This is a genomic window from Kribbella sp. NPDC058245 (assembly GCF_042882005.1).
Lineage (GTDB): Bacteria > Actinomycetota > Actinomycetes > Propionibacteriales > Kribbellaceae > Kribbella.
Map to the genome: position 1 here is coordinate 512,851 of NZ_JBHVWY010000003.1, position 57,084 is coordinate 569,934.

Consider the following 57,084-nt stretch of genomic DNA (forward strand, 5'->3'; position numbering starts at 1 on the left):
CTCTCGACGCCGAGGAGTGGCCGTATGAGATCGAGCGCCCGATCGGACCGCATGTACTGCGCCGTTTCGAACGCCAGGAAGGTCTCCCCACCGACCTGACCGGCCTGCACCTCGTCGTCGCCGACGACGTCATCCAGGAGACAACCGGCCAGCCGGGCGCCGAAGACCCCGCAACCATCGTGCTGCGCCGCCAGCGTGGCATGCGACGAGCCGAGCAGGTGGACACCGTGCTGGCCGGCTTCGTCGGGGCCTGTGACGGCGACCTGAGCGTCGGCCAGATCCTGGCCGCGCTGTCAGACCTCCTGGACCGACCACTGGTCGACGTACTGCCGGAGTACCTCCCGCAGATCAGGCGCCTGCTGGTCGAAGGCTTCCTGGACTACTGACCCCGCCGGAGCCGCTTGTCGGTATACATCCGCTGGTCAGCAACCGTCAGTAGCTCGCTGACCGGCGTACCGTCCGTGCTCGTCGCATACCCGATGCTCAACCGCAGCATGGAGAACCAGGGCTCAACCCCTGCCTCAGCCACTCGCTCCGCAGCCGCTCTGATCCGCTCGACGAGCTCGCGCGCACCACGCTCGTCGGGGTTGTCGAGGATGACGACGAACTCGTCACCACCAGCCCTCGCGACCACGTCCTCCGCTCGGCTCTGCTCACGCAGCAGGTGCCCGACACCGCGCAGTACCTCGTCACCACACGCATGTCCGTAGCTGTCGTTGATGACCTTCAGGTTGTCCACGTCGATCGCAATCACCGCAATCGACCGCCCAGCATCGTGTGCAACGGACATGCGCTCATCCAGTGCACGCCGGTTACCCACTCCGGTCAGTGGGTCCTCCCGTGCGGCTCGCCACTCGGCGTCGTGCCGGATCGACAACTCGTGATTCGCCAGCGCGCTCCGTACGGCGTACAGACCCCGCAACCGCTCGGCCCACCAGCCTCTACTGATCGCCTGCGCGTACTGCAGACCTGTCACCGCTCCGGAATCACCCGCCTCCGCAGAGATCTGCACACCGGTGTGGCGAACCAGGGCCTCCACTGGCGGATCTGATGTCGGCGGTAGATCGCTCTCCGCGCGTTGTGCAGCCTCAATAGCCTCGTCCAGCCGCCCAGCAACGCCGTACGAGCGCGCCAGGTAAGTGCCCGCGATAGCAGCCAGCTCGAGATCACCTAGCTTGGCCAACTGATCCCGGCAGTCCTTGAGGATCACTGCCGCCGACCCAGCGTCTGTTGAGTCGTCACTGGCCGCCAACCACATCCGCCCGGCAATCGGCCAGTAGCCGAGCAGATCCGCCTCGACGATCACCCCGACCGCCTCACCCGCCCAGTGGTGCGCTGCGCGCCGCCGTACCCGGATCTCTTCGTCGTACGACGTGTCGCCGAGCCGCTCGAGCTCATGCGCCCAGCGCAGGTTGGACTCCGCCAGGTTGAGCCGGTTGATCGCCGGCGCCTCGGCCAGACCGAGCGGGACGTGATCGCCGTCCGCCGCCAGCTCGAAGTGCGGGATGCACAGCTCGTACAACCGCAGCAGGTCATAGGCATAACCGAGCCCGGTATGCGCCCAGCCGGCCAGCCCGAGATCGCGGGTCCGCGAGAGCGCGTTCTCCGCCGCGACCAGGTCGGCGACCGAGTCACCGCCTTCGCCGGTCCGGATCAGCGTGACGATCCGGATCGCGATCGCATTCGCCTCCCAGCCCGGCTCGTCGATCGCGCGGGCCACGCGAATGCAGCCGTCAACCGCATCCAGCGCCTCGACCGCATCGGTCGCGTGATGCGCGGCAACCGCCCGCACATACTCCGCCGCGGCGCGCTCGTGACTCGGGTCGGTCCCCAGTTCGACGAGCAAGCGATTGATTTCCAGGCCGGCCTCCGCCGGATTCCCGGACTGTGCCCGGGTCATCGCCGCCGCGATCCGCGCCGTCACCCCCGACGTCTCGCGCACCGAATCTCCTTCACTGCCTCACTTTGTGCCGCCGCTTGTCGTCGTACAGCCGCTGGTCGGCCGTGGCGATCAACTGATCCACCCCGACGCCCTCCGCCGTTGCGGCATACCCGATGCTGAGTCCCAGCCGCCGCAACCACGGCAGGTCCGTCGTGGCCGCGATCGCCGCGACCGCGATCCGGATCCGCATCGCCAGCTGGGCACCGCCTTTGGCATCCGGCTGGTCGAGAACGACGAAGAACTCGTCTCCGCCCGATCGAATCACGGCATCGGTCGCTCGCGCCTGTTCTACCAGCAGATTGGCCACAACCTGTAGCAATTGGTCACCGCAGGCGTGCCCATGCGTATCGTTCACGACCTTCAGGTCGTCGACATCGATCGCCAGCAACGTCACTGCGCGCCCGGAATCGCGTGCCGCGGTGAGCCGTTCCTCCAACGCACGCCGGTTCCCCACGCCGGTCAACGGATCCTGCCGCGCCGCATGCCACTCCGCATCGTGCCGCGCGGACAGATCGTGGCTGGTCAGCGCATGCCGTACGGCGTTCAGCGCGCGCTGGCGTTCTTTCCACCAGCCGCGCGCCACCGATCGCGCATACTCCAACCCTGCAAGGGATCCCGGCTCATCCCGAGCCGCTGCGATCTCCGACCGGGTCTGCAGCACCAGCAGATGTGTCGACGGATCCGCCAGCGGAATCAACTCCGCCGTCGCCCGGTCGGCCGCCGTACGGGCCGCGTCGAGCTCACCCTTCGCCGCCAGTGCCCGGGCCAGATACGCGCCCGCGATCGCCAGTCGCTCGGTCTCACCCAGCTTGCTGATCTCGTCGCGGCACTCTGTCAACTCCTTGACCGCGACCGCCGGATCCGCCTCCGTCGCCGCAGCCGCGACCCACAACCGCGCGCTCAACCGCCAGAACTCCTGGCTCTCGTCGTCGACGATCACCCGCTCGGCCTCACGAGCCCAGTACGCCGCCGAGGCCTGCCGCTCACGGATCTCCTGCCCGTACGACGGATCGCCCAGCCGCTCGAGTTCGTGCGCCCAGCGCAGATACGTCTCGGCCAGATTCAGCCGGTCGATCGCCGTCGACTCCGCCAGCTCGAATACGTCGTCTTCCAGCTGGGTCGCCAGCTCGTAATGCGGAATGCACAGTTCAAAAAGTCGCAGCACGTCGTACGCGTATCCCAACCCGGTATGCGCCCACGCGATCAGCCCGGCGTCCTTTGTGTTGCTCAGCGCCTGTTCAGCCGCGACCAGATCGTTGACCGTGTCACCACCGCGCCCACTCCGCGCCAGATTGATGATCCGGATCGGCAACGCATTCGCTTCCCATCCCGGCTCGTCGATCGCTTTGGCCACCGCGATCAACGCATCGACAGCCCGCAACGCCTCATCCGCGTCACTCGCATGATGTGCGGCAACGCCACGCACATACTCGACGGCCGCCAACTGGTAACTCGGCCGCGGCCCCAACTCGGCCTTCAGCGCCACGACCTCAGCCGTCGCCGCCGCATGACCACCCGACTGCGCCGACGTCATGGCAGCAGCGATCCGGGCGGTCAGCTCCCCACCCATCGCCACTTCGCCCATAGCGGCCCATTCTCACCACCCAGCCCCGCCGCTGTCACGCCCCCATCCGGCCAACGGCCACTTAGTGCCACAATTTCCGCACACCGGGTAATAAGTGGGCAAAGATTTCTTCCCCGATGTCTCAACCGGAGTGCAGAACCCGGAAACCGGCCGGCCCTCGCTCGACCACCTGAATCGGCGCCCAGGCCCACTGCCAGACGGCAATCCCCGGTACCCGTTCGAACGTGATCTCCCCGCGAGTTCCTGAAACGGCGACACTTCCCCAATCTGCACTCTGTATACGAGCCAGTACGGCGATCGCGTCGTACCCCTCATAAGCAACGAACGAAGGCTCCCCGCCCAACGCCGCCCGCACCCGAACCCCCAGCGGACTCAACTCCTCAGGCAGATAACGCAAAAACGGAATCCCCTCGACGTCCGCCCACTCCGCAAACTCCGGCTGCCCCGCCGGCGCCCCGATCACCACGTGCGCCAACCGCGGATCCCGCCGTACCGACTCGACAATCGACAACGCCGGCTCGGGAGTCCCCACCAGCAACAACAACGCCGTTGCCCCACTGTTGAGGAGTCCATCGCACACGTTGGCCGCGTCGACCTCGACAACGCTCCCGAGGTGCTCGCGCAGAATCCCCACCCCAGCAGCCCAATACACACTCGGCTGCGTCACCACAGCAATCCTTTGGTGCCCGATTTTCCCCAGATACTCAGCGAAAATCCGCCATCCCCGAGACTGCACCGGCGCAATCCGCGCCACCCAATCCGTAGGCTCCGCCACCAGTTCATCCAGCACAGCCGAAGAACACAAATACGGAACCCCCACCTCCACCGCCCGCGCCGCAACAGCCCGAGCCACCACGCTGTGATACTCCCCAGCCAGCGCAGTCGCCCCCAACCCCACCAACTCATCCACAGCCGCCACCGCCCGGCCCGGATCAGCCCCCGTATCCCGAACCACCAACTCCACCGACAACTCCCGGGCCGCCAACTCCGCCCCAGCCACCAACCACCGCCCCGCCTCAACCCACCCCGGCCGACTCAACGGCCCCAAAACCCCAACCCTCTTCACCATCCCCCCATCCCACCCCACCCGCGCCCCACCGAACACCCACCCAACTGCCAACCACCAACCGTTTCCGGACCCCAGCCACCCACCAACCCCAGCCACTCAAGCCCATTCACGCTCAGCCACCCTCGCCCGGCGACCCAACCAGAGGGTTAGACGGTGCCCCACGTCCGGCCGACTACTTCGACGGCCACGCCGTCGCACGGCTCGAACTACTTGAGGAAGCACCAGTCAGCCTCGACTGGTGGATCGACACCAGGCGCTCAACCGACGTCTGACCACTCAGGTCTGGACGACGAGCTCAGCTCGTAGACCGCTCAAGAACTCGGTGAACGGCTGGCCGATCAGCGCTGACTCGCGCAGGAGGCGGTACTGCTGCTGATAGCGGGCGACGTCGTCAGGCCGTGCGATTGTCAGGTACGCGTGCATCGTCTCTACCTGCACGAACGGATCGCCGTCGTCCACGTCCTCGTTCAGTGTGAATCCGTGCCACTGGATCGCCCGCCCGGGAGCATCCAGAGGAATCACCCCAATGGTCACATTGCTGAGCGTGGCCAGACTGAGGATCCGATCCAACTGGGCAAGCTGCACTTCAGGCGGACCAGGTCGCCAGCGCAACGCGGCCTCCGTGAGTACGAACTCGAAGGTGTGCGACCGCTCGTACAGGATCTGCTGCCGATCGAGCCGGCGGTTGGCTGCAGCCGCATAGTCTTCCTTGCCAGTGAGATCCGCGGCCATGAACACGAGCCGCGCATACTCCGCGGTCTGCAGCAGCCCAGGCACCAACGTCGGCAGGAACATCCGCTGAGTCCGCGCCGTCGCCTCTCGGCGTCGTACCTCATCCTGCATCGTCGCGAAGCTGACCTCGCTCTGGAATTCGCTCCAGTTGTCCGACTGATTCAGCGCGGCTTCAGTAGCTGCGACGAGCTGATCGAGACGCTCGCTGGCGCCCGCCGCATCGAGCCACAGCCTCAGCTCGGGGATCGACGCCAGTGCGTCCCCGCGTTCGATCCGGCTGACTTTGGACTGACTCAAGCCGGTGGTCAGAGCAAGCTGCCGCCCACTCAGACCGGCCAGCGTTCGAAGCCGGCACAGCTCGGCTCCGAGACGCTGTCGCGGTGTTCTCGGCGATGGGGATGAAGTGGGCACGCGCCTTCTACTTGGCCAGATAGGTGTTGAGTCCGACTGCATGTCGCCGGACGAGCTCACGCTCGCGACGGCAACGATCCAGTACGTCGGCCTCAGTGGTGTGGTCGAAGCCTACGAAATGGCCCGCCTCGTCATAGTGCATCAGTACGGCGTACGCATCCGGCGAGTCGCCGTCGAACAGCCAGAAGTCCTCACCAAGCAGCGTCAACGCTCCGTCGACAGCACGATCCGCGATCAGGATCTGCTCACCGGCCGCCTGCGATTCGACGTACCCGACGAGTTCGTAACGCAGGTACTCCGACAGCGGGTGGTCGACGACATGCACCCGCTCCCAGCTTTTGCCCGCAACAGTCGTCACCGCGATCCGTGCCAACCACGGCTCGGTCCGCACCGACCGCTCCGGCCTCGCTGTCCCGTCGCGAAACGCTCGGAGTCGCGCATCCTCCTCCGACACTGCGTACGTCTGCAGGTTCTCCAGCCGGAAGACATCCGTCGCAAACCGGTCGAAGTACGAGTCGAATTCCTCGAAGTTCACACCACAGCCCCGTCGCTCACCTTCCGTGCGTACTCCAGCAACAACTCACGGGGAACCAGCACGACGGTCTCGTGACCAGGCATGTCCGTCAGCTGAGCCAGCGCATCCGCATCAACCAACTCCGCCCCTTGAACCGCCACCAAGTCCCTTCGTCCGTGTCGAACACATTCGGACACGGCCCGTTCTCACAGGGCTCAGCACGATGAATGAGTCGCATATTCCCTCCAAGTGATTCCAAATGAGTCAGTACAGACCAGAGTGCCAGCCCGCTCGACACTCGGTCAACCCTCGTCTCCCATGGTCGTTACAGGCAAGGAATGTCGACTTGACAGTGCGCCCCGGTGAAGGCATCCTCACATCGAGTGAGTCAAAATGAGTCACTCGATCTGGATCGGAGTGCGATGCCGGCCTTCGGATACATCCATCAGCACTTCGCCCTGGAAGCATCACGCCTGGCCGCCTTGGGACGCGCCCTCGTCGCCCGGGCCAGCACCTACGGCTGCACGCTGGACGGTGTCTTCGTCGAAGCGATCGATATCGCACCAGCAACCCTCATGCACCTGGTGGACACGATGACGCTGACCGACAACGCCGTCCTGATCGTCCCCAACCTCCTGCACCTGTCCGCCCTCGGCAATCCACTGGACGTGCAGAGCGACCTGCAATCCCAAGGCATCCAGATCCTCACCGCCACCTGAGCCAGCGGGCGGGCGCACCGGCCCTGTACCTGCGCCCGTCCGCTGTTCCACCTGCTTCCCGAATGCGATTCACCGACCGGACACCAGCCACCCACCAACCCCAGCCGCTCAAGCCCATTCACACTCAGCCACCCTCGCCCGGCGACCCAACCAGAGGGTTAGACGGTGCCCCACGTCCGGCCCCGGGCTTAGGCCCTTCGGGCGCGTGGTTGCAGAGGGCTGTGGTGCCTTCTGCGATCGTGTCGAGGGCGGCGGTGATGCGAGCGGCCATTTGGGGCTGTTGTGACGTAGGTGTGGGTGGGTTCGCGCGTTGTCGGACCGGCGGGTTGCAGTCCGAGCGCAGGTCTCGGGCGATGTGGTCCGCGAGTGCGGGGAGGATGTCGTCGACTGAACGCACCGTGCTGCTGGACATCGATTTCTGGCGGCAATCTCCCTCCACTCGACGTCGACCGCTGTTTTCTGCACCGCGACTGAACCCACCGTGCTCGCCGGGGGGTCGGAGGATGCGGGGGAGGGCGGGGGCGGACCGCCAGCACCGTCTAACTCTGCGCGGCTCGGATCCTTCACGCTCAGCATCACCTGCCCGAGCAGCCGCACGGCGGGTTGGACAGTGACACAGGTCCGGTCCCCGGGGCGCCGGATACAACCCGGGGGTGCGCACCCCACGCGGGGACCTTGAACAAGCTATGCCTTGTTCACAGTCCCCATTTCCTGTCCCCACCCCCAACAACCGCAAGCACGTCACTTACCGCCAACGCTGGATCAGAACGGCGGCTGCCAACCGCTTGCGGGGCATCCGGGCGATGTAATCCGGGACGGTCACGATCAGCCGGCGGCCTGCTGGGTCTTGGTGGCGTGGAGCTGGACCGGGAGGGACTCGAGGCCGTAGACGATCGACAACTCCCGGAAGCGCAACTGCTCCTCGGGTACGGCGAGGCTGAGGTCCGGGAAGCGGTGAGCCAGGGCCAGGAAGGCAGCGCGGAGCTCCATCCGGGCCAGTTCGGCGCCGACGCAGCGGTGCATGCCGTGGCCGAAGGCGAGGTGGGCGGCCGAGGAGGCGCGGCGGGGGTAGAAGTCTTCCGCGTCGTCACCGAAGACCGCCTTGTCGCGGTCGGCGCCGGACAGCGAGACGGCGACCAGGTCGCCCTTCTTGACCGGCTTGCCGAACAGCTCCTGGTCGTGGCGGGCGAAGCGCGGGAACGCGACCTGTACGACGGTCAGGTGGCGGAGGAGCTCTTCGACGATCCCGTCGACGGCGCCGGGCTCGGTGCGGATCCGCTCGAAGTGTTCGGGGCTGCGCAGGAGCACGAGGGTGCCGAGGGCAAGCATGCTGGCCGAGGTCTCGTAGCCGCCGAGGAAGACGCCGTCGGCCAGACCGCCGAGCTCGACGTCGTCCAGGTCGTCGCCCTGGGCCTTGATGATCGAGCCGATCAACCCGTCGCCCGGGTTCGCCCGCTGTTTGCGGACGATCTCGAACAGGAAGTCGCGCGACTCACTGGCCGATCCGAAAAGGCCGATCCCACCGGCGGACACGTCGAACCGGGCCGGGCCGAGGGCACGGAAGCGGTCGCGGTCCTGCTCCTCGACGCCCAGCAGGTCGGCGATCAGCAGGAACGGCACGTTGAACGCGAAGTCGGCGACGATGTCGGCGACCGGGCCCTTGGCCTCCATCAGGTCGAGCTGGTCGTTGACGATCTTCTCGATCACCGGCTCCAGCCGGGCCAGCCGGCGCTTGGTGAACTCGGGCGTGAGCAGTTTGCGCAACCGGGTGTGGTCCGGCGGGTCGGTGAACCCGAGGCCGCCGATCCCCTCGGACGGCTTGTTCGGGTCCGAGCCGATCAGGTGCCGGACGTCGTTGCTGAAGTTCGTGGTGTCGGCGAGGACAGCCTTGGACTCGGCGTGCCCGGTGACCAGCCAGACCGTGATCCCGAAGACGTGCACCAACCGGTGCACCGGATCCTTTTCGCGGACCTCACCCAACGCCGGCTGCGGGTCCACGCCCTCCCGCCGCAGCGGCAGCGTCACCTCGCTCGGAAACACCCGTAACTTCAGCAGGTCGAGACCACCACCCTTGCGGCTGGTCCTGCTGAGGATCCGGTTGCCGACCCATCTCTTCAGGTATGTCGCAACCATGACTTCCACGCGCCCTCTCTGCAAACTGCTGCCCCCGACTGTTTCCGTCAACCAAAAGTTAACGGTGCCGAGGACCAGATCTGATGGTGTAGGCACTACTTCCGGTAGTGGCGTTGGCACCACCATGGGAGGGGACCACGGCCGATGCCTGCACAGACCTTGTCATGGACAACGGTTCTGGCTCCACAGGTATCCACCTGTAGCGGTCCCGGGCCCGCGGCACGCCGTACCTAAGGGGCAGTTCAGGGAAAACACAGCCGAAAGTAGGATGCGCGAACCACCCGTCGGCTGATGCCCTGAAAGAGATCCGGACTCCATTGCGCAAGGGTAGCCTTACCCGCATGCCGTACGACGACCGCCAAGCGACCCTGGGACGCCGGGGATTCACCGGCCTGTTGAGCGCGGCTGTCGTTGCCGGTCTGACCGGCTGCGGTTCCGGTGGTGACATCAACCCGTCGATCGCCACGACCCGGAACGTGCAGCACCCGCTCGGCAACACCGATATCCCGGTCTCCCCGAAGCGCGTGGTCTCGCTGGACGCGTCCGGCGGTCTGCAGGTCAGCCTCGAGGTCGGTGCGCCGTTGGTTGCCTCCGAGACCCTCGACGGTGCTGTGTCGGTGCCGGGCTATCTGCCTCGCCCGGCGGCCGGTTTCCAGTCGCTCGGCTTCAATCAGCCGAACCTCGAGAAGGTGGTCAAGCTCGCTCCCGACCTGATCATCGGCAACCTGCAGCGGATCAAGGACCTCTACCCCCAGCTGTCCGCGATCGCCCCGACCGTCGCCTACGAGAACGCCGGCAAGGGCAAGCCCTGGCAGGATTCGGTGCGGCTGATCGCCGACCTGCTCGGCCAGTCCGGCAAGCAGGACGCGGCGCTCGGCAGCTTCCGCGAGCGGGCCCTGCAGGTCAAGATCGAGCACCAGGCCTTCCTGGCAAAGCATTCCGTGGCCCTCCTGCGCTTCACGAACAACGAACTGCGCATTCTCCGCGGCCCGATCTTCGGCTCCACGATCCTCGACGAGATCGGCGTACGGCGGAGTCCGTCGACCGCGGGCGCGGGCGGAACCGACACGTACTACCCGCTCAACCGCGAACACGTCGGACTGCTCGCGGACGCCGACGTGATCCTCTACTTCCTCGGCGGCGGTGCGTTCAACGCCGGACCTGACCAGATCTTCAAGTCGTATACAAACAACGCGATCTGGACCCAGCTGCCCGCAGTGAAGGCCGGTCGGGTCGCCCGACTCGACCCCACGGCCTGGTGGGACGGATACTCCGTGTCAGCCGCCAACAACTGTCTGCAGCAGTTCACGATGACCCTGCGGAAGCTGCCTCAGAAGTAGCTGCGCGTCACCTGCCGGAGCACCTCGACCAGCTGGGCCTTGATCTCCGCACTGTGCGGAATCTGTGTGGCCTCAGCAGCCTCAGGCAGCCGCACACCGCGATCCACGAACACGTAGAGCGCCCGCAGCGTCCGAGTGGTGTTCGTGTTCACCGGATTGATCGACAGCCCGAGCGGAGTGATCCCAGTGAACGCCGGGACCAGCCAGTCGGTCGCATCCTCCACCGTGAGCTCAGGACGCGTCAGAGTGCACGCCAGCGCGTAGCTGAGCCGGTCGTCCTCCATGTCCCTCAGCACGTGCTCTGTGGGCGTCAGCAGCCGTCCTATGCCCAGCCGCAGCATCTCCACCGGCTCCACGGCCGGATAGAGCCCCAGAGTCCCCAGCAGGTCGGCCCCGTGCGCCACCGCATGCAGCCAGCCCAGCTTTGCGTCGTACCCGCGCAGATCGGCCTCAGCGACGTACCAGCGCTCGAACGGCGGCACCCAGCTCGCCTCGTAGACACCGGCCGTCACGATGCAGTCCAGGATCAACGGCGCAAACGTCCGCGCCTGGATCTCCGCATCCCCGAACCGCCGCGCCATCTCGTCGCCCAGCTCCCGCAACTGGTCCCCGGACAGCACCCCACGCCCGATCCAGGTCGCCAGCGTCGAGTACGCCGTACTGTCGCGCTCTGTCGGGTCAGCCGACCGCAACAGCTCCGACAGCTCATTCACGAGCTCAACCAGCGGCCGATCAGCCGGTACGGCGAAGTCGTCAGCGCGTACCGCTGTCCAGTCAGTCATGCGCGGACCCTAGACGAGCTAGGAGGTCAGCACAAAGGAACGGCCCGCGGAACACGAAGTTCCGCGGGCCGTAGCGACCAGGACCCCTCAGCCCGGCCGAGCTTCGTTACGCGTCGCGCTTCTTCGCGACCGCCAGCGCGATCACCAGCAGGCCGATGGCCCACGCGGCGAAGTACAGCAGCGACCAGGTCGGCGACATCACGGCGTCCGACGGTCCGCTGCCCGGCTGGTCACCGCCCAGGAACCAGCTGACCCGCGAGAACGGGCCCCAGTCACTGAGGAACTCGCCGACCTTCGGGATGGCCAGACCGATGCCCTCGAGCAGCAGCGGCCAGCAGATGACGATCGCCAGCGCACCGGCGCTCTGCCGGACCAGGGTGCCGATCGCGACGGCCAGAACCGCGGCCAGTGCGTAGACCAGCGGTACGCCGAGGACGGCCCGCCACTCGGCACCGGTGTTGATCCCGAGGTCCGCGTCCGGCACCAGGATGTAGCCCAGCCCCCAGGCCACGAAGGCGGAGACGAGACCGACGAAGGCGCTCAGCACCGCGGCGACCAGGGTCTTGGACAGCAGCACCGGAATCCGCTTCGGTACCGACAGGAAGCTGGTCCGGATGGTGCCGAACCGGTACTCGGTGGTGATCGCGAGGCAGGCCATCGCCATCATCACGATCATCCCGAACAGGTAGGTGCCCTGGGTCGAGGCCGGCGTGAAGTCACGCTTGACGTCGTCCGGGGCGAAGAGGAAACCCAGGGTGATGAAGCCGTCGGCCAGGATCAGCGCGACGATCATGCACCACCACGGCGACCGCGTACTGAAGAGCTTGATCCGCTCCACGGTGACCAGGGACATCAGATCTTCTCCTCTTCTGCCACGACGACCTCGGCCGGCGGCACCGGCGGTGCGCTCTGCTGGTCGTGCGCGTGGTACTGGACCGAGTCGCCGGTCATCTGCATGAACGCTGCCTCGAGCGAGCCCCGCTGCAGGGTCAGCTCGTGCAGGACGATGTTGTTGGCGGCGGCGGCCTCACCGATCTGGTCGGTGGTGATCTGGCCGTCGACGAACAGGACCTTGCCCTCGTCCTCGACGTCCTCGATCCGGGTCGTGATCGGCCCGGAGTTCAGCAGGTTCTGCAGCTGACCGAGCTGCGGGCTGCGCACCTTGATGCTGCTGCCGCTGGCCTGGTCGACGAACTGCTTGGTGCTGGTCTGCGAGATCAGCCGGCCGCGGCCGATGACCACGAGCTCCTCGGCGGTCAGCGCCATCTCCGACAGCAGGTGGCTGGACACGAATACGGTCCGGCCCTCGTCGGCCAGCCGGTGCATGAACTGCCGGATCCAGACGATGCCCTCGGGGTCCAGGCCGTTGACCGGCTCGTCGAAGAGCAGGATCTCCGGGTCGCCCAGCAGGGCACCGGCGATCCCGAGCCGCTGCGACATACCGAGCGAGTAGGCGCCGGCCCGCTTGCCGGCGACCTCGGTGAGGCCGACGATGCCGAGCACCTCGTCGACCCGGCTCTTCGGCAGCTTGTTGGAGGCTGCCATCCAGGCCAGGTGTGCGCGGGCGGACCGGTTCGGGTGCACCCACTTGGCGTCCAGCAGGGCGCCGACCTTGGTCAGCGGCTGCTTGAGGTCGGCGTAGTGCTTGCCATCGATCAGGACGTCGCCGGAGGTTGGGGTGTCCAGGCCGAGGATCATCCGCATGGTGGTGGACTTGCCGGCACCGTTGGGGCCGAGGAAGCCGGTCACTTTGCCGGGTTTCACCTCGAACGACAGGTTGTCTACGGCAACCGTGGCGCCGTATCGCTTGGTGAGGCCGTGTGCCTCGATCATTGCCGTACTCCTCGTTCGGTGGCGCGCCAGTGAAGGTGGGCGGGCGTTGTCCGTCCCAGTATCGAGGGCGGACGGGTCCAGAGCATCGGACCCGGGGCGGACCCGGAGTGTCCACCCCTGGGTTGATTCTGGGGTCCATGGGTAGAGACGCGCATCGGTTGAACCCCTGAGTGGGCCCCGAGAACGGTCAGTCGAGCGGGACGCCGTACAGGACGAGGTTGTCGCTGTACCGGTGGGCGGCGTGGTCGTAGGAGCCGGTGCACGTCACCAGCGCCAGCCGCGGTTTCTGCGAGCCGTTGAAGAGATCCGGCGGCAGGTTGTTCTGTCGGTACGTGCGGCGCGCGACGATCTTGTACCAGTGCTGCTCGCCGGCGCCATCCGTCACGGCCACCCGCGCGTCCATCGGGACCTCGGACAGCTTGGCGAAGACGCCTCGTCCGCCAGCGGTGTCGACATGCCCGGCGAGGAGCACTGTCCCAGCCTGGGCACCAGGCGCCGCACCAGCGGCCCACCACCCCACGTCAGCGGTGGCCGGGACCTGCAACCGACCGTCCCCACCGGCCGCGACCGGCTGCACCCGCACGCTCAGCAGGCCCGGCACCTTCAGCTCCACGGGTGGTACGGCGGCCTCCCGCTCCTGCGGGCCGGCGGCGGCCTTCGGTACCTGGCCGGTGTCGTGCACCGCACCGCCGAGCAGCATCACCAGGCCGACGCCCAGTGCGCCGATGCCGAGCAGCCGTCGGCGGACCGGGACGGACTTGCCCATCAGCAGCAGCAACAGACCGAGGACGATCAGGCCCAGCGCGACTCGGGAGCGCGTTTGCTGGGCGTCCGCGACCATGCCACCGGTGCCGGTGTCGACGGACGGCGTCCGCGTCGCGTCCTTGCACTGGCCGGTCACCATCCGCAGGTCCATCTCGATCACCGGCTTCGCGCCGTTGGCCACCGACTCGACCGCAGGGGACGCCGACTTCGGGACGGCGCCCGTGACCAGCTTCAGGTACTCCTGGTGCTGTTGCCGCTGGAACTGCAGCCAGGCGGCGTCGTACCCCTTCTTCCCGGCCTTCGCCGCCAGCGCGACCAGCTGCCGGCGCTGATCGGCCGCCACCGTCGTCGCCAGCTCGAGATCGAGCCGGGCGGCGACCGTGTTCTCCTGGGCGGCCAGTTTCCGATGGTCGCGTTCCAGCCGGGCGGCGACCTTGCGGACGCAGGACGACGTACCTTGGCCGGCCGCCGTGTGCGCGGCGGCGATGATCGTCAGATTGAGCGCGTGAGCCGGGTTCAGGTAGTCGGCATCGGGCTGCGTCGCCGCACCGGCGGGCTGGGCCGATCCCAGCACGCCGACCGCGACGAGCAGCAGGAACGCCGGCACTCGCGCAAGTCTCACCACTCAACCGTAAACGGAACGGCCCGCCGGGACACTAGTCCGGCGGGCCGTTGCGGGTACTGCGTGGATCAGGCGGCGATGCTCGCCTCGGCGGGGGTGTCGGAGATGACCGACTCCCGGCGCTTGGAGACGATGACAGCAGCAGCCAGTACGACGACCGCGGCGACCGCGATGCCGATCCGCAGACCGGTGTTCGGGTTGTCGCCGATGGCCGACATGCCGACGACGGCCGGAGCGATCAGCACCGAGACCAGGTTCATCACCTTGATCAGCGGGTTGATGGCCGGACCGGCGGTGTCCTTGAACGGGTCTCCGACGGTGTCACCGATGATGGTGGCCTCGTGCGCGGGCGAACCCTTGCCACCGTGGTTGCCGTCCTCGACCAGCTTCTTGGCGTTGTCCCAGGCTCCACCGGAGTTGGCCAGGAAGACCGCCATCAGGGTGCCGGCACCGATCGCACCGGCCAGGTAGCCGGCCAGCGCCGCGGCGCCGAGGCCGAAGCCGACGGCGATCGGGGCGGTCAGCGCCAGCAGACCCGGGGTCGCCAGCTCACGCAGCGAGTCGCGGGTGCAGATGTCGACGACCTTGCCGTACTCCGGCTTGCCGGTGCCGTCCATGATCCCGGGGATGTCCCGGAACTGCCGGCGGACCTCGTAGACGACCGCACCGGCGGCGCGGCCGACGGCGTTGATCGCGAGACCGGAGAACATGAACACGACGGCCGCACCGAGGATGATGCCGACCAGGGTGCCCGGGTTGAAGACCAGCGCGTCGGCCTCGAACTTGGCGTAGTTCTCGGCCAGCGAGGTCCGGATCGAGTCCGTGTAGGAACCGAACAGTGCGGTCGCGGCCAGTACGGCGGTCGCGATCGCGATACCCTTGGTGATGGCCTTGGTGGTGTTGCCGACGGCGTCCAGCTCGGTGAGGATCTGGGCCGCTTCGCCGTCCACATCACCGGACATCTCGGCGATGCCCTGCGCGTTGTCGGAGACCGGACCGAAGGTGTCCATCGCGACGATGACGCCGACGGTGGTGAGCAGACCACAACCGGCCAGCGCGATCGCGAACAGCGCGACCACACCGGTACCGCCGACCAGGAAGGCGCCGTACACGGCTGCGGCGATCACCACGGCGGTGTAGACGGCGGACTCGAAGCCGACCGAGATACCGGACAGGATGACCGTGGCCGCACCGGTCAGCGACGTCTTGCCGACGTCCTGGACGGGCTTGTCCTCGGTGCCGGTGTAGTAGCCGGTCAGCGCCAGGATGATCGCGGCCAGCACGATGCCGATGATCACCGAGACGGTGGCGATGACGCGCGGGTCGCCGTCGAAGGCTGCGATCGTGTCGGTCGCGCCGGTCAGCTCCTTGAAGCTGCTCGGCAGATAGACGAACGCCGCGATCGCACAGAGGATGCCGGAGATCACCGCGGAGATGTAGAACGCGCGGTTGATCGTGCGCAGACCGTTCTCGCCGGTCCGCGGGCGGGTCAGGAAGACACCGATGACCGCGGTGATGGTGCCGATGGCCGGCACGATCAGCGGGAAGACCAGGCCCTGCTCGCCGAAGGCGGCCTTGCCCAGGATCAGCGACGCCACCAGCATGACGGCGTACGACTCGAACAGGTCCGCGGCCATACCGGCGCAGTCGCCCACGTTGTCACCGACGTTGTCGGCGATGGTGGCGGCGTTGCGGGGGTCGTCCTCGGGAATGTTCTGCTCGACCTTGCCGACCAGGTCGGCGCCGACGTCGGCGGCCTTGGTGAAGATACCGCCACCGACTCGCATGAACATGGCGAGCATGGCGGCACCGAAGCCGAAGCCCTCGAGCACGGTCGGCGCGTCACCCTTGAAGAGCAGGACGACGAGCGAGGCACCGAACAGGCCGAGGCCGACGGTGAACATGCCGACCGTTCCACCGGTACGGAACGCGACCCGCATGGCCGGTTCGCGGCCCTCGTCGCGCGCGGCCGCGGCGACCCGGACGTTGGCCCGGGTGGCGAGCCACATGCCCGTGTAGCCGATCAGCGCGGAGAAGCCCGCACCGACCAGGAAGAAGACAGAGCGGAAGATCTTCAGCGTGGTGGCGTTGTCGCCATCGGTGTGGGCAGGCAGCAAGAACAGCAGCAGGAACGCCACTACGGCGAAGACCGACAACGTCCGGAACTGCCGGTTCAAGAAGGCCGATGCACCTTCCTGGACCGCGGCGGCGATCGTCTTCATGTTCTCGGTGCCATCGTTCGCGGCAAGCACCTGACTCCGGAAAACCATCGCAATGGCGACCGCGAGGATCGCGATCACTCCGACGACGATCACCAGTGTGGTGTTGCTCGACGAAAGATCCACCGCCTGTGGTGCAAGCAGCGCGGACATCCGTCCTCCTTGTAGGCAACCCATCCAGGCTTGACGGCCCCCGTCTGCCGCAACCGAAGGGTTGGGGAAAATAACAAACAGCGCCAAGGACATGACGCGGTGGGTCACTCTAGCGGCATCTCGACCAGACCTGACGACAGGGTGGTCTACGCCATACGACGGCGCTCAGGCGGGACTGTCACGCACCGTACTGACGGGGCTACCTTTTCGCTTACTTCAAATAGCCGACGCGACATCGGGGTGGATGTCGAACACCTTGGTCAGACCGGTGATCCGGAAGATCTTCAGCAGCCGTTCCTGGGTACAGACCAGGGACAGGGATCCGTCGTGGGTCCGCACCCGTTTCAGTCCGCCGACGAGGACACCGAGGCCGGTGGAATCCAGGAACTCAACGCGTTCCAGGTCCAGCACGAGGTCGTAGTCCCCGTTGTCGACGAGCGCTGCGATCTTCTCGCGGAGCTTCGGTGCGGTGTAGACGTCGATCTCCCCCGCCACCTCGATGACGGTACGCCCGCCCTCGGCGCGCGCGGTCAGCGACAGATCCACTTCGGCCTCCGATCCCGTGAACTGCTGCATTCAACCATGTACGGACCGTGAGAAGGGCCGTTACGGAAAACTCTTTCATCTCCCCGCATCGAAAGTCGATCTCCGCCTGCAAAATGCTGCGTGCATCAGCACTTGCAGCGGGCTGTGCACGAATCCGTGCACCCCCGCACTGGACCGGAATCCAACTGTCCACGGCGCCAACTAGGCTCACGGCATGCGTGAAGGTGAGGCGGCTGCTGTACTGCGACGCCTCGCTACTGGTCGAGCCGATCGGCTCACGCATGTGGAGTCGGTGCCTGCCAGGCCGGGCCGGACCTGCGAGTGGCCACGCTGGGTTCCTCCGGAGGTGCTCGACCAACTGGCCGACGCCGGGATCGCTGCACCGTGGATCCACCAGGTCGCCACGGCCGAGGCGGCGTACTCGGGACGTCATGTCGTGGTCGCGACGGGGACTGCCTCCGGCAAATCCCTCGGCTATTTGCTACCGGCGTTCGCGACGCTGAGCATCGCGCAGGCGGCTTCGCCGAACCGGCGGACGGCCTCGGTGCTGTACCTCTCTCCTACCAAGGCTCTGGCCCATGACCAGCTCCGCGCAGTCTCGGCGTACACAGTGCCCGGGCTGCGCGCGACCACATTGGACGGCGACTCCGAGCGGACCGAGCGCGACTGGGCCCGCGACCACGCCACCTATGTGCTGAGCAATCCGGACATGCTGCACCGGTCGGTGCTGCCGAACCATCAGCGCTGGGCCCGCTTCCTCGGCTGCCTGCAGTATGTGGTGATCGACGAGTGCCACCACTACCGCGGCGTCTTCGGTGCCCACGTCGCCGGCGTGCTGCGCCGTCTGCGTCGGATCTGCGCGCAGTACGGCGCCAACCCGGTCTTCATCTGCGCATCGGCGACCGTTGCCGAGCCGGCCGTGTCAGGTGAGCGGCTGACCGGCCTGCCGATGTTGGAGGTCCTCGACGACGGCTCACCTCGCGGCGGGATCTCCTTCGGCCTCTGGGAGCCGGCCCTCACCTCTTTACATGGAGAGAACGGTGCCCCGGTACGGCGCTCTGCCACGGCTGAGGTGGCCGACCTCCTGACCGACTTGGTGGTGTCGGGCGTCCGGACGGTCGCGTTCGTCCGGTCCAGACGCGGTGCCGAGACCGTGGCGATGACAGCCCGCGAGAACCTGGCCGAGGTCGACCCCACACTGATGGACCAGGTATCGGCGTACCGGGCTGGTTATCTGCCGGAGGAACGCAGACGGCTCGAGAGCATGCTGCAGAGCGGTGAGCTGACCGGAGTCGCCGCGACGAACGCTCTGGAGCTGGGCATCGACATTGCCGGCCTGGACGCCGTACTGCTGTCTGGTTGGCCTGGCACGCGCGCATCGCTCTGGCAGCAGGCCGGGCGTGCTGGCCGCGCCGGTGGGGACGCTCTTGCCTTGCTGGTGGCAAGGGACGATCCGCTGGACACCTATCTGGTTCGCCACCCGACCGCGGTCTTCGGACGGCCGGTTGAAGCGACTGTCTTCAATCCGGAGAATCCTTACGTCCTCGGACCGCAGCTCTGCGCGGCCGCCCAGGAGTTGCCGCTGACCACTGCGGACTACGAGGTCTTCGGCAGCACGACGGCCGACGTCATCGCACAACTGGTTCGACAGGGGGCACTGCGCGAGCGACCGCACGGCTGGTTCTGGACCCGGCGCGACCGTGCCGTCGACGCGATCGACATCCGGTCCGCCGGCGGCAAGACCGTACAGATCGTGGAGGACCAGACCGGTCGCCTGCTCGGCACTGTCGACGGCGGCTCGGCACACTCCTCGGTGCACGAGGGCGCGGTCTATGTACACGCGGGTGAGTCCTATCTGGTCCGGACTCTCGACCTGGAGGGGCACGCCGCGATCGTGGAGCAGGCTGCGCCCGACTACACGACCTTCGCTCGCGACGTGACCGAGATCAGCATTCTGGCGACCGAGGAGACGCGGAACTGGGGAACGGCCGAGTTGTCGCGCGGCTGGGTCCAGGTGACCAGTCAGGTCATCTCGTACCAGCGCAAGCTGATCTCGACCGGCGACGTGCTCGACGAGCAGCCTTTGGACCTACCGGAGCGGACTCTGCGGACCAAGGCGGTCTGGTGGACGATGCCCGACTCGGCGATCGAGTCGCTGGGACTGGACGACGTACCGGGTGCGGCTCACGCAGCCGAGCACGCCTCGATCGGCCTGCTCCCACTGTTCGCCACCTGCGACCGCTGGGACATCGGTGGCGTCTCCACCGCACGGCACGCGGACACCGGCCGGCTCACCGTTTTCGTGTACGACGGCCACCCGGGCGGAGCGGGTTTCGCAGAACACGGGTACGCCGCAGCGCGTGAGTGGTTGACCGCGACACGTGAGGCTATTGCACACTGTGAGTGCACGGATGGCTGCCCATCCTGCGTACAGTCACCCAAGTGTGGGAACCAGAACAACCCACTCGACAAAAGCGGCGCGGTCGCGCTGCTCACCGCACTACTCAGTAGTGAGGCCTGAAAGGCAGCGTGCACCATGTTCGTTCTCGGAATCGTTCTGATCGTCCTCGCTGTCCTCTTCGGCCTGGGCGTCTCGGTCTCCTCGGCCGACTCCACCACCCTGACGGTGTTCGGGATCGACTTCGGCGTGATCGTGCCGACGGTGTTCTTCCTCGGCGCGGCGGCCGGTGCTGCCCTGGTCGCCGGTTTGTGGCTGACGAAGAAGGGCGCTGCCCGCGGCTGGCGCCGGCACCGCGAGGTGCGTCAGCTGCGCGCCCAGGTCGCGACCGCCCCGACAGCGACGGCCGAGCCCGAGGTCACCGAGCGTGACACAACTCCGGAGCTCACCGAGGATCGCGACGCTGAGCTAGCTGACGAGACAACGGTCGAGCCGCTGGCGACCGGCAAGCACGTAGCCACCGACACCACGGACCACAAGCAGTCCCACTGACCACTCTGTTGCCCACGGCATCAATTAACACAGTGGACCACCCCCGTATCCGTGTCCTGCCGTAACATCTCGATCGAAACACAGCCGCGCTTCAGCGCCCGCACGGCCACCCCGCAGCCGGATTTCGATGCCCAGCGCAACGACTTTTCGCTGGCAGTTAGTTGCCATTGGCATCAAGTTTCGGGGTCTTGCCATAACCACCTCCGACCGAGCTGTGCATTACTGGTCGTGGCGTCAACGTCGCGTTGAGTCACTGTCGGCCTTCCGGGCCACACCGCCTCCTCACGGGGGATCGACCCGCAACCCGCCCACCGCGCAAGGGGTGGCGAAGCGGTTCCCGGAAACACGGACCGACTCTCGCAACGGGGTCCCGACGACCTGACGCTCACTGAGATAGGCACGACCTTCGGAGGTTGTCTTGATCACCCGTAAGCTCTTCAGCCGCACCGGCGTGGTAGTCCTCGCAGTCAGCGTTGCACTCGCCACCGCCATCCCGGCCCAGGCCGCACAGCCGGTCACGGACCACGCCGCAGCTCCGGGCGTGGAGATCGGCGTGGCGAAGCAGATCGCCACCCGCGCCGACACCCGCTACTGCCTGACCTTCGTCGCGGCCAACAAGGTCCCGATGGGCGTCATGATGGCCTGCGCTCCGGGCAAGGAAGGCAAGACCCAGGAGTGGATCTACACCGAGTCCGGCCAGCTTCAGGTCGCCATGAGCAAGAGCGTCGGTGGCGCCCTTGCCAAGACCGGAGCCTGCCTGGACAGCGGTGCGGACCTGGCCAAGGTTCCGGCCGCGGCTCCGCTGCTGGTCCTGCCGTGCCGTAGCGGCGACGGCCAGAAGTGGAACTACGACGAGAGCGCCGGCACGTTCGTGAACGCCGCGAGCGGCCTCGCCCTCACCTCTCTGCTGGGCAAGGGGAAGGCCAAGCAGGCACAACCGACCGGAAGCATGGGTGCGACCGGCACACCGGTCCAGGGCTGGAGCGCACTGCCGCTGCCGGGTCTGGACATCCTGGGCGCAGTCCTGGCTCTGGTGAACGCGCTGCTGGCATCGCTGGGCCTGGCCCTGCCGCTGCCGATCGCGAACGCCGCGGGCAGCCTGCTCGAACTGGTTCGGCCGAAGCTGCCGATCCCGGCTCAGATGACGGTGCTGCCCAAGCAGATGATGCAGCTGGCGCAGAAGTAACTTCTCAGCACCAACAGACAGCCGGCCCCGACATCGTCGGGGCCGGCCGTTTTTCCCCCGCCTCCCCGCCACCCCGCCACCCCGTCGCTGCGTCGCCTCGGTACTGCGTCGCCTCGGTACTGCGTCGCTCCGATGCGGCCGGGATCCGTCCGCCGTGGTCGGTCGCCGCTGCGGCCGATTGACAGTGGGAGGGTGGCTGGGGCCGTCTTGGGCTGAGGGGGATGGCGAGGCCCGGCGATCGACGTACCGGTTGCTTGAGCTTCCGGGCTGTAGTTGCCGCCAGCGACGCCGAGGCCTGGTCAGGTGCCCCGCCGCCGTGGTTACTGCCGCACTGCGGGGTGGAGTGGGGAGCACATCAGCCCCCACCGGCACAAAAAACTCCCCAGCCCACCAAGCAACCCCTCGCATGAACCCCAGCCACAGCCCAGTACCTCAAACAACCGGTACGCCGATCGCCGGGCCTCGCCACCCACCCCAGCCACCGCAAACGCGCACCCGGAAGGCTCAGTGCCCGCCGCAGGCGGGCGAACCCCCACCCACGCCCCACCTTTGCGTGGATCTACTGCCGTATAGCGGCAGCAGCTCCCCGCAAACCCCACGCACCCGACTCCACCACGCCATAACGTCCGAAAAACCGGAGGCGGGCCCTCCGATCGTTCGGACGTTACGACGGCACTGTGATTAACGTCCGAAAAACCGGAGGCGGGCCCTCCGATCGTTCGGACGCTACGGCGGCACTGTGATTAACGTCCGAAAAAGCGGAGGCGGGCCCTCCGATCGTTCGGACGTTACGGCGGCACTGTCGTTAACGTCCGAAAAAGCGGAGGCGGGCCCTCCGGTCGTTCGGACGTTGCGAGGGGGTGGGGTGACAGAAGACAGCCGGCCCCGGGGTGCCGGGGCCGGCTGTCTTCTCACTCCTTAGAGATCGACACTGCTTCAGTTGTGATCTCTGGTGATCCTTCGTCGGTCAGGTGGAGCGATGCTCGGGGATCGGCGCGGGATTCCGCTGCTTGCGCGTCAGCGGGAGCCGTACGCCGTCGTCACCGTCCGGGCCTTCCCGTAGCGGGAGTCACCAGTCGGTGCCCGTCACCACCAGCACCAGTGGCCGTGGTGGTGGTGGTGATAGTGCCCGAACAGCAGGCCGTCTACCAGGTCGAGAACTCCGTACAACATTCGCAGTCACCTCCGCTCCGATGAACCGAACGGGCCTGACGCTACCGCGCTACTTCACGTTCTGTATCTACTCCACTACGGGTTGCGACAGAACCTTGAGCGCACTTTAACGGACCCGCAATGCTGCCCGCCCGGCTCCGACTTGACCCGACCGGGCGACTCCGGGTAACCGCCGCCGGTGCGGCGATTACCCGCCGTACATCGTTTGGGTAAATGTCTTCACAAACCTGCCATGCGGTGCCAATGTTTGACCGGCACCCGCAGTACCGACTCTCGCAAGGAGCCCCCCTGATGCGATCTCTTCGGCTGTCCAGCGCGCTCGCCCTCAGCGCCACCGCCGGCCTCCTGCTCACCGGCTGCCTCGGTTCGTCCGGCAGCGGCGACCAGGACGCGAACCGCAACGCCGAGGCCAAGAAGGTCGAGCTGACCATCGGCTCGAACGCGGTCAAGGGCGGTAAGAGCAGCGCCGGCGCGACCTTCACCGAGGACGTGCTGATCCCGAAGTTCGTCGCCGACCAGAAGGCCAAGGGCGTCGACGTCACGGTGAAGTTCCAGGGTGACGGCTCCGACGACGAGGTCTACAAGCAGAAGCTGTCGCTGGACCTGTCGAACAAGTCCGGCCCGGACCTGATCTCGATCGACGGCATCTGGGTCGGCGAGTTCGCGCAGGCCGGCTACATCAAGCCGCTCACCGACACCGTCGGCGACGCCTCCAAGGTGGACAGCTGGGACGGCTGGAAGCAGATCCCCGAGTCGGTGCAGCAGCTCGGCACCTTCGAGAACAAGCGGTACGGCGTTCCTGGCGGTACCGACGGCCGGGTGCTGTTCTACAACAAGAAGCTGTTCCAGCAGGCCGGACTCCCGGCTGACTGGCAGCCGAAGTCGTGGGACGAGATCACCCAGGCCGGTCAGAAGCTGAAGGCGCTGCCCGGCGTGACGCCGATCCAGATCAACGGCGGTACGGCGATGGGCGAGGCGACCACCATGCAGGGCGTACTGCCGCTGCTGGTCGGTACCGGTGCCGGGATCAACACCGACGGCAAGTGGCTCGGCGACACCCCGCAGGTGCGTCAGGTGCTCGACTTCTACCACCAGATCTACAGCACGGGCCTTGGTGATCCGGTGCTGCAGCGCGAGGCCAAGGGCCGGGACAAGTCGTTCGCCGAGTTCGCCTCGAACAAGGTCGGCATCCTGCTCGAGAGCGACTACTTCTGGCGCAGCGTGGTGGAGCCGAAGGCCGGTGTCGCCAAGATGGCAGACCGCGACACCGCTGTCGGCTACGCGCTGATCCCGGCGTCGAAGCCGGGTGGTGGCGTGAAGGGGCAGGACTTCGTCTCGATGTCCGGTGGCGGCGCGACGGTGATCAACCCGAACACGAAGTTCCCGCAGCAGGCTTGGGAGCTGTTGCAGTTCATGAACTCCGCAGACATGGTGAAGGCCTCCCTGGACGGCGCGGCCAAGATCACCCAGCGGACCGACGTCAACACCGAGGTCCTCGCCAGTGACCCGATGCTGAACTTCGTTGCCACCAAGGTGCTGCCGATCACGCAGTACCGGCCGGGCCTCGCGGAGTACCCGAAGGTCTCAGCCGCGCTGCAGCAGGCGACCGCGGACGTGATCGGCGGCAAGAGCACCGATGCCGCCGCGAAGGCCTACGAGAAGTCCGTCGAGACCGCTGCCGGCGGCAAGGACAAGGTCACCACGAACTGATGGCGACCACTACCGAACCTGTGCGGGCCAAGCCGCCCGCACAGGATGTGGCCGGGCTCGGCATCGGCAGGGCACTGGGCTTCGTCGCGCCCGCGATGCTCCTGATCGCCGCGTTCCTGGTCTTCCCGGCCGTCTGGACCATCTACATCGGCATCACCAACTACCGGCTGACCGGCGTCGAGGCGGTCTCGCCGTCCATCGTCGGCATCTCGAACTACACCCGGGCGTTGAACGACGCGCTGTTCCACAACGCGTTGTGGCTGACGATGCTCTTCGTTCTTGGCTCGGCGATCATCGGTCAGAACGTCCTCGGGTTCACGCTGGCTTGGATTCTCCGCCGCGCGCGCCCGACTGTCCGCCGTACCGTCGAGGCTTTGACGTTGCTGGCCTGGATCCTGCCGTCGACAGTGGTCGCCTACCTGTGGATCGCGTTCTTCGACCGCGACACGGGCACCCTGAACAGCATCCTCGGTACGACGGGGACAGCGTGGCTGATCGACTACCCGATGGTGTGCCTGGTGGTGTTCAACACGTGGCGCGGTACGGCGTTCTCGATGATGCTGTATTCGTCAGCCCTGCAAGCCGTTCCGCCGTCGCAACTGGAGTCGGCTCGAATGGTCGGAGCCTCCGGATGGCAGACGCTGCGAGATGTAGTGTTCCCGCATATCCGCGGTCACGTACTGACCAATACCCTGTTGATTTCGCTGTGGACAGCCAACGACTTCTCGCCGTTCCTGCTCACCAAGGGCGGACCGAACCACGAGTCCGAGACGGTGCCGGTCTACATCTACAACGTCGCGCTGCAAGGCGGTGAGCTCGGCTACTCGTCGGCGATCTCGTTCCTGCTGCTGCTCGCGAACCTGCTCGTCTCGCTGGTCTACCTTCGGCTGCTGAGGAGGCGCGCGTGAATCCGGCCTACATGGTACGGCGGATCGGCTTCTACGTGCTGATCTGCGCGATCACGGTGTTCTTCGCCGTACCGATGTTGTGGATCGCGTCCGCACCGTTCGACAAGAACCCCGGCCTCGGCGTGCATTGGCCGGACTGGACGTTCGACAACGTCCGGAAGACGCTGGACCATCCGTATGCGCTGCACGCGATCGTGAACTCGCTGATCATTTGTGTGACCACGGCTTTGGCCGTCACGGCGTTCGCAGCCCTGGCCAGCTACGCGTTGTCGCGGGTGCGAATCCCGGGGCGCGACGCGTTGCTGTACGGATTGTTGCTGCTGTCATCGGTTGTCACCGGTACGGCGGCGATGGTGCCGATCTTCGTGATGATCTATCAGCTCGGGCTGATCGACTCGCGCTTCGGGGTCGCGCTCGTGATGACCGGTGGGTTATTGCCGGCGGCAATCTTCATTCTGAAGGACTTCGTCGACGCCGTACCGAAGTCTTACGAGGAGTCGGCGCGGGTCTTCGGGGCGTCCACGCTGCAGATCCTGCGGGACGTCGTACTGCCGGTCGCACGTCCTGGCCTGGCCACCATCATGGTGTGGGCGTTCGTGAACTCCTGGGGCAACTTCCTGGTGCCCTTCCTGCTCATCCGGTCGACGACGCTGCAGCCGGCCGCCGTACTGATGCAGACGCTCACCGACGAAGGCGGCAGCGTGAACCTGCAGGTGCTGCCGGTCTTCTCACTGCTGTTCTCGATCCCGGTCGTTGTGCTGTATCTGCTGGTGAACTCGCGCTATGGATTCCGCTTTCACGGAGGTATCAAGAGCTGATGGCCGGTATCGACATCGAGGGTCTCGCGACCGTCTACCCGAACGGCGTCCGCGCCGTCGACGGCCTCGACCTGCACGTGGAGGACGGCGAGTTCTTCGCCCTGCTCGGCCCGTCCGGCTGCGGCAAGACCACCCTGCTCCGGACCATCGCCGGCCTGGAGAACGCCACCGAAGGAACCGTCCGCATCGACGCGGTGGACGTCACCCGCACCGAACCAGGCAAGCGCGGCGTCGCCATGGTCTTCCAGGACTACGCGTTGTTCCCGCACATGAGCGTCGCCGAGAACATCACCTACCCGCTCAAGGTACGACGTGTTGCTCCTGCCACTCGCGCCGAGACCGCCGAGCGCACTGCCGGCGAGCTGTCGCTCGGTGGGCTGCTGGAACGCCGGCCCGGCCAGCTCTCGGGCGGTCAGCAGCAACGCGTCGCGCTCGCCCGCGCCATCGCCTCCCAGGGCAAGGTGCTGTTGCTGGACGAGCCGCTCTCCAACCTCGACGCCCGCCTCCGTCTCGAGGCTCGCACCTTCCTCAAGAAGCTCCAGCGCGACCTCGGCATCACCACCGTTTTCGTCACTCATGACCAAGCCGAAGCCCTGGCCCTCGCCGACCGCATCGCCGTCATGGAGTCCGGCAAGCTCCGCCAACTGGGCACGCCTCGCGAAGTCTTCGCCCGCCCTGTGAATACTTTCGTCGCCAACTTCATCGGCTCCACCCCTATGAACCTGGTCCCGGGCACTGTCGGTTCTGAAGGTGTTGCGGTGGCTGGCGGGGCGTTGCCTGCAACAGATTCAGCACCAGCTGGTGCTGAAGTGACTGTCGGCGTTCGGCCTGAGTACCTGACCCTGACCGCTGGTGACGCCTCCGGCCTCGGCCTGCGGGGGAACGTGGTCGTCGCCGAGAACCTTGGTGTGCAGTCGCTGGTGAGCGTTGACTGCGACGGGACGCTCATCGGGGTGACGGTTCCGGAAGAGGACGAGCCGGAGCCCGGCAAGCCTGTCTTCCTCACCGCACCCGCCTCGCGCGTACTCCTGTACGACCGCGAGTCCGGGGAACTCCTCGCCCGGCAGCCGGTCGGCTGATGGCAATCACGTCGTACCGTCGGGTCTGGACGCTCGACGATCGCGCGGAGTCCATCTGGCACTCCGTGCCGGTCGACATCCCCGCCGACTGCCCGGGACTCCTTGTCACACTCACGATTCCGGCGATCGACGGTGTCGTCATCGACATCGGTTGTGAGGGGGCCGGTGGTTGGCGCGGCTGGTCCGGGGGTGCGCGACGGACTTTCGCGATCACCCCGACCGCGGCAACTCCCGGCTATGTCCCCGGCGAACTCGAGCCTGGCACGTGGTGGGTCGTCCTCGGTCTGTACCGCCTTCCGGTGGAAGGCGCCGAACTCATCGTGGAGGCGGTGACCGGTCCGGTCGCCGAGATTCCCGGTCTGACGGAATACGCCGACGCGACGGCAGCGATCGCCGTACCGGCTCGGCCACCGCGACGCGAGCTTCCCGCCGCACCGGGCCTGCGTTGGATCGCGGGTGACTTCCACGCCCATTCTTTGCACTCCGACGGCTCGACACCGATTGCGAACCTGGCCGCTCATGGTGTTGCCGCCGGTCTCGACGTACTCGCCATCACTGATCACAACACTGTCGCCCATCACCCGGAGCTCCCTGGCCTCAGCGGCCGCTTCGGCATTGGCCTGATCCCCGGCCAGGAAGTCACCACGGATACCGGCCACGCGAACGCCTTCGGCGATATCGGCGTCATCGACTTCCGGCAACCCGCCTCCACCTGGGTCAGCGAGGTAGCCCGCCGCGGCGGCCTGCTCTCGATCAACCACCCACTCAGCGGCGACTGCGCCTGGCGTCACCCGTTGTCGGAGCACCCGCCACTCGCCGAGATCTGGCACTCCTCCTGGCTCGACCACCACTGGGGCGGCCCGATTGCGTGGTGGCAGTCCTGGGGCCTCGACACCATCCCCATCGGTGGCAGCGACTGGCACAATCCCACCTCCCCCACCCCCATCGGTACGCCGACCACCTGGCTCGCCGTCGACGCCACCGCCGAAACTCCCGCCGAACTGGTCACCGCCACTCTCGAAGCCCTCGCGGCCGGCCGCACCGCTATCTCCAACACCTACAACGCGCCGGTCCTCCTCCGAGTCGGCGACGAACTCATCGCCCTGGACGCCCCGAACACCCTCGTCCTGGCCCCCGACGGCACCCCGCACGCGGTCACCTCCGCCAACCACCGTCTCCCCGCCATACCGGGCCCCCACGTCCTCGTCACCCACACCGGCGAGTTCCTCTCCACCTGCTCCTGACCGCTAACGTCCGAACGATCGGAGGGCGTGGTCGGCGTGTTTTCGGACGTTAACCGCGCTGGCAGGGGCGGCGGCACACTGGGGACATGAGCACCCCGGACGAGCAGGTCATCGTGGTCGACGCCGCCAACGTGATCGGCTCCCGCCCCGACGGCTGGTGGCGCGACCGCCCCGGAGCCGCCCGCCGCCTGCTGGAGAAACTCGCCCGCCTCCAGCAGCAACTCCCCGAGTCCACCACCATCGCCGTCATCCTCGAAGGCGCCGCCCGCAAAGCTCTCGACACCAACCCCCTGGACCTGGGCACCCTCCGCGTCATCCTCGCCCCCGCTTCCGGCGACGACACCATCACCCAAACCACCGCCGACTACCTAGCTCTCCCCACCCCACCCACCGTCACCGTGGTCACCGCCGACCGCGGCCTCCGCCACCGCGTAGAACCCCTAGGCGCCAGCACCACCGGTCCCAGCTGGCTCCTAATCCAACTGGACAACCTCTGACACCCAGCGCCCACTCCGCCGATCCGCTCCGCCAGCGCTCGGGGGCGTGCACCCCTACTCGGGCCCTTGAACAGGTAACACCTTGTGCCGGCCCACCACTTCCTGTCCGAACCCCCCTTCGGCTGGCGGCTGGCGGCTCGGGAGATCAGTCGAGGAGCCAGCCGTTGTGTTCGGCGATGTGGATGGCGTCGGAGCGCGTTCGGGCACCGGTTTTGCCGATGGCGGACCAGAGACTGCGGCGGACTACGCGTTCGGAGACGTGCAGGGAGCGGGCCATCATGGCGACCGAGCCGCCGGCGCGGGCGGCGCGGAGGGTGTCGGTCTCTTCGTCGTTCAGTGGGGTCTCGGAGTACTGGAGTGATTCGGCGGCCAGGTTGGCGTCGACGACGCGGAGGCCGAGGTGGACCCGGCGGACGGCGTCGGCGAGTTGAGGGGCCGGTGAGCCTTTGAGGGCGAACCCCTTGGCGCCGGCTTCCAGGCCGCGGCGGAGGTGGATCGGGCGGCCGTAAGTGGTGAGCATGACGACGCGGCACTCGGGGATCAGGGTACGGAGCTCGGTGGTGACGGCGAGGCTGGCGGTCCCCGGGCCGGCGGCGTCGAGCAGGGCGACATTCGCCCGGTGCCGTTTCGCGGCGGCCACGACATCGTCGGATCTGTTGATCTCGGCAACGATCTCGAGGTCGCGTTCGCGCTCCAGACCGTTTCTGAGGACGCCTCGGCTGAGGATCTGGTCGTCGACCAGCAGCAGCCGGATGGGGTCGGGCAAACGTGCCTCCGGGGTCACCGTCCGGGCGCCGGGGAAGTGCGTCCGGGAGATTGGGCAGAACATCGGTTCCTGATCTTTCGGTTCCAGATCATCGGTCACCGGCCACACCCCGTCCACATCAACGCGGCATCTCTACCAGATTGCGACCAGATCGCGACCGCCTCAGTACCGCCGCCGCTCCGCCCGTGCACTTTCCCGAACTCCTGCACGATTCCGTGCAGGAGTACCTGCTCAGTCACGGTTGTCGATCCGGCCCCGCGTCGTTCGTGTAGAGGGTGTCAGCGGCCTTCGACAGGCCGGCAAGTAGGACGAGAAGAGGTGGCGTCATGACCGAGGTACAGGTACTGCTCGACGGACTCGGGATCCCGGAATCCCCGCGGTGGCACAACGGGAAGCTGTGGTTCGCGAACTGGATCGGTCAGGAGATCGTGAGTGTCGACTCCGACGGTACGGCGGACTTCACGCCGACGCCGGTGCCGACGGAGCGGTTGATGGGCTGGTCGATCGAGTGGCTGCCCGACGGCCGGCTAGTCACGACCGGCGACAAGATCCGGCGGACGGAGACCGACGGTTCGGTGACCGTGTTGTCGGAGCAGTCGGCGAACGAGATCGTGGTCGACGACCGAGGCAACATCTATCTCAACGGCGCCGACTTCGACTTCGCCGGCGGTGAAGCACCGAAGCCGGGCTACATCAAAGTCCTCACTCCGGATGGCGAGCTGCGCGAGGTCGCGAGCGACATCCAGTTCCCGAACGGCATGGTCATCACTCCCGAGGGCCGCACCCTGGTCATCTCCGAGTCCTTCGCCGGACGACTGACCGCGTTCGACATCCAGGCCAATGGCGACCTGACGAACCGCCGGACGTTCGCCGACGGCCTAGGCCCGGACGGCATCTGCCTCGACGCCGAGGGAGCCATCTGGGTATCCACCGGCGGCTCGTCGGTCGTCCGCGTCGCCAACGGCGGCAAGGTCCTCCAACGAATCGACCTACCGGAACACCGAGCACCCTTCGCCATCGCCCTCGGCGGCCCCGCCGGTACGACGCTCTACCTCGCCACCGTCGAATGGCACGCGGACCAGCCGATCACCGACAACCTCAACCGCCTGGTCACCGGCCCCCGCGGCGGCCAGATCCTCACCGCCCAGGTCGACGTCCCCGCCGTCGCGGCCTAGGCGACCGGGCCCGCCCGGGCGGACACGGTGAGAGTTCGCTGCACGAACGGAAGTGCGATGGGCACGGACACCTGGATCGTGACGTCGGTGGGCGTCGGCTTACAGGCGGTCAGCGTCACGTCGTTGGCCGTCGCCGTACGGGACGCGGCAGCACATGGATCGGTCGCGAGCGCGTAGGCGGCACTGAGTGCGGACAGGTCGGCGCCGGCGGCGACCTTGTGGCGAGCAGTGGAGACAGCCGCCCACAAGATCGCCACGGCGAGCGCGGTCGCGAGCAACAGGCACGCGGTGAGCGTGTGGATGGTCCCGCTGCCCCGCTCGCACCGCCGCCACCGATTCTTCGGCCGTGCGCGCTCACGGTGGCTGTTCCGCATCGCGCGCCGGCGGTGCTGTGGTTCAGGAGGGTGTCGCTTCGTCATGGGTTGCTCCAGGAGTTGGTTCGACTTGGAGGGTGGCTGTGGCGGATTGGGTAGGAGCCGGGAGGAAGGGGAAGAGGCTCCGGGGCGTGGCTGTGACGGTGACCTCGATGGCGGGAGTGGTGTGGAAGGTGACTGCTCCGTTGGGTGGGGTGGTGCGGGTGATGAAGGCCTGGAGGTCGTCGGGGGAATCGCCGCGGGCCAGGGCTCGGGCGATGTCCCGGGAGGCGTCGACGCATTGGACGTGGGCGGTGACGAGGCCGACGCACCAGATGCCGGCGAGGACGAAGGTGAAGAGGAACGGGAGGGCGATCGCAGTCTCGGCGGTGATCGCACCACGCTGAGAGGTACGGCGGGGCATCAGGCTCCCCTCGAGAGGTCAGGCATCGGAGTCCAGGCGGGCCGGCCGCCGGTCGGTGACGGCCGGCCCACGAGGTCAGAGCTGGATGCCTTCCACGCCGGCGAGTTTGAGGGCGTAGTTGATCAGGGCCTTGAGGGCATTGAGCATGACGTCGGACTTGAGGAGAGCGACGAGGATGCCGCCGAGGCCGCAGGCGGCAACGATGGTGGTGGCGTACTCGGCGGTGGCGGCGCCGCGCTCGGACCGGGTACGGAACCGGCGGAGCCAACTCGACCGAAGGCGGCGGGCGGGGAGCAGAGGGTGGGACACGGGGGCCTCCTGGGTTGGTGTTCTTGCCAAGAAGATGCAGTGACCGAAGGGCCTTTGGCACAACGAGTTTTCGGGCTGTGGACAACATGGTTGCCGTCAGCATCTTTATGGCTGGGTGAGATACGGGACCAGGGCGTCAGCAACGGTCGGGATGATCGAGAGCAGGACGAAGGCGGGAAGAAAGCAGAGGCCCAGCGGAAGGGCAGAGCGGGACTCAACCGCGCGGGCGTGCTCGTCGGCAGCGTGGTGGTGTGATCGACGGGTGTCTTCGGCCAGTCGTTCGAGGGTTCTGGACAGAGGCGCGCCTGAGGTCAGGGAACGGTCGATGGCGCGCGCTACCGGGGCGCAAGGTGGTTCGGCGTGCAGGAGGGCCCACGCGTCTTGGGGATCCGCGCCGAGGGTGAGGCGATGGGCGATCTCGGACAGGAGATCACCTAGGGGTCCATGGATCGCGGAAGCGACTGTGGACAAGGCTTGTTGGGGCGGGCGGCCAGCTCGCAGGCAAGCGGCCAGAAGTTCGATGGTCAGGGGTAGATCAGCGGCAAGGGCGGCCCGGCGGCGTTTGGTGGCTGCCGGTTCCAGGCGGGACAGCAGACGCGGGATGACGAAGTACGCGACGACTGCCGGGAGTAGGCCCCACGGTGGGTAGAGAAGGATCGCGAGGGCACAGGCGGCTGCCGCGGCTACGAGGCGATGGGCTCTTGGTCGGTGCGGGCGGGTGGCTGGCGTGGGGGCGAGGCGGCGGAGGTCGGTGGGAGTGCGGACGAGCAGGCAGATGGAGACGGCCGCTGCGGTCGCGGCGAGAGAGATTGTTGTCATGGGCAAGGGGATCCGGTTGCCAGGCGAGTGGTCCAGTGCAGGCCTAGGGCCGTGAGGGCCAGGCCGGCGGTGAGGCAAAGCCAGCCGGGTGGAGTGCTGGTGAGGAAGGACAGCGGGTCGGCTCCGAGCGAGTACCCGAGGGCGGTACCGAAGAGTGGGAGAGCCGCGAGGATCCGAGCTGAGGAGCGAGCTCCGGCCAAGCCGGCTGCTGTTTGGCGGTGGATGGCTTCGTCGGCGCGGAGCGAGTCAGCGAGGCGTTCGGTCAAGGTTGCGAAGGCGGCGCCGGACTCCTCGGCGACGCGCCAGGTTGCTGCCAGTGCGCGGATCCCTGCACTGCCTGGGGATTGGGCGACGAGCTCGAGAGCTGTCGGCACGTCTCCTCCCAGCTTTGCTGCGGCGTGCGCCGGTTGCAGCTCGGGAGCGATGGTGGCGGCGCCGCCCAAGGCGTCGATGGGTGGTCGGCCGGCCGCGAGGTCAGCGGCGAGGACGTCGAGCGCTTCGATCACGGTGGTACGGCGGGCGGTGGTCGCTGCCTGTCGTCGGTGCTGCGCTCGCTGGAGCAGAGCGAGAGCACAGATGACGGTGATTGCTCCAACGGAGAAGAAGATCTGCGGACTGAACGCCAGTAGGACCAACGCGACCGGCGGAACGAACAAGAGCTTGCGGCGCCAGCTACTGAACGGACGGGCCCAAGCGAGCGGATGAAGTGAGGTGGCTCGGGGTGCGGCGGTCAAGCGGTGCAAGGGCCGCGATGGCAACGGGAACAGGAGATGGAGAGCCAGTAGGACACAGGCGATGGCGAGAAGACGGCTCATGCGGCTCCAAGGACGGTTGGCGGAACGGTGAACCGACCGGCGGCCGGATGGAGAGTGGGCGGGCCGACCAGCGGGAAGTCGACAGCTGGCCGGGTGATGACTTCGCCAGTGGGCAAACGGTCCAACACGTGAATGCTGGTGAGCCGACGAAGACCAGTAGAGGTACGCGCGAGATGGATGACCGCTTGAAGTGCTGAGGCGAGCTGGCTATGAACGGCTTCGCGAGGCAGACCGCCCAGCGCGCCCAACGCCTCGATCCGGGCCGGTACGTCGGCCGGCGAGTTGGCGTGGATCGTCCCGCAACCGCCTTCGTGGCCGGTGTTGAGCGCAGTCAGGAGATCGACGACCTCGGCTCCGCGAACCTCACCGATGACAAGGCGATCAGGACGCATCCGGAGGGCTTGCCGAACGAGATTGCGCAGGGAGATCTCACCGTTGCCCTCGACATTGGGCGGGCGCGCTTCGAGTCGGACCACGTGCGGATGATCGGGCCGGAGCTCACTCGCGTCTTCGACAACCAGCAGACGCTCACTGGGATCGGCGGCCGACAGGAGCGCACTCAGCAAGGTCGTCTTGCCAGTCCCGGTGCCGCCACTGATGAGGAAAGCCAGACGGGAAGCCAAGAGATCCCGCAGGAGTACTGCGCCTTCGGGTGGGAGCGAACCGGCGTCGACCAGCGTGTCGAGGGTGAAGAGCTGGTGAGCGGGAACGCGGAGCGACAGACAGGTCCCCGGGGCCGCGACCGGCGCCAGAACGGCGTGGAAGCGCGTGCCGTCCCGAAGCCGCACATCGACGAACGGCGTGGCATCGTCCAGCCGTCGACCGGCGGCAGCGGCCAGTCGGGTAGCGAGACGGCGGATCGCGGCATCATCGCCGGTGTCGACGACGACGCGCTCGAGGCCCACACCGCGGTCGATGTAGACCTCGTCGGGACCGTTGACGAGGATGTCGGTGATCCCTGGTTCGGCGAGCAGGCTGTCGAGCGGCCCAACGCCCAAAGCCTCGCGGTGCAACGCGGCGACGACCGCGAGCACGGTGGCGTCGCCGTACACACCGCCGTCGGCACGCAAGGCGGCGGCAACCCGGGCTGGTGTCGGTTCGCCGCCACTGACCGCGAGGCGAGCACGCACCCGGTCGAGGAACTCGCGGGAGATGATCATGCGGCCGGGGCGAACAGGTCGAGCAGGGTCGTCGCGGCTTGAGCCAGCGGGCCGCGCGGATTCGGCGCGAACCGACCCTGGTCCATGGCGGCGGGAAGGTCACGTTCATCGGCGAAGGTGGTTGCCAGCGGCAAGGACAGGTGCGTGGCGGCATCGGCAGCCGGGATAGCGGGCCGACGCGATGCACGAGCGATGATGCGGAGATCACCGGCGACCTCCGCCAACGGACCCGCCAGTCGCTTGGCGGCCGCTAGCGAGCGGATGTCGCAGGGAACGACCAGCAGGGTCGCGGTCGCCCGGACGAACGCTTCCTCGACGGCCGGATCCGGACGACGCGGGAGGTCGAGGACGACCAAGTCATTGCTGCATTGCGCTGCGTTGAGCACCGAGCGCATGGTCTCCGGCGGCAGCGCAGTCACGTCAGAGCGATCCCAGGACAGCACTGGGAGCCCATCAGCCGTTGGCAACGCAGAGCGAAGTGCAGCAGCACTCACGCGACCTGACGCACTGAGAAGCTCCGGCCAACGCTGACCAGGATCACGTTCGATGCCGAGGGCAAGCTCAATACCACCACCCAACGGATCACCGTCGATCAACATCGTTCGCAAGCCACGCCGATTTCCGAAGAGCGCCACGGCAGCGGCGGTCGTGGTGGCGCCCGCTCCCCCGCATCCACCGACGAAGGCGAGTGTGACGGCCGAGCGCGTCCCGCCGTCCAAGGTGTCCACCAGCCGCCCGGCCAAGGCCACCTCGTCGGCCGGCAGCCGAAACACCGCTTCCGCTCCGACGTCGAAGGCATGGCGATACAACGCATCCGGTCCTGGTCCGGCTCCGGCCAGTACGACGCCGGTACGTCGTACTGGCGTGGTGCGGGCGAGCCCCGCGGCGAGGTCGTCGCCGACGATCACCAGCGGGCAGGTGTGCCACCCGCGCCGCAGACCGTGCAGATCTCGCTCGACGAGCGGCGTGATCGAGGCCGCCGCGGCCAGCCGGAGCAGGTCGTCGAGCAAACGTTCGTTGGTGGTTGCCATGAGCACCGATGGAGGAAGCGCGGAGGGGTTCATACCAAGAAGATGCAGGCGCCGTACCTGCTGCCGGACGAACTGCTGAAACCCTGTGGACAACGGCTTTTGTCGGCTTTCCGCCAGCAGCGGGTATCCGCCACAGTGAGCCAGCGACCAACTCCGCGGAAACAGTTACCGTTCCTTTCGAAGTGTCTTTAACTAAATTTCACCGGACGCTTTCCCCGCCCCAGTTCCGGAGGACCCCGCCCATGAGTCGATTGCGTTTTCTGACCGCCACGGCCGCAGTGGCCGCCACTGCCCTGGTCACCGCCGCCGGCGTCTCGCTCGCGAGCGCCGACCTGCCATCCGCCCCAGCGCTCCGGGCCGACGTGATGGCGCCGGCCGCGAGCGGTGGCGTCAAGACCGCCTACTTCACCCAGTGGGGGATCTACCAGAACGGGTTCTACCCGAAGAACCTGGTCACCACCGGTGCGGCCGCGAAGCTGGACTTCCTGAACTACGCGTTCGCGAACATCCACCCGACCAGCCACACCTGCTTCATGGCCAACCAGGCCGCGTCCCAGGACGAGAACAACCCGAACGCCGGTGACGGCGCCGGCGACGCGTTCGCCGACTACGGCAAGTCGTACGGCGCGGACATCAGCGTCGACGGTGTGGGTGACGTCTGGAACCAGCCGATCCAGGGCAACTTCAACCAGCTGAAGAAGCTCAAGGCCAAGCAGCCGAACCTGAAGATCCTGATCTCGATCGGTGGCTGGACCTACTCGAAGTACTTCTCCGACGCGGCGTCCACCGACGCCAAGCGGAAGGCTCTGGTCAGCTCCTGCGTGAACATGTTCATCAAGGGCGACCTGCCGGTGGTGGACGGCTTCGGCGGTCCGGGCAGCGCGGCGAACATCTTCGACGGCGTGGACATCGACTGGGAGTACCCGGGCTCACCGAACGGTCACCTGGGCAACCACTACAGCGCTGCGGACAAGCAGAACTTCACTCTGCTGCTGGCAGAGTTCCGGTCGCAGCTGAACGCCTACGGCAGCCAGACCGGCAAGCGCTACTACCTGACCGCCGCCACCCCGGCCGGCCAGGACAAGATCGCCACGATCGAGACCAACAAGATCGGGCAGTACCTCGACTACAACAACGTGATGACGTACGACATGCACGGTGGCTGGGATGCCACCGGGCCGACCAACTTCCAGGACCCGCTGTACCAGGCACCGAACGACCCCAGTACGCCGATTCCGCCCGGTACGGCGAAGTACTCCGTCGACGGCGCGGTGAAGGCGTGGACGACCGGTGACCCGGCGTACGGCATCCCCGGTGGGTTCCCGGCGAACAAGCTGACCATCGGCTACCCGTTCTACTACCGCGGCTGGAAAGGCGTGCCCAGCACGGCCAACGGCAAGTACCAGACCGCCACCGGACCGGCCGACGGGCATGCGCTGAGTGGCAACGTTCCTGGCGTCTCCTTCTACAAGGAGCTCACCGGCTTCGTCGACAACCCCTCCGCGACGTTCTGGGACGACACCACCAAGTCGTCGTGGTTCTACCAGGGCGGCACGTTCTGGACCGGTGACAACGCCCAGTCCATCAAGGCGAAGGCCGACTACGCACACTGCAACGGTCTGGCCGGCGCAATGATGTATTCGATGGAGGCGCTCGACTCCGGCGTCACGCTCTTCAACCAGGTCGTGAACGCCGTCAACGCCGACACTGCGGGCTGCACCGGTCCCACGCCGACCCCTACTCCCACTCCGACTCCGACTCCTACCCCGACGCCGACGCCGACCCCCACGCCGACGCCGACGCCGACCCCTACTCCCACCCCGACTCCGACGCCCCCGACGGCCACCCCGTGGGCGCCCAACACGTCGTACGCAACCGGTGCACTGGTGAGCTACAACGGCCTTACCTACAAGTGCATCCAGGGCCACACGTCCCTGACCGGCTGGGAGCCGCCGAACGTCCCCGCACTCTGGGGCCGGATCTGATCACGTACCGCCCTCTGATCGGAGCAAGATGAAACGCATCTCGATGGCCATCGCAGCCATCACCGCAGTGGTACTCGCGCTACTCGTCGCACCCGCCGCCAACGCGGCCGGGGTCTCTGCGACCTTCACGAAGGTGTCTGACTGGGGCAGCGGCTTCGAGGGCAAGGTCACCGTTCTGAACGACACCACGAGCTCGTTGAGCACCTGGTCGGTCGCGCTCGACTTCCCGTCGGGCTACACGATCTCCAGCTCGTGGGACGCTACCCGCAGCACCAGCGGGCAGACTCACACGTTCACGCCGCCGAGCTGGGCCGGTCCGCTGGCACCTGGTGCCAGCGTCACCTTCGGCTTCAACGGCAGCCCGGGTAACTTCCCCGGTCTGGCCGCCTGCCGACTGAACGGCGGCTCCTGCTCCGGCGGTGGCCCGGTCACCCTCCCGGGTGCACCGAGCGGTCTGTCCGGTACGTCGACCGCCTCGACCGTGAGCCTGTCATGGTCCGCAGCCAGTGGTGCAGCCAGCTACAACATCTACCGCAACGGCTCGAAGGTCGGGACGTCCAGCGGTACGGCGTACACGGACTCGGGTCTCACCGCGAGCACGAGCTACAGCTACCAGGTAAGCGGCCAGAACAGCGCTGGTGAAGGCGCGAAGACCGGGTCCGTCTCAGTCACCACCAAGGCCGGTACCGACCCGGTCGGCAGCCGCCGGGCAGCGCCGTACCTCTACATGGGCTGGGGCGATCCGCCCAGCCCGCAGACCGTCATGAGCGCGACCGGCATCAAGTGGTTCACCATGGCGTTCATCCTGTCGTCCGGCGGCTGCAACCCGGCCTGGGACGGCGCACGACCGCTGCAGGGCAGCGCGGACGCCACTGCAATCTCACAGATCCGTGCGGCCGGCGGCGACATCATCCCGTCGATCGGTGGCTGGAGTGGTAACAAGCTCGGCCCGAACTGCAGCACCCCGGAGGCGCTGGCCGGTGCGTACCAGCAGGTCATCAACGCCTATGGCCTGAAGGCGATCGACATCGACATCGAGAACTCCGACGAGTTCGAGAACGAGGCCGTCCAGGACCGCATCCTGAACGCGCTGAAGATCGTCAAGCAGAACAACCCGGGGATCCAGACGATCCTCACCTTCGGCACCTCGACCACCGGCCCGAACTACTACGGCAACCGGCTGATCGAGCGGTCGCAGGCACTGGGCGCCAACATCGACGTCTTCACGCTGATGCCCTTCGACTTCGGCAGCTCGAACATCTACAACGACACCGTCGGCGCCTCGACGGGTCTGAACAACAAGCTCAAGGCCGTCTTCGGCTGGACCACCGCCCAGGCCTACGCCCACCAGGGCATCTCCGGCATGAACGGTCTGTCCGACCAGCAGGAGATGACCACGACGGCGACCTGGCAGAACATCACCAACTGGGCCAAGTCCAACGGCCTGGCCCGGCTGGCGTTCTGGTCGGTGAACCGTGACCGCGGCTGTGCAGGCGGCGGCGTGGTCTCCAACTGCAGCGGTATCGCCCAGGGCAACTGGGACTTCACCCGCATCACCGCAGGGTTCTGACAAGCCGTACGGCGGGTGCTCGTCAGGGGCACCCGCCGTACCCCTGTGCATGGACTCGGTAGCGGGTCCATCGTGGCCAGGTTCAAGAGCACGTCGTCGACTACGCGCCCTCATGACGAAATGACCGGCCAGGAGCGTACGAAACTCCGGAACCGCTCAGCGGCCGGAGTGAGTTGGCCACGAAGGCGCCAGATCATCCCGATCTCGCGGCGGGACTGAATGCCAGCCAGGGGTACGGCGACTGCACCGCTCTCGCTGCCGCGCACTGCGCTGGAGGGAAGGACTGCCACACCCAGACCGGCGCCGACGAGGCTGTCGATCGTAGTGAGGTCGCTGGCTTCGAAGGCGAGGCGTGGAGTGAAGCCTGCGGCTCGGCAGAGCTCGTCGGTGATGCGCTGGAAGCCGAAGCCGGGCTGGAGACCGATGAAGGGTTCCGCTGCCGCTGCCGCGAGCTCTACGCGACGGCGGGTGGCCAAGGGGTGGTTCGGTGGGACATGCAGTGCCAGCCGTTGTTGCTCGAGCAGGTGCCAACCAAAGCGTGCCGGGTCTGGCCTTGGCGAGCTGATGCCGATCTCGGCCTCCCCGCTCTCCAGGTCCTGGGCGATGTCCTGCGACGAGCCCTGACGCAGTGCGAACTCCACACTCGGTCCGACTGCCCGGAAGGCCTTCAGCAGGTCTGGCAGCAGGCTGGGGGCGACCGAGTGCAGAAAGGCCAGCCGCACTGTCCCTGACTCCGGATCGAGCAGGGCGTCGATCCGATGCTGGGCGTTTTCGACAGCGCTGATGCTCAGGCGGGCTGCCTCCAGCACGATCCGGCCGTACGGGTTCAGCCGCAGACCACGGTGCTCGCGCTCGAACAGCGGGACGCCGAACGCGTCCTCGACCCGACGCAGCGACCGGGACAGATTGGGCTGGCTGGTACCCAGGCCAGCCGCCGCCTCGGTCAAGTGCTCGGTCTCGGCGAGCACCACGAACGACCGCAGATCCTCGACATGCATACGGATATCGTATCGATTTGTGCCGAGATCGACATTTTACGTATCGCAGCGAGCGTGGCACCGTCGAAGGCATGCACCAATCCGTCGCAGTCGGCACCGGATACCGGCCCGGTGATCCGCAGTACCGCAAGCTGTCCGTGGCGCTGTTCGCGGCCGGTCTGGCGACGTTTGCGCTGCTCTACAGCACCCAGCCACTGCTCCCCGAGCTGTCCGCGTCATTCCACGTCTCCCCCAGCCAGAGTGCGTTCAGCGTCTCGTTCGCGACGTTCGGGCTCGGTCTCGCGCTCTTGGTGGTCGGCTCGGCATCAGAGCGGATCGGCCGAACCACCCTCATGCGCTGGTCCGTCGCAGGCACTTCGCTGTTCGCACTGCTGGTCGCCTTCGCGCCAACGTGGCACGCACTGCTCGCACTGCGCGGACTGCAGGGAATCGCCATGGCAGGTCTGCCTGCGGTCGCGATGGCCTACCTCCGCGAAGAGGTGCACGCTGACAGCCATGCACGCGCCAGCGGCCTCTACATCGCCGGTACGGCGGTCGGCGGCATGTCCGGCCGACTTGTCGCCGGTGGACTGGCCGACCTCGGCGGTTGGCGGTTCGGTGCCGCCGGGATCGCCGTACTCGGTCTGTTGTGCGCAGCGATCGTGTGGCTGCTGTTGCCCGCGTCGAAGAACTTCCGCCCCGGACCGGCACGCGCGAAGGGCTTGCGGATGCTGCGAGACCCAGCCCTGCTCGCACTGTACGGAATCGCGGCGACAGCAGTTGGTGGCTTCGTCGCGGTCTACAACGGCGCAGTCTTCCGGCTGTCGGGTGAGCCCTACCTCCTGAGCGCAGGCGCCTCCGGACTGGTGTTCTGCGTCTACCTGCTCGGCTCGGCCGGGTCCGCCACCGCCGGACTGCTGGCCGACCGCTACGGACGGCGAGCCGTCGTACCGGTGGGCTGTCTGATCACTCTGGCAGGCGTTGCGATCACCCTGGCCGCGCCCTTGGCACTCATCGTGGTGGGACTCGCGGTGATGACCGCAGGCTTCTTCGCAGTCCATGGCGTAGCCAGCGGCTGGGTACCAGCGCGAGCACATGCCGCTGGCATCGGCACCGGCCAGGCATCCAGCATGTACCTGTTCTCCTTCTACCTCGGCTCGTCCGTCTTCGGAGGACTAGCCGGTACGGCGTGGAGTCGCGCCGGCTGGAATGGAGTCGCACTGGAGGCTGGAGTGCTGTTCGCGGTGGCCCTGGTGTTGTCCCTCGCCCTGAAGGCTGTTCCTAGACTGGACAGGTGACCAAGGCAACGGATGCGGCTGACCAGCTCGGACTGAGCTACGAACTGACCCAGCACGGGCCGGTGAACTCGCTGGAAGAGGCGGCGGCCGCCCGGGGTATCGAACCGGCCAAACTGATCAAGACGATCGTCGTACGCCTCGCAGACGACGACTACCGGTTCGTCCTGGTCCCAGGCGACCGTGAGATCGCCTGGCCGAAACTGCGCACCCTGCTCGGCGTGAAGCGCATGTCGATGCCGGACAAGGACACCGCGTTCGCCGTCACCGGGTACGTCCGCGGCACGATCACCCCGCTGGGCAGCACCCACGCCTGGCCGGTGATCGCAGACGAGCGCATCACCGGCTCCATCTCGATCGGCGGCGGTGACTTCGGCACCGGCATCACTGTGGACGCCGCGGACCTCACCAAGGCCCTCGACGCCACAGTCGCCGACGTGACCGACTAGAAGCTATCGGGCGGTGAGCAGAAGCCCGGCGAGGGCGGCTTCGACCAGAAAGAAGAAGCCCGGCCACCCAAGCAGCGGCTTCGGCTCGACAAGCGCGCCAAGGAGTCTCCCGGCGGCCATACCGCCCAGCGCGATCGCGACCGCGACCAGTACGCCGTCGCGAAAGCCGGCGCTGGCCGAGTCGGCTGTGAACAGCAGCACAGCGACGGCCAGGCCGAACCCGCCGTACACGGCGCGGACCTCGTTGCGGGCCGCAGGAGTCGTGGGCGCCACGCCGAAGGGTTTCCAGATCAACGTGGGCTTCACCAGCGCGACGCCGCCCATGCCGGCGAAGAAGGTCGCCACAACGGCGACGGCGACGTTCATCCAGCAAAGGTAGCGTCGGGCGGTCGGCTAGACGAGTAGGCCTGCCTGTCCGGCGCGGAGGCCTGCTTGGAAGCGGGTGGTGGCGTCGAGGGCTTTGAGGATCCGCTGCATGCGGCGCTCGACGGTTCGTTGGGCTACGCCTAGTCGGCGAGCGATGGCTTGGTCGGTCAGACCAGCCGCGGCCAGGGAAAGCAGTTGCTGGTCTTCGAAGCTCAGGGGTCCATCAGAGGACGCTGGGGACAGCGGGCTGCCCTGGTGCCAGAGGAGCTCGAAGAGGCGGAGCAGTCCGTCCAGGAGACTGGACGGACCCACCTCGACGATGACGTCGTGGCTCGTCGGCAGGAGCGCCATGCGGCGATCGACGACGAGCATCTTGAGCGGTACGTCGCGCAGCATCCGGCAGCCGGTGGGTCGGGCCGCCAGCAGATCAGTGGGCTCGGACAGCGACGCCATGTCGAAGATCGTCCGATACGTGACGCCATGCGCGCGCTTGACCTCAACCGGTACGACGACGTGCGGTGGCCGATCCAGCACGAGCACTTCGGTCTGGGCGCACTGCTGCGCCTGGTTGAACCGCTGGGCGACCGCTTCAGTGCCGCGGACCACCGTGAACGCGTCATGGCGGGCTCTGAACTCGGCAGTCAGCACGGAGGCACCCACTCGGGCTTCGACGATCGCTGCCTGTTTCCGCAGCGCCAGCAGCTCGACTGCCGCCTCGGGAACCGCAGGGACGTACCGGGCTGGCCTCCCGGGCATGCGAGAGGCCAGCCCGAGGGACAGCAGGGACCGGAGATGCCGGCTGACCCGAGTGGCGGGCCAGCCGGTGTCGTTCGACAGATCGGTCGTTGTGGACTCCGGGCGGGCCAGAAGCGCCCGGTAGAGCTGCTCGTCCTCCGAGCAGACACCAAGCGCTTCCAGCACCGGAGCGGGGCGGTAGTTGTGCATCAGGGCAGGGCGTGGACGTGGGCGCCGACTTGGTTCGCGAACGCGTTGCCGTTCAGTGCGTCCCAGTTGGTCGACCAGGTCATCGCACCGCGCAGCGTCGGCCAGGTGGTGCTCGGCTTGAAGGCGCCGCAGTTGGTGCCCTTGGCCAGGCAGTCCAGTGCGTTGTTGACGATCGACGTCGAGACGTAGCCACTGCCAGCGGCCCGGGAGGACGCCGGCAGGCCCAGTCCGACCTGGTCGGGGCGGAGGCCGTTCTGCAGCATGATGCAGGCCTGCGCGGTGATGAAGTCGACCGAGCCCTGTGAGTACACCTGTCCGTTGCAGCCGTTCATCGAACCGGAGTTGTAGTACTGCACGTTGACGATGGTCAGGATGTCCTTGATCGCCAGCGCGAGTTTGAAGTACTCGAACGTCGTCGCCTGCATGTCGATCGTCTGCGGAGCCATGGTGATGATCAGCCCGCTGCCGAACTGGCTCTGCAGGCTGCGCAGCGCCTGACCCATGTACTGCGCGTTGACGCCGTTCTCGAGGTCGATGTCGATCCCGTCGAACCCGTACTCACGCAGTACCGACAGCGCGGTCGAGGCGAAGTTGGCCGCGGCCGTCGCGTTGGCGACCGAGATGGTGCCGTTCTGGCCACCGATCGACAGGATGACCTTCTTGCCGGCCGCCTTCTTGGCGGCGATGTCGGACTTGAACTGCGCCACGGTGTAACCGTTCAGCCCCGCACTGTCGAGGTTGAAGGTGATCCCACCCGGCCGGGCCGCGTCCGCGTCGGCGAAGGCCACCGCGATCAGGTCGTACGCCGCTGGTACGTCGGAGATCTTCTGGACCGTCGCACCGTTGTTGAAGTTCTGCCAGTACCCGGTCAGCACGTGCTTGGGCAGGCTGCCACCCGGCGGCGGGTCAGTCGTCCCGGTGGTCGTCGTACCCGAGACAGAGGCGCCGTACGGCGAGCAGTTGCCGCTGGGGTCACACGCCCGCACCTTGAAGCTGTACGTCGTGGTCGGGCTCAGCCCGGTCGCCGTCCAGTTGGTGACGTTGCCGACGCTCTGAGCAGCCGCAGTCCCCCGTACGACGTCGTAGTGGTCGATGCCGTTCGCATCCGTCGCGGCGGACCAGTTGAGCTGCAGCGAGCTCGACGTCGGACTACCGACAGTGAGCCCACCCGGAGTGGACGGCGGAGTGGTGTCCGGCGTACCGCCCGGCCCATCCAGTACGACGTCATCCGCGCCGAACGGCGGAAGTCCGTACCAACCGTGCACGTAGATGGTCACCGACGTGGCCGAGGCGCTCGTGGTGAAGGGGACGCTCAGCTGACTCCAGGAGCTGCTGGTCGTCCAGGTGGAGGCTCCACCGTCGACACCGAGATAGACGTTGGACCCGGTCACCCACGCCGACAGCGTGTACGCCGTACTGGGGCGGACCGAGATTGTCTGGCTGCACCGACCGATGTCGGAACCGCTGGGAGCCGACTGCAGTCCGTAGGAACCGGAGTGGGCCGAGCTGGTCACACTGCCGGCAGCGCACTGCCAGCCGGAGAGAGTGCCGGACTCGAACCCACCGTTGACGGTGAGGTTGGCGGCGTAGGCGGTCGCTGGGGCCAGGGAGAGGCCGACGACGGCGAGGACAAACGCGATCAGGCTGGAGAGGACCGCTGCCTGGGGGCGGCGTGCAGGCGGTTTCATGATTAGAAACTGTTCCTGCGTAACTACATTGTCAAGACCCTGCATAAAGTGAACGCGCTCTCACGCGCAGGAAAGTGAAGAATGTACAGATTCTGTCCAGCGGAACGCGATCCGGTCGAGACCGCTCAGGGCGGAACTCCGAAACTTTCAAGCGCTCCATCGCGACGGCGAGAGCGACCTGAAGGAGGCCATCCAACCTGGAAGAGGAAAGGCGACGGCCCCCGGCGGGGGGGTGACCGGGGGCCGTCTTCGGCCACGGGCTCGGGGGGAGGAGCCGGGGGCCGTTCAGGAGGCGACAGTCTGCCACTGTCAGGGGGTATGTACCCCCCAAGTCCGGATCCCACACATCTCAGTTCTGTTGCAACCAAGGGCATGTCTTCCGGGCGTCGCAGCCGGTGAACCGACCGTTGCGACCAGTACCACTGTCACACTGATCAACAGTCTAACGGGATAGTCGCCAACACAAAAGCCCGGGTCCCTCGGCGTTTCTCCGCAGTGCCTATTCTCGACCCATGGAGCACGCCGGACAGCCCTCTGCCACCGCCCGATCGGCCGCCTTCTTCGATCTGGACAAGACCATCATCGCGCGCTCGAGCACGCTCGCCTTCTCCCGGCCGTTCTACGCCGGCGGCCTGATCAACCGGCGGGCCGTGTTACGCAGCGTGTACGCGCAGTTCGTCTACCTGCTCGGCGGCGCCGACCACGACCAGATGGAGCGGATGCGCGAGTACCTGTCGGCGATGTGCACCGGCTGGGACGTCGGCACCGTGAAGGCGATCGTCGCCGACACCCTGCACCACATCGTCACGCCGATGATCTTCGAAGAGGCGGTCGAGCTGATCGACGAGCACCACGCGGCCGGGCGGGACGTCGTCATCGTCTCGTCGTCCGGCGCCGAGGTGGTCGAGCCGATCGGCGCGATGCTCGGCGCGGACAAGGTGATCGCCACCCGGATGATAGTTGCCGACGGCAAGTACACCGGCGAGATCGAGGAATACGCCTACGGACCGCACAAGGCAACCGCGATCCGGGCACTGGCCGAGTCCGAGGGTTACGACCTGGCGGACTGTTACGCCTACTCCGACTCGATCACCGACGAGCCGATGCTGGCCGCCGTCGGCCACCCGTTCGCAGTCAACCCGGACAAGGCCCTGCGCCGGTTGGCGCACTCGCGAGAGTGGCCGGTCCTGGATTTCAGCGAGCCAGTAGGCCTCACGGAGCGTTCACGTCTCAAGGATGTACGGCGTCCCGCACTCGCCGCCGGCGTGGTCGCAGGACTCGCCGCGGGGGCCTTCCTCTTGGCATCCAAGCGGCGTAACAGATCATCGGCGAACTAGCCCAAAAGCTGAAGTTTGCTTCATTCTTCTCAACTCCATGAACACCGCGCTTCCCCTTCACAGGAAGGGATTCGAGGAGTACAAAGGAAGCACAAAGGATCTTCGGATCCGGTAGAGATTGCACGGCAGTCAGGTACCCACGCGGCGACCAGCCCATCCCAACCGGGCAGCTCGACCCAGGCCAGTCCTGTGGCGGCAGACAAGGTGCACGCATGGTAACCAGAATGACGTGCCCGCGACGGCGCTCTCCCCGTGAGAGCGCCGTTCGCATGGGTCAGAACATGTCAGTGCAACAAGGGACTTCAGCCTGCGAGCGGTGAGCGTTCGGCTCCCAGGGCAACGACTTCACAAGACCTGAGCAACCAGTCCCGGACTCCGACAAGCCCTCGCGCTGTGTAGTCGTTGAGCGCCGACACATAGGTTGCCGACAACTCCCAGTGACCGACCTCCGGCACCGTGACCGCGACCGGATCGATGCCTCGGGCAACTAAAACGGCGCGCTCGGCGGCGCGGGCGACCAGACCGTTGGCGGTCGGGAACGGACGCAGTACGGCGAGCTCGGCGTGCACGATCGCCGCGACCACCAGGCCAGGCGCCTTCGACGGACTGGTCAGCGCCCGCCCGAGCGCACTCAGCCGCTCCCACATCTCGTCCGCGGGCGGCGCCGGCGGCAGTCCGGGGATGTCGTCGGGCACAGGCTCCCGGCTGGTCCGCAGATGGCCCAGTGACGGCTCCGGGCCCAGATCAGCGCCGGCCAACTGGTGCAGTCTGGTCCAGACCTGCACAGGTGCCGTGTCGACCTGCGGCGCGAGCCGCATCAGCTCACCGGTGATCCGGACCGCTCCGGTGACCAGTGGCCCGCCACTCCCCGCCCTGGCGTCCTCCAGCGTCGCAGTGCTCCCAGCGAGCGCTGCGGAGGCATGCGCACCCCGCAGCAGCGCCTCAGCGGTCATGTCCGCGCCCACCTTGCGCAGGCCCCGATCCCGGAGCAATACGTCGACCGCATCCCGCGCCGCACGCGCCGCCGACCCCACCCCCTCCAGACCGGCGAGTGGCTCGAACACATCGGTTGTCATACGTGCAGCCTAGGATGCGTTCGTATGGCGCTCGGTACCGTCCCCAAGTTCAGCATCGTGGTCCCCTGCCATGCCTCGCGGGCGTGGCTGCGGCCCTGCTTGGACTCTGTGCTGAGCCAGTCCTTCACCGACTTCGAGGTGCTCGGCGTCGACGACGCGGATGCCGACGGTTCCGGCCGAATTCTGGACGAGTACGCCGCCGCGGACCCGCGGGTGCGGGTACTGCACCTGGAGGAGAACGTCGGGCTCGGTCCGGCCCGGAACGCCGGTCTGAAGGAGTGCCGCGGCGAGTACGTGCTGTTCCTGGACGCCGACGACCTGTACCTGCCCGGCTCGCTGGAGGCGATCGCCCGCCGGATCGACGACGCCGGACAACCGGACATCGTGCTGTTCGACTACGAGCGGATCTTCTGGGACGGCCGGGTGGTCGGCAACCAGCGGCACGACGCGTTCGCCCGGGAGGGCGCAGGGGTGTTCACCGCGGCGGAGCGGCCGATCTTCCTCACCTTCCTCGAGGTGGTCTGGAACAAGGCCTGCCGGCGCGACTTCCTCACCCGGCACGGCTTCGCCTTCACCGCCGGCTTCTACGAGGACGCCCCCTGGACGTACTCCACCATGCTGACCGCGGAGCGGATCGCGACGCTGGACCGCGTGGTGGTGCACTACCGGCAGCACCGCACCGGCGGCAACATCCACGCCACCCGCGGCCGTCGGCAGTGGGACATCTTCGACCAGTACGACCGGGTGCACGCCTTCATCCAGTCCGACCCGGAGCTGGCCGGCTGGCGGCGGTTCGCGTTCGACCGGTCGCTGGACCACATCCTCGCCGTACTGGCCAAGCCGGAGCGGATCGGTCCGGAGGACCGCGCTGACTTCTTCCACGCGGCGCATGCGTTCGCGCAGCGCTGGAAGCCCGAGGGGTACAACGCTGAGCGCAGCAGGCGCGGGTTCCGGCGCTGGCAGCTCATCTACGACGACTACGCGACGTACTCCACGCTCAAGGTGACCGGGAAGGTCCTGCAGTTCCCGAGCCCGGGCAAGAGCGTCGGCAAGCTGCTGCACCGCGCCAAGCTCGACCCGAACCTCGCCGTGTACGCCGCCTCCCGGTGCACGCGGTATGCGTGCAACCCGCGGGCGATCTACGAGAAGGCGGCCGAGCTCGCACCGCAGGTCCGCGGGGTCTGGGTGATCGACCCGGAGCACCTGTCTGACATCCCGGAGGGCGTCGAGTACGTCGTCGCGGGCTCACCGGCGTACCAGAAGACACTCGCCCGGGCGACGTACTTCGTCAACAACGCGAACTGGCCGCGCGACGTGGTGAAGCGCCCCGGCCAGGTGCAGCTGCAGACTCAGCACGGCACACCGCTCAAGCTGCAGACCACCGGCCCGGATCTGGACCTGGTGGACCGCTGGGACTTCAACCTGTCCTCGAACCGGTACTCCTCGGAGATCTGGGAGCGCACCTTCCCGTCGTACTTCGAGGAGCTCGAGTTCGGCTACCCGCGCAACGACAGGCTGCTGACGGCGACGCTGGAAGACGTCCGGGCGATCAGAGCGTCGCTGGGCTTCGACGACTCGCAGCTGGTGCTGCTGGACGCCCGTGAGGAGTCACACTTCGACCTGGGCCAGCTGACCGAAGCCACCGTGCTCGACGTGAACTCCGGACCGCGGGTCGACGACCTGATGCTTGCGGCCGACGTCCTCATCACGGACTACTCGTCGCTCACCTTCGACTACGCCAACCTGGACCGGCCGATCGTGCTGCTGATCGAGGGCAGTCCCGGAGGGGCCTACTTCGACATCACCGAGTTCCCACCTGGAGTGGTGGCGCGCTCTGCGGACGAGCTGGTCACTGCGTTCAGCAGTGGTGCGTTTGCCGCGCAAGAGGCCGCGAAACACCGGCAGCTCTTCCGGGAACGCTTCTGCGAGTACGACGACGGCCGGGCCGGCGAGCGCGTCGTACGGCGGGTGTTTCTCGGCGAGGACGACGTACCGGCGATCACCCCGCTGGCCGAGCGGTCACCCGCACCCTCGGCGTACTGGACCAAGCTTCGTGCATAATGTGTGACATGCGACGACGACAGACTGCCTGAACACCTCAGCCTTCCCTGTTCACGTCTGTTGTCTCTAAGGACTTCTCATGTCCGCTGTTTCGTCTGTGCTTGCCTCCAGACTCCTCCAGGCCTCCACTGCCGCTTTCGGTACTGCGCTCGACCCTGAACTGCGGTCGGCGACCAAGCCCGAGTTCGGCCACTACCAGAGCAATCTGGCGCTCCGGCTCGCCAACCAGCTCGGTCTGCCGCCACGGGACGTCGCCGCGCGCCTAGTCGCCGCACTGCAGATCGACGACCTGTGCGAAGCACCTGTGATCGCAGGGCCCGGTTTCGTCAACCTGACCTTGCGGTCCGATGTGCTGGCGGCCGCAGTCAATGACCGTACGGCGTTCGCGCAGCGGGGCGAACGGGTCGTCGTCGACTACTCGCAGCCGAACGTGGCGAAGCAGATGCACGTGGGTCATCTGCGGTCGACGGTGATCGGGGACTCGGTCTGCAACGTGCTGCAGTACGTCGGGTACGAGGTGATCCGGCAGAACCACGTCGGCGACTGGGGTACGCAGTACGGGATGACGATCGAGCAGCTGCTCGAGGAGGGCGTGGACGCATCAGCCCTTGATTTGCAGGGATTGCAGGAGCTGTACGAGCGGAGCCGGCGGCACTTCGACAGTGACCGGGAGTTCGCTGATCTGGCCCGGCTGCGGGTCGTTGCGCTGCAGACCGGTGATCCGGCGACGCGGGCGAACTGGCAGCACATGGTGGACGTCAGCCTGGCCGACTTCGAGCAGGTGTACGCGCGGCTCGGCTCAGCGCTGACCCGGGCGGACGTGGTCGGCGAGAGCGCCTACAACGACGACCTGCCGGTGATCGTGGCCGAACTCGAGCAGGACGGTCTGCTGACCGAGTCCGACGGCGCCTCGTGCGCCTTCCTGCCGGGGTACGTCGGACGCGACGGACTGCCGCTGCCCGTCATCGTGCGGAAGTCCGATGGTGGTTTCGGTTACAGCGCTACTGATCTGGCGGCGATCCGGCATCGGGTGAAGAACCTGCGGGCACAGCGGATCGTGTATGTCGTCGACCACCGGCAGGCACTGCACTTCGAGATGATCTTCGCACTGTCCCGGGCGGCCGGATGGTTGCCGCCGACAACGACGGCCGAACATGTCAGCTTCGGGACGGTGCTCGGCCCGGGTGGTAAGCCGTTCAAGACCAGAGCCGGTGGGACGGTCAAACTCACCACCCTGCTCGATCAAGCCGTCGAGCGGGCCGATGCGCTGCTGGCCGACCGGACCGGTATCGACCGGGCAGCAACAGCAGTGGCTGTTGGCATCGGAGCGATCAAGTACGCCGACCTGTCCAGTGACCGGGGTAACGACTACGTCTTCGACCTGGACCGGATGGTCGCCATGACCGGCAACACCGGCCCTTATCTTCAGTACGCGCACGCACGGCTGACTCGGCTGCTCACGAAGGCTGATGACACAGGTGGCGCGGTGACTGTGCTGGTGCACCCGGTGGAGCAGCGGCTGGCTCTGCTGCTCACCGGGTTCGACGACACCGTCGTACAGGTTGCTGAGACGCTGCAGCCCCACAAGCTGTGCACGTACCTCTACGAGCTGGCTGCTGCGCTGTCGGTGTTCTACGAGCAGTGTCCGGTGCTGAAGAGCGAGGGCGAGACCAGAGCGAGCCGGATCGCCCTGTGTGCGGCGACTCGGCAGGTGCTGCAGGATGGGCTAGGTCTACTGGGCATCGCGGCACCTGACGCGATGTGACTCTCTGAAGGAGGCTGTCGATGCTGCCGTGGTCGATCGACTGGGCGGGAAGACTGGAGCAGAAGACCTACGACAGTGCGCTGCTGCGTGGGAACCCGCTGGGCGACCCGCACGAGCGACCTGTCCTGGTCTACCTGCCACCCGGGTACGACGAGTCCGACCAGCGCTACCCGGTTGTCTACGTGACCATGGGCTACACCGGTCACATTGGCATGTTCTTCAACCGCGTGGCCTTCCGGCAGCCCTACCCGGAGCTGCTGGACGCGATGTTCGCGACCGGTGACGTACCGCCCGCGATCGTGGTCTTCGTCGACACCTGGACCCGGTACGGCGGTGGGCAGAGCCTCGACTCCCCTGGCACCGGTCAGTACCTGTCGTACGTGTGCGACGAGATCGTGCCGTGGATGGACGCGTCGTACCGGACTATTGCCGACCGCGATCACCGGGCGATGACAGGCAAGTCCAGCGGCGGCTACACCGCCATGGTGATGCCTCTGCTGCGGCCGGACGTCTTTGGCGCGCTGGCGACGCACGCAGGTGATGCGAGCTTCGAGCTCTGCTACCGCGGGGAGTTCGCCGCACATGCCCGCACACTGCGGGACAAGTACGACGGTGACATCCAGAACTTCTTCAAGGACGCCGCAGGACGCGCCGACCGGCTGCAGAACGAGGACATCCACCTCTACGAGATCTACGGCTACTCGTCGGCATACTCCGCCGAGCCCGACGGGACGGTGCTGCTGCCGTTCGACGACCTCGGTGAGGTGATCCCAGAGGTTTGGGAGCGCTGGCTGAAGCTGGACCCGGTCGAGATGCTGAAGCAACCCCAGTACGCCGACGCTGCGCGCTCGATGCGAGCCATCTGGATCGACGCCGGCCGCAACGACGAGTACTACCTCGATCTCGGGGCCACTGCGTTCCACCGCGGTCTGCAGGCGATCGGCGTACCGGAGGAGAAGGTGCACTTCGAGCTCTTCGACGGCAAGCACGGCGGTATCGAGTACCGCTACCCGCTAGCCGTCCGCTGGCTCTGCGAACAGTTCCAGTGAACGGCTAGCTCAGCAACTGTCAGAAGTGCGAGTCGACCGCGACCTTCTCGGCCGGAGTCTCGATCGGCTCGGCAGTACGACGCAGCCACGTCCAGGGCTTCACGCTGATCACGATCATCGTGAGGCTCAGGGCGGCGTACACGAGGGCGCCGATGAAGGCTGCGTGCACACCATCAGTCAGTACGGCGCGGGGCGTCGTACCGGCGGAGTTGCGGCTGGCGGTGCCGAAGAGGGTGACCAGGATGCCCAGGCCCAGTGCACCGCCGACCTGCTGGACGACGTTGAGCAGTCCGGATGCGGCACCGGAGTCCTCCGGTGCCACGTTGGCGATGGCGCGGCCGACCAGCGGGATGAACAGCATGCCGGCGCCGAGTCCGAAGACCACCAGCGGTCCGACGACATTGGCGAGGTAGGTGCTGTTGGCGTTCAGCTGGGTCAGCCAGATGGTCCCGGTGGTGATGAGCAGCGAGCCGGCGAGCATCAGGCGCGAGCCGTCGATCCGGTTGAGCAGCCTCGGGACGATGCGTGATGCGGTGAAGAGCAGACCGGTCATCGGCAGGAAGGCCAGGCCGGCCGCGAGCGGGCTGAGCTCGAGCACACCCTGCAGGAACTGGGTGAGGAAGAAGAACATCCCGAACATCGTCCCGACCACCAGCAGCATGGTCACGTACGCCGCCGAGCGGGATGCGGAGCGGAAGAGTCGCAGCGGCACGATCGGGTGGCTGACGCGACGCTCGATCAGCACGAACGCGGCCAGCAGGACCACACCGGCACCGAAGGCGACCAGCACCTCGGCGGCGGTCCAGCCGATGTCCCCAACGCGGATGAAGCCGTAGACGAGGGAGCTGATCCCGAGCGTCGACGTGAGCGCACCGGCGATGTCGAACCGGCCGGTCTCCCGTTCGGTCTCGGTCAGGACCCGACTCGCCGCGATGATCAGCCCGATACCGATCGGGACGTTGATGAACAGGCCCCAGCGCCAGGACGCCCAGTCGGTCAGCATGCCGCCGAGGACCAGGCCGACACTGCCGCCGCCGGACGAGACCAGGCTGTAGTAGCCCAGTGCCTTCATCCGCTCGGGACCTTCGCGGTAGGTGAGCATCATCAGGGTCAGGGCCGCGGGCGCCGCGATGGCGCCACCGACGCCCTGCAGGACGCGGGCGGTGAGCAGGAGCTCGGCGTTCGGCGCGAGGCCGCCGAGCAGGGAGGCGAGGGTGAAGATGCCGACGCCGGTGATGAAGACGCGGCGGCGGCCGAGCAGGTCGCCGGCGCGGGCGCCGAGCAGCAGCAGACCGCCGAAGGCCAGGGCGTAGGCGTTCTGCACCCAGGAGAGGCTGGACGGACTGAAGTCGAGGGCATGCTGGATCTTGGGCATGGCGATGTTCACCACGGTCGCATCCAGGATCACCATCAGCTGGGTGACCAGGATGACCGCGAGAACGAGCCCGGGTCGCCGGGTGGTCGTGCCTGACATAGTGCTCCTTACCCCGGAGGGGCTACAGTTGAGGAAGGAAGTGGAGAGTTCCTCCGGTTTACGATACGGAGGCATCCTCCGCTTTGCAAGCGATATTGTCGGCCGTCTTATTCCAGGGAGGTCTGTATGGCGTCGACACCGTTGCCCACCACGCGGCCGACCCGCGCGGATGCGGCCCGGAACTACGACCTCCTGGTGACGGCTGCCCGGGAGACCTTCGCCGAGCACGGCACCGACACCTCGCTGGAGGAGATCGCCCGGCGCGCAGGGGTCGGCATCGGCACCCTCTACCGGCGCTTCCCGAACCGGACGGCGCTGCTCGAGGCCGTGTACGTCGACGAGATCCAGTCGGTGATCGATCGCGCCTACGACTTCGACCGGGAACTGCCGCCGTTCGAGGCGCTGACGGCCTGGTTGCGCAGCTTCGTCGGCTACGGCCTGTCCAAGAAAACCCTGGCGGTCGAGCTGATGAACGCCCTCGGCCGGGACTCGGAGTTCTTCAAGGCCTGCAAGACGAACGTGCAGGAGGCCGGCGAGCTACTGCTCGCCAAGGCGAAGGCAAGCGGTGACGTCCGGCCCGAGCTCGACCTGCCCGACGTCATGCGGCTGGTCGGCGGCATCACCCACGTGAGCCCCGACATCCCGCCGGACCAGGCGATGCGGATGCTCGACATCGTGTTGTGCGGCCTCAGGCCGGTCGGCTCCGGACCTCGGCCAGCGACGGACTCGTAGCGTCGCGCTCGGTGAAGCTGAGCTCGGCACCCGGCCAGTCGATGTCCAGCTCCGGATCGAACGGGTTCACCGCGATCCGCTCCGGTGACCAGGGCTCGTTCACCAGGAAGTTGTAGACGGTGTGCGGGGCCATGGTGCAGAACGAATTGCCCAGCCCACGTGGGACGTAGAGCGCATCCCCCGGGCCGAGTTCGAACGTCTCCACCTGCCCGGCCTGCAGCTCGACGATCGCCACGAACACCCGCCCGGCCGACGGCGACAGGTACTTGTCCCACGGCTCGGCATGGATCCCGCGCAGAATCCCGGCGCTCTCGAAGTACGTGACGTTGTGCTGGACGACCTCGTACGGCGGGACTCCGGCGGCCGCGAGTTTGTCCCGGTGGAAGCTCTCCTCGAACCAGCCGTCGGCGTTCGGCTGCAGGTCGAGCTCGATCCGCAGCAGGCCCGCGATCGACGTCTCGTGCACCTTCATCGACGGACCTGCCGCCGCGCCTCGAGCTGTGCCTTGTCGGCCGCGCTCAACCCGGCCTCCCAGCCGGCTCCGTTGGTGATCCGGGTCCGCCGCGTGGTCGTGTTCGGGAAAAGCTTGGTGAACAACGCCTCCACCTGCTCCTCGCGCCGCGTCAGCACCGGCAGCAGCCGGTCCGCGTCCACAGCCGGTACGGCGGCCTGTGTGGCCTCCGTGGCCGCTTGGAGCCGCTCACCGATCCGCTGCGCGTAGGCCATCAGGAACGATTGCCGGAACGACCTGGTCCGGGATTCGCCGTACCGGCCGATGTGCTTGCCGGAGGCAATCATCGCGCGGTTCGCCTGCACCAGCAGGGAGGTGGCGAGGATCTCGGTGAGCTGCAGATCGAGGTCGGCGCCGATGACGGTGACGACGGCGAGCTGCTCGATCATGACCGTGCGGCAACGGTTCGCGGTGGCGACGGAGCCGACGAGTTGTGCCTTGGCCGACACGTACGGCGTGTCCAGCCAGATCCGCCGGGCGGCAGAATCGTCAGGGATCTCGACCGCCGGATCCGCCTCGACCAGTGCGCGGTCGAGCGCGAACTTGGCCATCAGCTCCTGCGCCTTGCCGGACAACGCTTCTGCCTCGTCCGGGAACTCGGTCGCCTCCGCCTTCGCGAGCAGACTGCGGATCCGCGAGAGCATCTTCGCGTTCGCCGGAACGGCGGGTCGGTCGCCGGCACTCCGTCGTACCGACGTGCCTGGCGGTGGGAACAGGTGGGCCAACGGCGGCAGGGATTGCAGGAAGCCGGCCAGCGCGAGCGTGTGCCGCAAGGTGAGGTAGCGGCTGACGCGCGCGCGGGTCGCCCAGGCGGTCAGGTCGAGCTCGACGAACGGCGGTTCGATGCCGAGGTCGAGGAGCTGATCGAGCCAGCGCGGATCGATCATGTCCTCGCGGTAACTGCGGTGTTCGGCAGCGATCGCGGCCAGCAGCAGTGGTTCGGCCCCTTGGTCGAACTCGCGACGACCGTGCTGGACGAGATCGGCCGGCGTCCAGCCGCGCTCCCACGACGTCCGCAGCAGGCCGGTCAGGAAGCCGTGCAGAACACGATCCACCTGCCCTTGGTCGCGTTCGTCGTACCCACCGAGACGAGCCAGCTCACCATCGGCGCGATCGTCGTGCAGGGCAACGATCGCCGCCGCCATCGGCAACAGGTGCAGGATTTCCTCGTCACTCACGCGGTCGAGTCTGACACCGTCCGCACCCGCACCCAAACCGGCGACCGCCGCCTGTGGATAACCCCTCGCAACGTCCGAAAACACGCCGACCACGCACCGCGAACCTTCGGACGCCAAGGGTTTTCGCGCGAAGGGCTGCCCGAAAGGACCGTTCGCGTCGGCGATCCGGAACCTAGCCTGGCGACACCACCATCGGGGAGGAATGTGATGACTGAGCTTGCAGGCTTCAGCGGGACGGTGCTGACGCCAGGACAGGACGGGTACGACGATGCGCGGCGACTGTGGAACGCGCAGCACGACCGGCGACCTGCGGTGATCGCGCAGGTGCGCAGCGCCGCGGACGTCGCGATCGCGGTTCGCTACGGGGTGGAGAACGGCCTGGAGATCGCGGTCCGTGGGGGTTCGCACAGCATCTCCGGAGCTTCGTCGGTCGACGACGGCCTGATGATCGACCTGACGAGTCTGAACGGCGTGTCCGTCGATGCCGAGGCGCGGCTGGCTCGTGTCGGTGGCGGTGCGCTGCTGCGCGACCTGGACGGCGCGACACAGGAGCACGGCCTCGCAGTACCGGCCGGAGTGATCAGCCACACCGGAGTGGGCGGTCTGACACTCGGCGGCGGCATGGGCTGGCTCACGCGCAAGTACGGGCTCAGCATCGACAATCTGGAGTCGGTTCAGCTCGTCAGCGCGGACGGCAGCATTCTGCGCGCTGCGGAGGACGAGAACCCGGACCTGTTCTGGGGCGTCCGTGGTGGCGGCGGAAACTTCGGAGTGGTCACCGAGTTCGAGTTCCGGCTCCACGAGGCCGGACCGATGGTCCACTACGGCCTGCAGTTCTGGACCG

At 67.1% G+C, this 57,084-nt stretch carries 52 protein-coding genes (2 of these 52 cut by a window edge); 23 read left to right on the plus strand and 29 right to left on the minus strand.

The annotated features are described in order from the left end of the window. Positions 1-386: the 3' portion of a methyltransferase gene (locus tag ACFVWG_RS08895; RefSeq protein ID WP_391542599.1), read on the plus strand. It extends 1,042 nt beyond the left edge of the window; 386 of the gene's 1,428 nt are visible here — the last part of the coding sequence; its start codon lies beyond the left edge, outside the window; the stop codon is at positions 384-386. On the opposite strand, the gene ACFVWG_RS08900 is transcribed toward ACFVWG_RS08895, so the two are convergent. The 6 genes from ACFVWG_RS08900 to ACFVWG_RS08925 all read right to left on the minus strand — a co-directional run bounded on the left by ACFVWG_RS08900 (position 380) and on the right by ACFVWG_RS08925 (position 6,414). Next, the gene (locus ACFVWG_RS08900; protein ID WP_391542601.1) at positions 380-1,942 is read right to left on the minus strand and encodes a diguanylate cyclase; all 1,563 of its coding nucleotides are present in this window, start codon (positions 1,940-1,942) and stop codon (positions 380-382) included. The two genes, ACFVWG_RS08895 and ACFVWG_RS08900, sit on opposite strands and share 7 nt — an antisense overlap. Positions 1,943-1,952: 10 nt before the next feature. After that, positions 1,953-3,527, minus strand: coding sequence for a diguanylate cyclase domain-containing protein (locus tag ACFVWG_RS08905; RefSeq protein WP_391542602.1), 1,575 nt, complete (start codon positions 3,525-3,527; stop codon positions 1,953-1,955). Positions 3,528-3,648: 121 nt separating this feature from the next. Then, the gene (locus ACFVWG_RS08910; RefSeq protein ID WP_391542603.1) at positions 3,649-4,596 is read right to left on the minus strand and encodes an ABC transporter substrate-binding protein; all 948 of its coding nucleotides are present in this window, start codon (positions 4,594-4,596) and stop codon (positions 3,649-3,651) included. Positions 4,597-4,872: 276 nt separating this feature from the next. After that, on the minus strand, positions 4,873-5,739 hold the full coding sequence (locus ACFVWG_RS08915) for a helix-turn-helix domain-containing protein (RefSeq protein WP_391542604.1): 867 nt from the start codon (positions 5,737-5,739) through the stop codon (positions 4,873-4,875). A 7-nt stretch (positions 5,740-5,746) separates the two neighbouring features. Next, positions 5,747-6,274 (minus strand): DUF6879 family protein, encoded by a 528-nt coding sequence (locus ACFVWG_RS08920; protein ID WP_391542605.1) that lies wholly within the window; start codon positions 6,272-6,274, stop codon positions 5,747-5,749. Then, positions 6,271-6,414 carry a hypothetical protein gene (locus ACFVWG_RS08925; protein WP_391542606.1) on the minus strand — a complete coding sequence of 48 codons (144 nt, stop codon included), beginning with the start codon at positions 6,412-6,414 and terminating at the stop codon, positions 6,271-6,273. Before ACFVWG_RS08925 ends, ACFVWG_RS08920 begins: the two co-directional genes overlap by 4 nt. Before the next feature lie 222 nt (positions 6,415-6,636). Between ACFVWG_RS08925 and ACFVWG_RS08930 the strand changes: the two genes are divergently transcribed. Next, the gene (locus tag ACFVWG_RS08930; RefSeq protein WP_391542607.1) at positions 6,637-6,972 is read left to right on the plus strand and encodes a hypothetical protein; all 336 of its coding nucleotides are present in this window, start codon (positions 6,637-6,639) and stop codon (positions 6,970-6,972) included. Positions 6,973-7,797: 825 nt separating this feature from the next. On the opposite strand, the gene ACFVWG_RS08935 is transcribed toward ACFVWG_RS08930, so the two are convergent. After that, entirely contained in the window at positions 7,798-9,105 is a 1,308-nt protein-coding gene (locus ACFVWG_RS08935) for a cytochrome P450 (RefSeq protein ID WP_391542692.1), read from the minus strand. Between the two features lie 341 nt (positions 9,106-9,446). Here ACFVWG_RS08935 and ACFVWG_RS08940 point away from each other — a divergent pair, with 341 nt between their 5' ends. Next, on the plus strand, positions 9,447-10,445 hold the full coding sequence (locus ACFVWG_RS08940) for an iron-siderophore ABC transporter substrate-binding protein (protein WP_391542608.1): 999 nt from the start codon (positions 9,447-9,449) through the stop codon (positions 10,443-10,445). Here ACFVWG_RS08940 and ACFVWG_RS08945 read toward each other — a convergent pair. From ACFVWG_RS08945 to ACFVWG_RS08970, 6 genes are all read right to left on the minus strand, one after another. Then, positions 10,436-11,227: a DUF2785 domain-containing protein gene (locus ACFVWG_RS08945; RefSeq protein WP_391542609.1), complete on the minus strand. Its 792-nt coding sequence runs from the start codon at positions 11,225-11,227 to the stop codon at positions 10,436-10,438. The two genes, ACFVWG_RS08940 and ACFVWG_RS08945, sit on opposite strands and share 10 nt — an antisense overlap. Before the next feature lie 106 nt (positions 11,228-11,333). Then, positions 11,334-12,080, minus strand: coding sequence for a hypothetical protein (locus ACFVWG_RS08950; RefSeq protein ID WP_391542610.1), 747 nt, complete (start codon positions 12,078-12,080; stop codon positions 11,334-11,336). After that, a complete protein-coding gene (locus tag ACFVWG_RS08955) occupies positions 12,080-13,060 on the minus strand; it encodes an ABC transporter ATP-binding protein (RefSeq protein WP_391542611.1) in 981 nt (326 codons plus the stop codon). The genes ACFVWG_RS08950 and ACFVWG_RS08955 overlap by 1 nt, the downstream gene beginning before the upstream one ends. A 187-nt stretch (positions 13,061-13,247) precedes the next feature. Further along, the gene (locus ACFVWG_RS08960) at positions 13,248-14,447 is read right to left on the minus strand and encodes a DUF4142 domain-containing protein (protein ID WP_391542612.1); all 1,200 of its coding nucleotides are present in this window, start codon (positions 14,445-14,447) and stop codon (positions 13,248-13,250) included. A 68-nt stretch (positions 14,448-14,515) separates the two neighbouring features. Further along, positions 14,516-16,819 carry a sodium-translocating pyrophosphatase gene (locus tag ACFVWG_RS08965; RefSeq protein ID WP_391542613.1) on the minus strand — a complete coding sequence of 768 codons (2,304 nt, stop codon included), beginning with the start codon at positions 16,817-16,819 and terminating at the stop codon, positions 14,516-14,518. Positions 16,820-17,035: 216 nt separating this feature from the next. Then, a complete protein-coding gene (locus ACFVWG_RS08970; RefSeq protein WP_391542693.1) occupies positions 17,036-17,365 on the minus strand; it encodes an STAS domain-containing protein in 330 nt (109 codons plus the stop codon). Positions 17,366-17,579: 214 nt separating this feature from the next. Between ACFVWG_RS08970 and ACFVWG_RS08975 the strand changes: the two genes are divergently transcribed. From ACFVWG_RS08975 to ACFVWG_RS09015, 9 genes are all read left to right on the plus strand, one after another. Beyond that, a complete protein-coding gene (locus ACFVWG_RS08975) occupies positions 17,580-19,886 on the plus strand; it encodes a DEAD/DEAH box helicase (protein WP_391542614.1) in 2,307 nt (768 codons plus the stop codon). A 15-nt stretch (positions 19,887-19,901) separates the two neighbouring features. Further along, positions 19,902-20,315, plus strand: a complete 414-nt coding sequence (locus ACFVWG_RS08980) for a hypothetical protein (protein WP_391542615.1) — start codon at positions 19,902-19,904, stop codon at positions 20,313-20,315. Between the two features lie 418 nt (positions 20,316-20,733). Beyond that, on the plus strand, positions 20,734-21,501 hold the full coding sequence (locus ACFVWG_RS08985; RefSeq protein ID WP_391542616.1) for a ricin-type beta-trefoil lectin domain protein: 768 nt from the start codon (positions 20,734-20,736) through the stop codon (positions 21,499-21,501). 1,464 nt (positions 21,502-22,965) lie between these two features. Beyond that, positions 22,966-24,384, plus strand: coding sequence for an extracellular solute-binding protein (locus ACFVWG_RS08990; protein WP_391542617.1), 1,419 nt, complete (start codon positions 22,966-22,968; stop codon positions 24,382-24,384). After that, positions 24,384-25,292, plus strand: a complete 909-nt coding sequence (locus ACFVWG_RS08995; protein ID WP_391542618.1) for a carbohydrate ABC transporter permease — start codon at positions 24,384-24,386, stop codon at positions 25,290-25,292. Before ACFVWG_RS08990 ends, ACFVWG_RS08995 begins: the two co-directional genes overlap by 1 nt. Further along, a complete protein-coding gene (locus ACFVWG_RS09000; RefSeq protein ID WP_391542619.1) occupies positions 25,289-26,110 on the plus strand; it encodes a carbohydrate ABC transporter permease in 822 nt (273 codons plus the stop codon). The genes ACFVWG_RS08995 and ACFVWG_RS09000 overlap by 4 nt, the downstream gene beginning before the upstream one ends. Beyond that, on the plus strand, positions 26,110-27,189 hold the full coding sequence (locus tag ACFVWG_RS09005; RefSeq protein WP_391542620.1) for an ABC transporter ATP-binding protein: 1,080 nt from the start codon (positions 26,110-26,112) through the stop codon (positions 27,187-27,189). The genes ACFVWG_RS09000 and ACFVWG_RS09005 overlap by 1 nt, the downstream gene beginning before the upstream one ends. Beyond that, positions 27,189-28,433 (plus strand): CehA/McbA family metallohydrolase, encoded by a 1,245-nt coding sequence (locus tag ACFVWG_RS09010; protein ID WP_391542621.1) that lies wholly within the window; start codon positions 27,189-27,191, stop codon positions 28,431-28,433. Before ACFVWG_RS09005 ends, ACFVWG_RS09010 begins: the two co-directional genes overlap by 1 nt. An 86-nt stretch (positions 28,434-28,519) precedes the next feature. After that, complete coding sequence (locus tag ACFVWG_RS09015; RefSeq protein WP_391542622.1) at positions 28,520-28,930, plus strand: hypothetical protein; 411 nt, start codon at positions 28,520-28,522, stop codon at positions 28,928-28,930. Between the two features lie 145 nt (positions 28,931-29,075). Here the strand turns inward: ACFVWG_RS09015 and ACFVWG_RS09020 are convergent, their stop codons facing one another. Further along, positions 29,076-29,696 carry a response regulator gene (locus ACFVWG_RS09020; RefSeq protein WP_391542694.1) on the minus strand — a complete coding sequence of 207 codons (621 nt, stop codon included), beginning with the start codon at positions 29,694-29,696 and terminating at the stop codon, positions 29,076-29,078. 326 nt (positions 29,697-30,022) lie between these two features. Here ACFVWG_RS09020 and ACFVWG_RS09025 point away from each other — a divergent pair, with 326 nt between their 5' ends. Next, a complete protein-coding gene (locus ACFVWG_RS09025) occupies positions 30,023-30,871 on the plus strand; it encodes an SMP-30/gluconolactonase/LRE family protein (RefSeq protein WP_391542623.1) in 849 nt (282 codons plus the stop codon). Here ACFVWG_RS09025 and ACFVWG_RS09030 read toward each other — a convergent pair. The 7 genes from ACFVWG_RS09030 to ssd form a co-directional block, all read right to left on the minus strand. Then, entirely contained in the window at positions 30,868-31,290 is a 423-nt protein-coding gene (locus tag ACFVWG_RS09030; protein ID WP_391542624.1) for an Rv3654c family TadE-like protein, read from the minus strand. The two genes, ACFVWG_RS09025 and ACFVWG_RS09030, sit on opposite strands and share 4 nt — an antisense overlap. Then, positions 31,268-31,648: a TadE family type IV pilus minor pilin gene (locus tag ACFVWG_RS09035; protein ID WP_391542625.1), complete on the minus strand. Its 381-nt coding sequence runs from the start codon at positions 31,646-31,648 to the stop codon at positions 31,268-31,270. The genes ACFVWG_RS09030 and ACFVWG_RS09035 overlap by 23 nt, the downstream gene beginning before the upstream one ends. A 75-nt stretch (positions 31,649-31,723) precedes the next feature. After that, the gene (locus ACFVWG_RS09040; RefSeq protein ID WP_391542626.1) at positions 31,724-31,957 is read right to left on the minus strand and encodes a DUF4244 domain-containing protein; all 234 of its coding nucleotides are present in this window, start codon (positions 31,955-31,957) and stop codon (positions 31,724-31,726) included. Positions 31,958-32,062: 105 nt separating this feature from the next. Then, entirely contained in the window at positions 32,063-32,776 is a 714-nt protein-coding gene (locus tag ACFVWG_RS09045; protein WP_391542627.1) for a type II secretion system F family protein, read from the minus strand. Further along, positions 32,773-33,591: a type II secretion system F family protein gene (locus ACFVWG_RS09050; protein WP_391542628.1), complete on the minus strand. Its 819-nt coding sequence runs from the start codon at positions 33,589-33,591 to the stop codon at positions 32,773-32,775. Before ACFVWG_RS09050 ends, ACFVWG_RS09045 begins: the two co-directional genes overlap by 4 nt. Continuing rightward, the gene (locus tag ACFVWG_RS09055) at positions 33,588-34,751 is read right to left on the minus strand and encodes a TadA family conjugal transfer-associated ATPase (protein ID WP_391542629.1); all 1,164 of its coding nucleotides are present in this window, start codon (positions 34,749-34,751) and stop codon (positions 33,588-33,590) included. The genes ACFVWG_RS09050 and ACFVWG_RS09055 overlap by 4 nt, the downstream gene beginning before the upstream one ends. Then, complete coding sequence (gene ssd, locus ACFVWG_RS09060) at positions 34,748-35,782, minus strand: septum site-determining protein Ssd (RefSeq protein ID WP_391542630.1); 1,035 nt, start codon at positions 35,780-35,782, stop codon at positions 34,748-34,750. Before ssd ends, ACFVWG_RS09055 begins: the two co-directional genes overlap by 4 nt. A 242-nt stretch (positions 35,783-36,024) precedes the next feature. Here ssd and ACFVWG_RS09065 point away from each other — a divergent pair, with 242 nt between their 5' ends. After that, positions 36,025-37,767: a glycosyl hydrolase family 18 protein gene (locus tag ACFVWG_RS09065; protein WP_391542631.1), complete on the plus strand. Its 1,743-nt coding sequence runs from the start codon at positions 36,025-36,027 to the stop codon at positions 37,765-37,767. Between the two features lie 28 nt (positions 37,768-37,795). Then, a complete protein-coding gene (locus tag ACFVWG_RS09070) occupies positions 37,796-39,337 on the plus strand; it encodes a cellulose binding domain-containing protein (protein ID WP_391542632.1) in 1,542 nt (513 codons plus the stop codon). Between the two features lie 110 nt (positions 39,338-39,447). On the opposite strand, the gene ACFVWG_RS09075 is transcribed toward ACFVWG_RS09070, so the two are convergent. Next, positions 39,448-40,335, minus strand: a complete 888-nt coding sequence (locus ACFVWG_RS09075; RefSeq protein WP_391542633.1) for a LysR family transcriptional regulator — start codon at positions 40,333-40,335, stop codon at positions 39,448-39,450. Positions 40,336-40,406: 71 nt separating this feature from the next. Between ACFVWG_RS09075 and ACFVWG_RS09080 the strand changes: the two genes are divergently transcribed. Both ACFVWG_RS09080 and ACFVWG_RS09085 read left to right on the plus strand, forming a co-directional pair. Next, positions 40,407-41,612: an MFS transporter gene (locus ACFVWG_RS09080; RefSeq protein ID WP_391542634.1), complete on the plus strand. Its 1,206-nt coding sequence runs from the start codon at positions 40,407-40,409 to the stop codon at positions 41,610-41,612. After that, positions 41,609-42,058 (plus strand): aminoacyl-tRNA deacylase, encoded by a 450-nt coding sequence (locus ACFVWG_RS09085; protein ID WP_391542635.1) that lies wholly within the window; start codon positions 41,609-41,611, stop codon positions 42,056-42,058. The genes ACFVWG_RS09080 and ACFVWG_RS09085 overlap by 4 nt, the downstream gene beginning before the upstream one ends. A 3-nt stretch (positions 42,059-42,061) precedes the next feature. Here ACFVWG_RS09085 and ACFVWG_RS09090 read toward each other — a convergent pair whose 3' ends face one another. From ACFVWG_RS09090 to ACFVWG_RS09100, 3 genes are read right to left on the minus strand one after another with little or no spacing between them, the layout of a single operon-like run. After that, on the minus strand, positions 42,062-42,424 hold the full coding sequence (locus ACFVWG_RS09090) for a DUF4345 family protein (protein ID WP_391542636.1): 363 nt from the start codon (positions 42,422-42,424) through the stop codon (positions 42,062-42,064). 27 nt (positions 42,425-42,451) lie between these two features. Further along, the gene (locus ACFVWG_RS09095; protein WP_391542637.1) at positions 42,452-43,369 is read right to left on the minus strand and encodes a helix-turn-helix domain-containing protein; all 918 of its coding nucleotides are present in this window, start codon (positions 43,367-43,369) and stop codon (positions 42,452-42,454) included. Next, entirely contained in the window at positions 43,369-45,057 is a 1,689-nt protein-coding gene (locus ACFVWG_RS09100; RefSeq protein ID WP_391542638.1) for a chitinase, read from the minus strand. Before ACFVWG_RS09100 ends, ACFVWG_RS09095 begins: the two co-directional genes overlap by 1 nt. 512 nt (positions 45,058-45,569) lie before the next feature. Between ACFVWG_RS09100 and ACFVWG_RS09105 the strand changes: the two genes are divergently transcribed. Then, a complete protein-coding gene (locus ACFVWG_RS09105; protein ID WP_391542639.1) occupies positions 45,570-46,394 on the plus strand; it encodes an HAD family hydrolase in 825 nt (274 codons plus the stop codon). A gap of 302 nt (positions 46,395-46,696) precedes the next feature. Here the strand turns inward: ACFVWG_RS09105 and ACFVWG_RS09110 are convergent, their stop codons facing one another. Continuing rightward, positions 46,697-47,470 carry a cell filamentation protein Fic gene (locus tag ACFVWG_RS09110; RefSeq protein ID WP_391542640.1) on the minus strand — a complete coding sequence of 258 codons (774 nt, stop codon included), beginning with the start codon at positions 47,468-47,470 and terminating at the stop codon, positions 46,697-46,699. A gap of 24 nt (positions 47,471-47,494) precedes the next feature. Between ACFVWG_RS09110 and ACFVWG_RS09115 the strand changes: the two genes are divergently transcribed. From ACFVWG_RS09115 to ACFVWG_RS09125, 3 genes are all read left to right on the plus strand, one after another. Further along, entirely contained in the window at positions 47,495-49,531 is a 2,037-nt protein-coding gene (locus ACFVWG_RS09115; RefSeq protein WP_391542641.1) for a CDP-glycerol glycerophosphotransferase family protein, read from the plus strand. A 79-nt stretch (positions 49,532-49,610) separates the two neighbouring features. Then, complete coding sequence (argS, locus tag ACFVWG_RS09120) at positions 49,611-51,296, plus strand: arginine--tRNA ligase (protein WP_391542642.1); 1,686 nt, start codon at positions 49,611-49,613, stop codon at positions 51,294-51,296. A 20-nt stretch (positions 51,297-51,316) separates the two neighbouring features. Further along, positions 51,317-52,345: an alpha/beta hydrolase-fold protein gene (locus ACFVWG_RS09125; protein ID WP_391542643.1), complete on the plus strand. Its 1,029-nt coding sequence runs from the start codon at positions 51,317-51,319 to the stop codon at positions 52,343-52,345. Positions 52,346-52,364: 19 nt separating this feature from the next. Here the strand turns inward: ACFVWG_RS09125 and ACFVWG_RS09130 are convergent, their stop codons facing one another. Next, positions 52,365-53,819 carry an MFS transporter gene (locus ACFVWG_RS09130; protein WP_391542644.1) on the minus strand — a complete coding sequence of 485 codons (1,455 nt, stop codon included), beginning with the start codon at positions 53,817-53,819 and terminating at the stop codon, positions 52,365-52,367. Between the two features lie 126 nt (positions 53,820-53,945). On the opposite strand from ACFVWG_RS09130, the gene ACFVWG_RS09135 reads away from it, so the two are divergent. Then, positions 53,946-54,551 carry a TetR/AcrR family transcriptional regulator gene (locus tag ACFVWG_RS09135; protein ID WP_391542645.1) on the plus strand — a complete coding sequence of 202 codons (606 nt, stop codon included), beginning with the start codon at positions 53,946-53,948 and terminating at the stop codon, positions 54,549-54,551. Here ACFVWG_RS09135 and ACFVWG_RS09140 read toward each other — a convergent pair. Then, positions 54,508-55,023: a dTDP-4-dehydrorhamnose 3,5-epimerase family protein gene (locus ACFVWG_RS09140; RefSeq protein ID WP_391542646.1), complete on the minus strand. Its 516-nt coding sequence runs from the start codon at positions 55,021-55,023 to the stop codon at positions 54,508-54,510. The genes ACFVWG_RS09135 and ACFVWG_RS09140 overlap by 44 nt on opposite strands. Further along, entirely contained in the window at positions 55,020-56,240 is a 1,221-nt protein-coding gene (locus tag ACFVWG_RS09145; protein WP_391542647.1) for a DUF2786 domain-containing protein, read from the minus strand. The genes ACFVWG_RS09140 and ACFVWG_RS09145 overlap by 4 nt, the downstream gene beginning before the upstream one ends. A gap of 207 nt (positions 56,241-56,447) precedes the next feature. Between ACFVWG_RS09145 and ACFVWG_RS09150 the strand changes: the two genes are divergently transcribed. Continuing rightward, positions 56,448-57,084 carry the 5' portion of an FAD-binding oxidoreductase gene (locus ACFVWG_RS09150; protein WP_391542648.1) on the plus strand. Its footprint extends 728 nt past the window's final position, so only the first 637 of its 1,365 coding nucleotides appear in the window; the start codon lies at positions 56,448-56,450; its stop codon lies beyond the right edge, outside the window.

What these genes read in the sequence shown, in the direction of transcription:
- ACFVWG_RS08905 (WP_391542602.1), bottom strand. Translation starts at nt 3,527, where the DNA reads ATGGGCGAAGTGGCGATGGGTGGGGAGCTGACCGCCCGGATCGCTGCT.
- ACFVWG_RS08910 (WP_391542603.1), bottom strand. Translation starts at nt 4,596, where the DNA reads ATGGTGAAGAGGGTTGGGGTTTTGGGGCCGTTGAGTCGGCCGGGGTGG.
- ACFVWG_RS08935 (WP_391542692.1), bottom strand. Translation starts at nt 9,105, where the DNA reads ATGGTTGCGACATACCTGAAGAGATGGGTCGGCAACCGGATCCTCAGC.
- ACFVWG_RS08940 (WP_391542608.1), top strand. Translation starts at nt 9,447, where the DNA reads ATGCCGTACGACGACCGCCAAGCGACCCTGGGACGCCGGGGATTCACC.
- ACFVWG_RS08945 (WP_391542609.1), bottom strand. Translation starts at nt 11,227, where the DNA reads ATGACTGACTGGACAGCGGTACGCGCTGACGACTTCGCCGTACCGGCT.
- ACFVWG_RS08950 (WP_391542610.1), bottom strand. Translation starts at nt 12,080, where the DNA reads ATGTCCCTGGTCACCGTGGAGCGGATCAAGCTCTTCAGTACGCGGTCG.
- ACFVWG_RS08955 (WP_391542611.1), bottom strand. Translation starts at nt 13,060, where the DNA reads ATGATCGAGGCACACGGCCTCACCAAGCGATACGGCGCCACGGTTGCC.
- ACFVWG_RS08965 (WP_391542613.1), bottom strand. Translation starts at nt 16,819, where the DNA reads ATGTCCGCGCTGCTTGCACCACAGGCGGTGGATCTTTCGTCGAGCAAC.
- ACFVWG_RS08975 (WP_391542614.1), top strand. Translation starts at nt 17,580, where the DNA reads ATGCGTGAAGGTGAGGCGGCTGCTGTACTGCGACGCCTCGCTACTGGT.
- ACFVWG_RS08980 (WP_391542615.1), top strand. Translation starts at nt 19,902, where the DNA reads ATGTTCGTTCTCGGAATCGTTCTGATCGTCCTCGCTGTCCTCTTCGGC.
- ACFVWG_RS08990 (WP_391542617.1), top strand. Translation starts at nt 22,966, where the DNA reads ATGCGATCTCTTCGGCTGTCCAGCGCGCTCGCCCTCAGCGCCACCGCC.
- ACFVWG_RS08995 (WP_391542618.1), top strand. Translation starts at nt 24,384, where the DNA reads ATGGCGACCACTACCGAACCTGTGCGGGCCAAGCCGCCCGCACAGGAT.
- ACFVWG_RS09005 (WP_391542620.1), top strand. Translation starts at nt 26,110, where the DNA reads ATGGCCGGTATCGACATCGAGGGTCTCGCGACCGTCTACCCGAACGGC.
- ACFVWG_RS09010 (WP_391542621.1), top strand. Translation starts at nt 27,189, where the DNA reads ATGGCAATCACGTCGTACCGTCGGGTCTGGACGCTCGACGATCGCGCG.
- ACFVWG_RS09015 (WP_391542622.1), top strand. Translation starts at nt 28,520, where the DNA reads ATGAGCACCCCGGACGAGCAGGTCATCGTGGTCGACGCCGCCAACGTG.
- ACFVWG_RS09025 (WP_391542623.1), top strand. Translation starts at nt 30,023, where the DNA reads ATGACCGAGGTACAGGTACTGCTCGACGGACTCGGGATCCCGGAATCC.
- ACFVWG_RS09030 (WP_391542624.1), bottom strand. Translation starts at nt 31,290, where the DNA reads ATGACGAAGCGACACCCTCCTGAACCACAGCACCGCCGGCGCGCGATG.
- ACFVWG_RS09035 (WP_391542625.1), bottom strand. Translation starts at nt 31,648, where the DNA reads ATGCCCCGCCGTACCTCTCAGCGTGGTGCGATCACCGCCGAGACTGCG.
- ACFVWG_RS09045 (WP_391542627.1), bottom strand. Translation starts at nt 32,776, where the DNA reads ATGACAACAATCTCTCTCGCCGCGACCGCAGCGGCCGTCTCCATCTGC.
- ACFVWG_RS09050 (WP_391542628.1), bottom strand. Translation starts at nt 33,591, where the DNA reads ATGAGCCGTCTTCTCGCCATCGCCTGTGTCCTACTGGCTCTCCATCTC.
- ACFVWG_RS09055 (WP_391542629.1), bottom strand. Translation starts at nt 34,751, where the DNA reads ATGATCATCTCCCGCGAGTTCCTCGACCGGGTGCGTGCTCGCCTCGCG.
- ssd (WP_391542630.1), bottom strand. Translation starts at nt 35,782, where the DNA reads ATGGCAACCACCAACGAACGTTTGCTCGACGACCTGCTCCGGCTGGCC.
- ACFVWG_RS09065 (WP_391542631.1), top strand. Translation starts at nt 36,025, where the DNA reads ATGAGTCGATTGCGTTTTCTGACCGCCACGGCCGCAGTGGCCGCCACT.
- ACFVWG_RS09070 (WP_391542632.1), top strand. Translation starts at nt 37,796, where the DNA reads ATGAAACGCATCTCGATGGCCATCGCAGCCATCACCGCAGTGGTACTC.
- ACFVWG_RS09075 (WP_391542633.1), bottom strand. Translation starts at nt 40,335, where the DNA reads ATGCATGTCGAGGATCTGCGGTCGTTCGTGGTGCTCGCCGAGACCGAG.
- ACFVWG_RS09080 (WP_391542634.1), top strand. Translation starts at nt 40,407, where the DNA reads ATGCACCAATCCGTCGCAGTCGGCACCGGATACCGGCCCGGTGATCCG.
- ACFVWG_RS09090 (WP_391542636.1), bottom strand. Translation starts at nt 42,424, where the DNA reads ATGAACGTCGCCGTCGCCGTTGTGGCGACCTTCTTCGCCGGCATGGGC.
- ACFVWG_RS09095 (WP_391542637.1), bottom strand. Translation starts at nt 43,369, where the DNA reads ATGCACAACTACCGCCCCGCTCCGGTGCTGGAAGCGCTTGGTGTCTGC.
- ACFVWG_RS09100 (WP_391542638.1), bottom strand. Translation starts at nt 45,057, where the DNA reads ATGAAACCGCCTGCACGCCGCCCCCAGGCAGCGGTCCTCTCCAGCCTG.
- ACFVWG_RS09105 (WP_391542639.1), top strand. Translation starts at nt 45,570, where the DNA reads ATGGAGCACGCCGGACAGCCCTCTGCCACCGCCCGATCGGCCGCCTTC.
- ACFVWG_RS09110 (WP_391542640.1), bottom strand. Translation starts at nt 47,470, where the DNA reads ATGACAACCGATGTGTTCGAGCCACTCGCCGGTCTGGAGGGGGTGGGG.
- ACFVWG_RS09115 (WP_391542641.1), top strand. Translation starts at nt 47,495, where the DNA reads ATGGCGCTCGGTACCGTCCCCAAGTTCAGCATCGTGGTCCCCTGCCAT.
- argS (WP_391542642.1), top strand. Translation starts at nt 49,611, where the DNA reads ATGTCCGCTGTTTCGTCTGTGCTTGCCTCCAGACTCCTCCAGGCCTCC.
- ACFVWG_RS09125 (WP_391542643.1), top strand. Translation starts at nt 51,317, where the DNA reads ATGCTGCCGTGGTCGATCGACTGGGCGGGAAGACTGGAGCAGAAGACC.
- ACFVWG_RS09130 (WP_391542644.1), bottom strand. Translation starts at nt 53,819, where the DNA reads ATGTCAGGCACGACCACCCGGCGACCCGGGCTCGTTCTCGCGGTCATC.
- ACFVWG_RS09135 (WP_391542645.1), top strand. Translation starts at nt 53,946, where the DNA reads ATGGCGTCGACACCGTTGCCCACCACGCGGCCGACCCGCGCGGATGCG.
- ACFVWG_RS09140 (WP_391542646.1), bottom strand. Translation starts at nt 55,023, where the DNA reads ATGAAGGTGCACGAGACGTCGATCGCGGGCCTGCTGCGGATCGAGCTC.